Raw genomic sequence first — 57,671 nt, forward strand, 5'->3', positions numbered from 1 at the left:
ATCTTCGAGTCCTGCTCGCTGGACCCGCTCTCCCGCGAGGTCCTGATCATGACGGTGGCAACGCGCAACGACTGCCACGTCTGCGTCGCGATGCACACCGCCAAGCTGACCTCACTGGACGCCGACCCGGCGCTGATCGCCGCCCTGCGCTCCCCCGGCAGCCCCGCGCTCCCCGACGAACGCCTGGACGCCGTGCGGCGGTTCACGCTGGAGGTGATCGCCTCGGCGGGGGCGGTGGACGACGCGGCCCTGCGGGACTTCCTCGCATACGGCTACAGCGAGCGGAACGCCCTCGACGTGGTGCTCGGCATCGGGGCGTACACCCTGTCGACCCTGGCCAACCGGCTCACGGGAGCCCCGGTGGACGCCCAACTCGCCGCCCACGCCTGAGACCTGGAGAGTCAGGGGTGGGCCACCGCGAGGCTCACGACGTACGCCTCCTCCACCTCGCCGCCCGGGAACAGGGCGGTCAGCAGCGCCCGTTCACGGTCGAAGAAGTCCTGGACCGCCGCCGGATCGCCGATCAGGAAGTCGGAGTGCGTGGCCATGTTGGCGATGTGGGCGTCGACCGGCACGCGTCGGCTCCACGCCACCTGCCGGGTACGGAAGTCGAGCCCGTCGGGCATATCGGCCCGGAAGCGGGCCCCGCGGTTCGGGACGACCGGGATGTCCACCCCGAAGAAGACCCGCATCCGGTTCTCCTGGTCGACGAGCCAGTCCACGGCGGGGTCGCCGTCGTTCCACCACAGGGCCAGCGCCCCGCCCGGCCGCAGCACCCGGCGGGCCTCGGGGATCGAGCGAACGGAGTCGGTCCAGTGCCACGCCTGGGCGTACGTGATCAGGTCCATCGACCCGGTCCGCAGCGGCAGGCTGTTGCCGTCGCCCCGGACCAGGGGCACGTCCGGCAGGCTCCGGGCGAACTGCTCGGCCATCCCGTCACCCGGCTCCACCGCCGTGACCCGGGCCCCGCGCTCGTACAGCCGCGCCGTGCCGAGCCCCGTACCGGCCCCGACGTCCGCGACCCGGGCTCCGGCGAGCGGGACTCCGGACAGTTCCTCGACGGCGTCGAACAGAGCGGGCGGATAGGAGGGCCGGTGGGCGTCGTAGGCGGCGGCGATGGCGTCGAAGGAACGGGCCTGCACAGGTTTCGTCATACAAGCGATCATCGCGCAGCGCCCCCGCAGCCGCCGGGAAAATTCGCGCACGCCCCTGGTCCACCCGCATACCCGTCAGTACATTGACACCATGTCTAACACGCAGCCAGCGGCGGTCGCGTCGGAGCGTACGCACCTCAAGGCCCGCAAGGTGTCCTTCGCCTGGGAGAAGACCCCCCTGCACTGGGTGCCGGGCGATCCGTTCACCACGCACACCATCAACGTGCTCCACCTGCTGCTCCCGGCCGGGGAGCGCTGGTTCATCCACGTGTACCGGCAGATACTCCCGTACATCCACGACGACCGGCTCCGCGAGGACGTCATCGGGTTCATCGGGCAGGAGGCCGTGCACTCGCAGGCGCACGACGATGTGCTGCCGCGCCTGCGGGAGTTGGGGATCGACCCGACCCCGTACACCGCGCAGGTCGACTGGCTCTTCGAGAAGCTGCTCGGGGACCGGACCCTGCCGCCGGGGCGGGCCTCCACGTGGTGGCTGATGGAGCGGGTGGCGATGATCGCGGCGATCGAGCACTACACCGCGTTCCTCGGCGACTGGATCCTCAACGCCGACGCGCTGGACCGCCGGGGCGCGGACCCGACCATGCTGGACCTGCTGCGCTGGCACGGGGCCGAGGAGGTCGAGCACCGGTCGGTGGCCTTCGACGTCTTCATGCACGTGGACGGGGGCTACCGGCGGCGGGTGCGCACCTGGGGGACGGCGTTCTCGGCGCTGGTGTTCCTGTGGCAGCGGGGCGTCCGCTTCTTCATGGAGAACGACCCAACGCTGCTGGACGGCAAGGCGTCGTTCAAGGCGTTCCACACCAGCGGGAAGCAGGGCACGCTGCCGAGCACGGGCGCGATCCTGCGGTCCGTGCCCACCTATCTCAGCCGGTCCTACCACCCCTCGCAGGAAGGCAGCACGGCGCAGGCCGTGGAGTATCTGACCCGCTCCCCCGCCGCGCTCGCCGCCGAGGCGGAGACCGGGGCCGTGGCCCCGGCCGCGACCGCGACCACGAAGGGGGCCTGAACCGTGGCACTTCCCCGTCTCGGGACCGTCGTGCTGGTCTCCGGCGCCGCCCTGCTCACCCGGCGGGCGTTGAAGCGCCGGATCGCCCGGTCCCCGCTGTGGCCGCTGCCCGCCCTGCCCGAGCCGATCTCGGGCCACTCCGAGCGGCGCGCGACGGCGGTCCGCCGGCTGCTGGTCACCGGGCGGACCGTGATCGCCGACGGCGTCGTCCAGCTCCGGCTGGAGGGCTTCGGTCTGCCGGCCTGGTCGCCGGGGGCCCATCTGGACCTGGTGCTGCCGTCCGGCCTGGTGCGCCAGTACTCGCTGTGCGGCGACCCGGAGGACGCCGGGGCGTACACGGTGGCGACCCGGCTCGTGGCGGACGGCCGGGGCGGTTCGCGGGAGGTGCACGAGCAGCTCCAGGAGGGCCAGGAGGTCGAAGTGCGCGGGCCGCGCAACCGCTTCCCGCTGGCCGAGGCCCCCGCGCACCTCTTCGTCGTCGGCGGCATCGGCATCACCCCCGTCCTGCCGATGCTGCGGTCGCTGGCCGCTTCGGGGGCCGACTGGCGGCTGCTGTACGGGGGACGGTCGCGGGCCTCCATGCCGTTCCTGGAGGAGATCGAGAAGCTCGGCGCGGACGGGGACCGAGTCACGGTCGTCGCCCAGGACGAGGCCGGACACCCGGACATCGCGGGGGCGTTCACCGGTCTCGCCCCGGGGACCGCGGTCTACTGCTGCGGGCCCGAGCCCCTGATGGACGCCGTCGCCGCCGTGCTCCCCGAGGGCTGCGCGCTGCACCTGGAGCGGTTCTCGGCCGCGAGCGGGGACGCGGCGGGCGCCGGTTCCGGGCCGTTCGAGGTGGAGTTGCGGCGCACCGGGCGCACGGTGCCGGTGGCCGCCGGGCAGTCGGTGCTGGACGCGGTCCGCACCGCCGTGCCCCATGTCTCGTACTCCTGCGAACAGGGCTTCTGCGGAACCTGCCAACAGCGCGTCCTGGAGGGCGAGATCGACCACCGGGACGATCTGCTGACCGAGGGCGAGCGGGACGACTCGATGCTGATCTGCGTCTCGCGCTGCCGGGGCGAGCGCCTGGTGCTGGACCTGTAGGGCGTGGCGCGCCGACCGGGCCGGGGCTCGCGCGCCCCGGCCCGCCCTGCGGGGCGGCCCGCGGGCCCGGTGGGGCATATGCGGCCGCCCCGGATAGGCTGTCGGACATGACGACCGGGGTGCGGCGCAGGATGGGCGTCGGCGAGCGCAGGCAGCAACTGATCGGCGTCGCGCTGGACTTGTTCAGCCGCCGCTCACCCGAGGACGTGTCGATCGACGAGATCGCCGCCGCCGCGGGGATCTCCCGTCCGCTGGTGTACCACTACTTCCCCGGCAAACAGAGCCTGTACGAGGCGGCGTTGCGGCGGGCCGCCGACGAGTTGGCGGCCCGTTTCCAGGAGCCGCCCGAAGGGCCGCTGGGCGCACGGCTGTTGCGGGTGATGGGGCGGTTCTTCGACTTCGTCGAGGAGCACGGGCCCGGTTTCTCGGCGCTGATGCGCGGCGGCCCGGCGGTCGGCTCGTCGACGGCGACCGCCATGATCGACGGGGTGCGCCAGGCGGCGTACGAGCAGATCATCACGCACCTCGGAGTGAGCGAACCGCCGGCCCGGCTGGAGCTGGTGGTCCGTTCCTGGGTCTCCCTCGCCGAGTCGACGGCGCTGATCTGGCTGGACGGGCGGCGGATTCCGCGCGCCGAGCTGGAGGTGCAGCTGGTGCACGACTTCGCGGCGCTCGCCGCCGTCAGCGCCGCGTACGACCAGGAGATGGCGGGCATCGTGCTGCGGGTGCTGTCGCAGGAGCCGGCGGACGGGCCGTTCGGGGAGCTGCTGGCGCGGCTCTCGGCGTTCGCCCCGGACGTGCCCGCCGTACCGGCGCAGCGGCTGCCGAAGCCGTAAGGCCTGCCGCCCTCCGGGTCAGGCGGGCAAACCGTTGCGGTGGGAGACGCGGCGGGCGGCGGCCAGCAGGGCGTGGATCTGCGGGCCCGCCTGGTCGATCTCGGTGACGGGGCGGGGGAAAGGCAGCCGGACGTCCTCGTGGACGTGCGGGTATTCGAGCCGCAGGGTGACGCCGTAGCGGTCCATCGCCAGGGGCACGGCCCGCGTCATCCCGCGTTCGGGGCGGGGGTGGACGAGGCGCAGGAGCAGCGGGACGAGTTCGGCGTGGTCGTCGACGAGGTGGGTGAGCATGCCCGCCTCGGCCGCGGCGATCGGGTCGGTCTCGACCTCCTCCAGCTCCTCCAGGGTGACGAAGGTGCGCCCCTCCGCGTCCTCCAGGACGGCCTGCCCGAACTCCATGCAGGTGCTCTGCTCGGTACCGGTGCTGTACGGGGCGGCGAGGAGTCCGGTGACCGTGACGCGGGCGCGCAGCCGGTCGCGTACGGGGGTGGGGGCGATGTCCGTGAACTCCAGGCGGGCCGGGACGCGTTCGGCGCTCGGCGCGTGGCCGCCGTCGTCCGGGGCGTGCAGGTGGATGTGGCCCATCGCGGTCGCGCCGTCCAGGCGGCGCACTTCGGTGTGCAGGCCGTCGCTGATCACCGTCATGGAGTGGGCGACGGTCAGGATCGACCGGACGCGTTCGGCGCGGGTCGGCTGCGTGGCGCGGGGGCGGGTAAGACGCATCCGAGGTCTCCAGGGAGGGTCGGCGACACCTGAGCGGTTACTTAGGTATGCCTAACCTTACTCACAATGTGCGGAGGCGGGTAGTCCGGGGCGCGCGTGACGCCGGGGACCCGGTCGCGATCCGCCGCACACGCCTCAGAGGTCGGTGCGCAGCGCCTCCGCCAGGCCGACCTCCGCGTTGTCCGTCTGCCCGCGCTCGAAGGCTCGCTGGTACGCCTCGTCCCCGACGGCGGCCCGCGCCTGGATCTCGCAGGTCTCGCGGATCGGCCCCAGCTCGGGCGTACCGCGCTGGGGGTGGCCGACCATGCGCCAGTACGCGTGCCCGGTGCCGTACACCCGGGCGGCCCGCTCCCCGGCGCCCTGGGCGGCGATGGCGGCGGCCAGCAGGTCCAGGCCCAGCGCGATGCCGAAGCTGTCGCGGAGCCGGTGCTTGCCCGCGAGCATCGCCCGGGCGTGCGCGGCGGAGGCGGCCGGGCGGCCCCGGAGGAGGGCGATCAGGGCGAGCTGGTAGTCCGCGTAGGAGCGGGTCCAGTGCTCGCCGGTGCGCTCGCAGGCACGGCGCAGCGCGGTGGCCGCCGCCTCGGACTCGGGGAGCCGGCCGAGCGCGGTGAGCGCGAAGACGGTGATGAGGCGGCAGCGCAGCCGGTGGGCGGAGTCCTCCGGGACGCTGTCGGCCATGCGCAGGACGCGCTCGGCCGCCTCCAGCGCGGCGGCCGGCTCCCCCGTCATCAGCCGGGTGAGGCCGGAGAGGTACGTCGCGCCGAGCATGCCCTCGTGGTCACGGTCGTACAGGGCGACGGCCGTGCAGAGCGCGCCGTACTTCTCGGCGGTCGCGAAGTCGCCCTGGAGCAGGGCCGCGACGCCGAGGACCCACTGCAGCCTGGTCCGGTGGGGCCCGTCGACCGGGCCGGCGTCCAGGGCGCGCTGGGCGTAGTTCCGGGCCTCGGAGAGATGGCCGCAGCACGCCCAGAAGAAGCCGACCCGGCCCGCCATCTCCTGGGCCGCGGTGACGTCGTGGGCGAGCAGGTGCTCCAGGGCGGCGCAGAGGTCCAGGTGGGTGTCGGCCACCCTGTGGTACCAGGACACCTGGTCGGGCCCGGTCCAGCCGTCGTGGGCGCGGCGGGCGAGGCCGAGGAAGCCGGCGGCGTGCCGGTCGGCGGCGGCGCGGGCCTCCCCCAGCTCGGCGAGCCACATCCGGCCGTACTCGCGCAGGGTGTCGAGCATCCGGTAGCGGTCGCCGTCGCGCTGGACGACGGACTGGGCGACGAGCCCCTGGAGCGCCCGGTCGACGTCGTCCCCGGCGAGCGGGCCCCCGGCGCAGACCTCGCGGGCGACGGCCGCGTCGAAGTCGGTGCGCAGCGGGGTGAGGCGGGCCCACAGGAGGCGTTCCAGCGGGGTGCACAGCTCGTGCGACCAGCCGATGGCGGTGCGCAGGGTGCGGTGGCGGCGGGGCCGGGCCGTCGCGTCGGCGAGGAGGTCGAGCCGGGAGGCGGCGGGCGCGGCGGAATCCCCGGGGACCGGGGCCGGGGCGCCGGAGGGCCAGGGGGCTCCGGCGGGCCACGGCCGGCCTCGGCCCGGTCCCGCGCCCGGGTCGTCGAAGCGGCTGCCGATCCGGTCGGCGAGCTGGGCCACGCTGTGGCGCCCCATGCCCGCGACGGCCAGTTCGATGGCGAGCGGGATGCCTTCGAGGCGGCGGCAGATCTCGGCGGCGGCCGCCTCGTCGCCGGGGGCGTCCAGACCGGCGCGGGGGTCGGCGGCGCGCAGCCGGTCCGCGAAGAGCCGGAGCGCGTCGGACGCGCCGTCGACCGGGAGCGGCCCCACCGCGACGAGGTGTTCGCCCCGGGTGCCGAGCGGCCGGCGGCTGGTGACCAGCACGGACAGTCCGGGCGAGGTGGTCAGGAGGTCCGCCAGCAGGTGGGAGCAGGGGGTTCGGAGGTGTTCGGCGGAGTCGAGGACCAGCAGGAGCCGCTTGTCGCCGAGCCATTCGCAGAGCGCCTCGACGGGCATGCGCAGGCTGTGGTCGGCGAGTCCGACCGCGTCCGAGACGGTGGGGAGCAGCAGCCCGTGGTCGGGGAGCGGGGAGAGGTCGGCCCACCAGGCGCCGTCCTCGTACCGGTCGGCCGCCGCGCGCGCGGCCCGCAGCGCGAGCCGGGTCTTGCCGACGCCGCCGGGGCCGATCAGGGTGGTCATCCGGTGCGTGGTCAACGCGGTGTGCAGCCGGGCCAGTTCGGCCCGCCTCCCGACGAAGCTGCTCGTCTCGTCGGGGAGGTGTCCCACCGTGGTCATCGTCACCGTCCGCGCGCTGGTGCTGGGTGCGCCGGCGGTGCCGAGGGCCCCGGGCGGGGGCTCGCCACACGCACCGGGCCGGCCCCGGCTCCCCGGTGGGGAGTACGGGACCGGCCCGGTGGCCCGGGACGGCAGTCGCGGCTCCGTCGCCGACGTCTGCCGTCACCGTAGTGCGGTGGGAGGTCAGCGCAGGGCGAAGATCGCCGCCGTGCGTCCCGGTACGGTGAAAGTGGCCGATTTCCCGTCGTACCTGGCTCGTTTGACAGTAGAGTCCGCGCCCTCGGCCTGGACCGGGTGCAGCGCGTACGTCTTCCCCTCCGGTGCGGCGAGCCGCTGTTCGGCGGTGTCCGGCGCCGCGTTGATGACGACGACGAGCTTGCCGAGGCGCATGGTGATCACGCCGGGGGTCTCGTCCTTGCCGGAGAGCGGGAAGGACAGCGCCGACTGGACCTGGTCCGCCGTACGCAGGGAGAACTCCTTCTCGGTGGAGCGGATGGTGAGCAGGTCGCGGTAGGCGGCCGAGGCCCCGTCGATCTGGGCGCAGTTCGGGGCGACGGTCCCGGCGGCGGCCAGGAGCGGCTTCGCGTACGGCCACTTGTCCTGGTTGTCGGCGGCGGGCGGGAGGCCCCGGCCGAAGCCGTTCCCGTCGCGGCAGTCCCAGTGCAGGGCGTTGAACCAGTCGCCGCTGTCGTAGGAGTTGCGGTCCAGGGACTTGGAGCGCAGCAGGTCGGTGCCCGCCTGGGAGAGCGAGGGCCCCTGGGAGAGGACGGAGGCGGCCATGGCGACCACCTGGGCCCTGGCCCGCTCGTCGGCGGGGGCGCCGGCCGGGAGCTTGAAGGCGAGGGCGTCGAAGAGGGTCTCGTTGTCGTGGGCGTCGGAGTAGGCGAGGGCGTCGCCGGGTGCGGCCGCGTAACCGGCGGGCGCCCCGTTGTAGTCGACGTCCGAGCCCTTGACGGTGCGCCCGGAGGTGTCGGTGAAGGTGTAGTCGGCGAGGTTGCCGGTGAGGCCGACCTTGATCAGGTCCTGGTAGTGGAGCAGCCGGGCCTTCTGTTCGGCGCGGGTGCCGTTGGCGGGCGAGGAGTTGGGGTCGGTGTAGAGACCGGAGGCGAAGCCCTGGACGCCGGGGTCCTCGTCGAAGGGGCCGCCGCCGCGCACGGCGTCGCGGGCCCGGTCGGAGAAGGTGGCGATGCCGGTGCCGGCCATGTTCTTCTGGGTGGCCTGGACGAAGCGGGCGTCGTCGGCGATCTCCCCGAAGTTCCAGCCCTCGCCGTAGAGGATGATCTTCTTCCCGTCGACGCCGTCCTTCGCGAGCGTGAGCCCGTCCAGCGCCTTACGGACGGCGAGGATGTTGTCCTTGGGGTGGTGGCCCATCAGGTCGAAGCGGAAGCCGTCGACCTTGTACTCCTTGGCCCAGGTGACGATCGAGTCCACGACGAGCTTGCCCATCATGGTGTTCTCGGGCGCGGTGTTGGCGCAGCAGGTGGAGGTGGCGACGGTGCCGTCCTCCAGGAGCCGCTGGTAGTAGCCGGGCACGATGCGGTCGAGGACCGACTTGTCGTCCTGCCCGGAGGCGACGGTGTGGTTGTAGACGACGTCCATGACGGTGCGCAGCCCGGCCTGGTTGAGGCCCTGGACCATCTGGCGGAACTCGACCGTGCGCCGGGTCCCGTCCGGGTCGGAGGCGTAGGAGCCTTCGGGGACGGTGTAGTGCAGCGGGTCGTAGCCCCAGTTGAAGCCGTCCTTCGCGGCGGCCCTGCTCACGCACTCCTGCTGCTTCTCGGAGTCGGGGGCGTGGGCGGCGAGGTCGCAGTCGGGCGTGGCCTGGTCCTTCTTCTTCTCCGGGACGGTCCCGATGTCGAAGACGGGCAGCAGGTGGACGTAGCTGGTGCCGGAGTCCGCGAGCTTCTTGAGGTGCTTCATGCCCTTGGAGCGGGTGTCGGTGAAGGCCCGGTACTCACCGGGGTGCTTCGCGGTGCGGTCCGTGATGGAGAAGTCCCGGACGTGCAGCTCCTGGATCTGGGCGTCCCGCAGCGGGGTGGCGGCGGGCTTCTTCAGACCGGACCAGCCGCGCGGCGCGAGCTCCGGGTCGGTGAGGTCGACGACGAGGCTGCGCGCGGAGTCGGCGGTCAGGGCGGTGGAGTAGGGGTCGGTGACCTTGTTGGTGACGAGCTTCTGGACGGTGGGGGCCCAGACGGTGACGGCGTACCGGTAGGGCTTGCCCTGCCAGCTCTTCTTGCCCCTGACGGACCAGACGCCGGTGCGGTCGTCACGCTTCATCGGGACGGTACGGCCGTCGAGTTCGAGGGCGACGGTCTGCGCGGTGGGGGCCCAGACGGAGAGGGTGGGCACGGCCTTCGAGAAGACCGGGCCGAGTTCGACGGAGGCGGCCTTTCTCCCGTACAGGTCGTCCAGGATTCCGGCCGTCTGCACGCCGGTGGCGGCGAGCAGGGCGCCGTTGGCGGCGCGCTGGGTGGCGATCAGCTGGCCGCGCAGGGAGTCGCGGACGCGGTCCCGGTCGCGCGGGTCGACGGTGAACGCCGGGTAGTCCTTCAGGTGCGGGAACTTCGCCTTCTGCGCGTCGCTCAGCTCGCCCTGCCGCAGCCGCAGCCACCGCCCCTCGTCGGAGAGCGCCCCGTCGAGGACGGAGATGCCGCCCTTCTTCGCGTACACGAGCTGCTGGCTGGTGGCGTCGGTGGCCTTCACCTTCCAGACGACGGTGTTCGCGTCGATCCACTGAGCCTCGGCCCTGGACAGGTCGGGGGCCGCGCCGCCGCCGGTCTGCGGGAGGAGGTAGCCGGGCTTGCCGCCGATCATCCAGACCTCGTGGCCGTAGGTGGCGAGGTCGAGGGACTGGTCGCTGGGCAGGTCCTTCTCGTCGCCCTTGTGCAGGATGTAGCTGAGGCCGGCGGCCCCGTCGGCGAGCGGCACCTCGAAGGTGACCCCGTAGGCGTCCTTCTTCACGGGCGTCAGCGGCTTGGCCCAGTCGGTGGGCTCCTTGGCGCCGCCCCAGGTGTGCAGCCCCCAGCCGTCGTAGTTCCCGTCCGGGCGGTGGTAGTGGAGGACCGCCTTCGCCGTGTCCTGCGGCGGGGTCTCGGGGGCTTCGGCCGTCTGGCCGTCCTTGCCCTGCTCGATCCAGACCTGTCCGGTCGCGCCGAGGTCGACGGTCCGCTGCGGTCCGTCGGCCGTGCCGTTCTTCTCGACGGTGTACGGGAAGGAGTCGGCGCCCTTCTCCAGGTCGATCCAGGCGAACGCCCCGTAGGCGTCCCGCCCGATGAACTCGGCCGTCCTGTCACCGGACTTGAGCTGCCAGCCGGCGTAGTCGCCGTCGGGGCGCTGGTAGTGGACGACGGCCCGGTCCCGTTCGACGGCGACGGGCTTCGGGGTCGGCGGGGCCTGTCCGGCGGTGGTGGAGGCGAGCGCGCCGGCGGTGCGCCCGGTGCGGTCCACGGCGACGGCCTTGTAGCGCAGCGGGGTGCCCGCCTTCACCGTCCGGTCGAGGTACTGGGTGACCTTGTACGGGGCGTGGTCGGCGGTGCCGAGGGTCTGCCACTTCCCGTTGCCGACCTGGGCGGCGAAGACGACCCGGTTGAGCTGCCCGCCGTCCACGTCGGCGCTGATCTCGACGGTGCCGGTGGCGCCGGCGGCGGGGGCCTTCAGCGAGATGCCCGGCTTGGCGGCGGGAGCGCCCACGGCGCGGTCCGCCTTCAGCACGACGCTGGACAGGGCGGGCACGGTGACGGTGACCTTCTTGTCCTTGCCGCTGCGGACCGTGCCGGAACCGCCGTACAGCGTACGGAAGTCCATCTCGGCGGATTCGGTGGCGAGCTGGACCTTCCGCGGGTTCGCGCCGTTGTTGGAGGCGACGAGGTACTCGTACGGCCGCCCGGTGTCGATGCGCGAGGTGGCGTACACCGAGCCGTCCGCGAGCCGCTCGGTCTGGGTGCCGTCGCGCAGCGCCGGGTGCTCCTCGGTGAGCTTCGAGAGCGCGGCGATGGAGCGGTAGACCGGGTGCTTCGGGTCGTACGCGTCCGAGGCGTGGGTGCGGTCGGTGCCGAGCTGGTCGTCGTCCAGGTAGTCGGCGGTCTTCGAGGCGAAGAGGGTCTGGCGGGAGTCCTTGTCGCCGCCCGCGCCGGTGAAGCCCTGCTCGTCGCCGTAGTAGATCACCGGGTTGCCGCGGCCGAGGAACATCAGCTCGTTGGCGAGCCGGGCCCGCTTCAGCAGTTCGGCGTCGTCGGCCTTCGGGTTGTCCTGCTTGAGGAAGGTCCCGATGCGGCCCATGTCGTGGTTGCCGAGGAAGGTGACCTGCTCGTAGGCGTTGGCCTTGTCGGTGGTGTAGCGGAAGTCGTTGCCGTACACCGAGGCGAGCTTGTCGGCGGGGGCGCCCTGGGAGGCGAACTGCCGGGCGGCGTCCTGGAACGGGAAGTCCAGCGTGGAGTCCAAGCGGCCCCGGGTCACGTACGGGGAGGTGACCTCGGTGTCGGCGGAGTAGACCTCGCCGAACATGAAGAAGTCGTCCCGGCCGCGCTTGGCCGCGTAGGCGTCGAGCGCGGTGGCCCACTGGGTCCAGAAGTCCAGGTCGACGTGTTTGACGGTGTCGATGCGGAAGCCGTCGATGTCGAAGTCGCGGACCCACTTCTGGTAGATCTTCGCCATGCCGTCCACGACCTCGGGACGCTCGGTCCACAGGTCGTCGAGCCCGGAGAAGTCGCCGTACTCGTTGGACTCGCCGGCCCAGGTCGAGTCGCCCCGGTTGTGGTACATGGTCGGGTCGTTGAGCCAGGCCGGCACCTTCGCGCCGGTGCCGGGAGCCTGGACGGGGGTGTACGGGAACGAGTCCCGGTCCACCTTCTTCGCGCCCTCGCGGTCGTCGAAGGGGCGGCCGTCCGCGTCGAGGTAGGGGAAGGCGCCCTTCGGCTTGTAGCCGTAGGCCTTCTCCGCGTAGTCCACGGTGTCGGCGGTGTGGTTGGTGATGACGTCGAAGAAGACCTTCATGCCCTTGGCGTGGGCTTTGTCGATCAGCTTCTCCAGGTCGGCGTTGGTGCCGAAATGCGGATCGACCTGGGTGAAGTCGGTGATCCAGTAGCCGTGGTAGCCCGCCGAGGCGTCCTTGCCGGTGCCCTGGACCGGCCGGTTCTTGAAGATCGGGGCCATCCAGATGGCGGTGGTGCCGAGGCCCTTGATGTAGTCGAGCTTCTGGGTGAGGCCCTTGAGGTCGCCGCCCTGGTAGAACCCCTTGTCGGTGGGGTCGAAGCCGTGGTCGAGCCGCGAACCGGTCAGCCCGCCCCGGTCGTTGGAGGTGTCGCCGTTGGCGAAGCGGTCGGGCAGCACGAAGTAGAACTGCTCGCGCGTGAGGTCGTGCCGGGCCGCCTCACGGGCGAGCCCGGCGTCCGACGGCGGGGCCGGCGGCCGGGGCGACGCGGCGGCGGTCGCCGCCGGGACGACGGGCAGCAGCGCCGCGCACAGGACGGCCACCGCCCCTCGTCTCAGGGTGGTTCGGGTCACGGAGGGTGCTCCTCGGCTGGGGTCAGCGGGGTGGGCCGCGGGCCGGTGGCAGAGCCACCGGCCCGCGAGGGAAAGGGGGTTGGAGGTCAGCCGCGCCAGACGTCGGCGGTCAGCGTGACCTTGCCGGAGGCCGGGACGGTGGCGGTGCGGTTGGCGCCGCTCTCCCAGGTGACGTTGCCGGAAGCGTCCTTGCGGACGTACTTGTAGGCGAACGTGGTCCCGGCGGGCAGGTTCACGTCCAGCTTCCAGACCGGGTACGTCGCCGGGTCGAGCTTCGGCGCGTTCGCCGGGTTCCAGTTGCCGAGGGCGGCCTGGTCACCGGTGACGTGGATGTTCTGGCCGAGCTGCGTGGTGGCGTTGACGCCGAAGGAGGCGCCGGAGGAGCCGTTGCCCGGCCCCGGGCCGGGGTCGGTGCCGCCCCCGGAGCAGGTCCGGGCATTCGCGTGGAGGGCGACGGCGGTGCCGGCCGGGACGGTGGCGGTGAACCGGCCGGAGCCGTTGACGGTGACGCCCTTGCCGGACTGGACGTCGCAGTAGTCACCTGCGGGCAGGGAGGTCTGGAAGGTCCGGTTCAGCGCGGAGCCCTCGTGGTTGATCGCGACGTACGCCTTGGTGCCCCGGCCGAAGGCGATCTGGTCGCCGCCGTTGTCCCACCAGTCGGTGACTCCCCGGCCGCGGGCCGCGTTGCGGAAGCCGACCATGGAGGAGATCTCGCGCCAGGCGTGCTGGCACTTCCAGCCGTCGCTGTAGCAGGCGTTGACCTGGCCGCCGTTGGGAGGCCCGGCGTCGTGGTCGCTGAACTCGTAGCCGGAGTGGACGTCCGGGGAGCCGTAGGGATAGGCCAGCATGAAGACGTTGGCGAGGGTGTAGGCGGAGCCGTGTCTGTAGTTGAGGGTGTCGCCGCCCCGCTCGGTGTCGTGGTTGTCGACGAAGACGCCGGACTTGCCGGACTCCATGAAGCCCCAGCCCTCACCGAAGTTCTTCAGGTGGGCGAGGTTCTCGTTGAGGAAGACCTGCTTGAGGCTCCGCCCGTAACGGAACTCCTGGACGTCGCCGGTGCCGAGGTATTCGGAGGGCGAGACGGCCTCCCCCGCCCCGTGGATCGCCTCCTGCTTCCAGTAGACGTTCGGGTTGGTCAGCCGGGACTTGATGGCGGCCAGGTCGGCGGCGGGCATGTGCTTCGCGGCGTCGATGCGGAAGCCGTCCACACCGAGCGAGAGCAGGTCGTTGAGGTACCCGGCGATCCTGCCGCGTACGTGGTCCTCGCCGGTGTCCAGGTCGGCGAGGCCGACCAGTTCGCAGTTCTGGACGTTGCCGCGGTCGTTGTAGTTGCTGATCTGGGACCGGCAGTCGTCCATGTCGGCGCCGGAGTAGAGGCCCGGGTAGTCGTACTTGGTGTACGCGGAGCCTCCGGTGCCGGTGCCGTTGCCCGCCGCCATGTGGTTGATGACGGAGTCGGCGACGACCTTCACGCCCGCCGAGTGACACGTGTTGACCATGGCGGAGAAGGCGGCCCGGTCACCGAGCCGGCCGGCGATCCGGTAGCTGACGGGCTGGTACGAGGTCCACCACTGGCCGCCCTGGATGTGCTCCTGGGGCGGCGAGACCTGGACGTAGCCGTAGCCCGCCGGGCCGAGGGTGTCCGTACACGCCTTGGCTATGGAGGCGAACTTCCACTCGAACATCACGGCGGTGACGTCCTTGTCGCCCGGAGCGGCGGCCAGCGCGGGGGACGCGGTGCCGAGTCCGGTGGGGACGACGAGGGCGGCGGCGCCGGCCACGAGGGCGAGCGCGGCGGACAGGGGCCTGCGTGCCATGTCTTTCCTCCTGCGGGTGGGGGAAACGCGGGTGACGGTGCAGCCTCAGCCGGCAACGCGCCATGCCCTCAAGGCTCATGAAGGTTCTTGCTGCAAGAATGCAAACCTTGCTGCGAGCAGACCGTACGAGCCCGCCCCCCACCGGTCAACCCTTTAGACACACCGCGCTCACATCCACGAAACACGCCATTTTTCTTCGCGGTTTCTCACTGCAAGGTCTTTCGCAAGAGATTGCGGGCCTGTTACGTTGCAGGCGACTCCGGTCCGGTCGGCCGAGGGTTCCGGGCCCGTCCGCACGGAGGGTCCCGGACTCCACGCGCCCGGCCGGCCGGGCCGGTCACGGCAAGAGAGGCACCCGGAGTCGCCACAACTCCCCGCCGGCCCTTCCTGGGCCGACTCCTGGTGCCTCTCCTGTACGTGTGCGCCCCTCGCGGCCCCGCGGCCGGTACGTGTTCCCACGGCCGCCGTCACGATCCGCCGGGCTCGCCCTACGCGCGTACCGCCGCCGTCGATCCCCGTACCACCAGCTCCGGCTGGAAGACGTACTCCGTGCGCTGCACCGGGCTCCCGCCGATCTCCTCCAGCAGCGCGCCGACCGCGGCCGCCGCCATCGCCTGCACGGGCTGGCGCACCGTGGTCAGCGGCGGGTCGGTGAACGCGATGAGCTGCGAGTCGTCGAAGCCGACGACCGAGACGTCCCCGGGCACGTCGAGCCCTCTCCCCCGGGCGGTGCGGACCACGCCGAGGGCCATCAGGTCGCTGCCGCAGACGATGCCCGTGCACCCCGCGTCCAGCAGCGCGCCCGCCGCCACCTGGCCGCCCTCGACGCCGAACAACGTCGAGCAAACCAGGAGTTCGGCCTCGGAGCGGTCCATACCGAGCACCGAGGCCGCCGCGGCCAGGAACCCGTCGCGCTTGCGGCGGGAGGGGACGTAGCGCTGCGGCCCGATGGCCAGGCCGATCCGGCGGTGGCCGAGGTCGGCGAGGTGCTGGAGGGCCATCGTCACGGCGGCGTTGTCGTCGGGCGAGACGAACGGGGCGCTGATGCGCTCGTTGTACCCGTTGATCAGGACGAACGGTACGCCGCGCTCGGTGAGCGCGGCGTACCGCCCCGGGTCGGCGGAGGTGTCCGCGTGCAGCCCGGAGAGGAAGACGATGCCGCCGACCCCGCGCTCCACGAGCTGCTCGACGAGTTCGTCCTCGGTGGCCCCGCCGGGGAGCTGGGTGCAGAGGACGGGCGTGTATCCGTGGCCGGCCAGCACCTGTTCCACGGACTGGGCGAACGCCGGGAAGATCGGGTTGGTGAGTTCGGGCGTCACCAGGCCGATCAGCCCGGCGCTGCGCTGCCGCAGCCGTACGGGGCGTTCGTAGCCCAGGATGTCGAGCGCCGCGAGCACCCGCTGACGCGTGGAGTCCGCGACGCCCTGCTTCCCGTTGAGGACCCGGCTGACCGTCGCCTCGCTGACCGCCGCCTGTCCGGCGATGTCGGAGAGGCGGGGCGCCGCACCGGTCCTGGGCGGGGGCAGGGTCACACCGTCCACCACACCGTGGTGTCGGCGGGCAGCTCGGCCTCGGCGCCGTCCACGGTGACCGGGGAGCTGGCGAGCAGCACCCGGCCGCGGGCGGCGACGCGGACCGGGGCGCCGGTGGTGTTGACGGTGCAGACGAAGCCGGGGCGGGCGAAGACGAGGACGCCCTCGGGGCCCTCCAGCCACTCGACGTCCGTGCCCGCGCCGAGGCCCGGGTGGTCGCGGCGGGCGGCGATGGCGGCCCGGTACAGCTCCAGGGTGGAGCCCTCCACGCCGGTCTGCGCCTCGACGGACAACTCGCCCCAGCCGGCGGGCTGCGGGAGCCAGCTGCCGCCGTCGCCGAAGCCGTACGACGTGCCCTCGCGGGTCCACGGGATCGGGACGCGGCAGCCGTCGCGGAAGCCGTCCTGGCCCTCGGCGCGGAAGAACGAGGGGTCCTGGCGGGCCTCGTCGGGCAGGTCCGTGACGTCGGGCAGGCCGAGCTCCTCGCCCTGGTAGACGTAGGCGGAGCCGGGCAGGGCGAGCATCAGCAGGGAGGCGGCGCGGGCACGGCGCAGCCCCAGCTCGCGGTCGCCGGGGGTGCGGATCTGGGTGCCGAGGCCGGGCGGGTTGGCGAACCGGGTGGCGTGGCGGGTGACGTCGTGGTTGGAGAGCACCCAGGTGGTGGGGGCGCCGACCGGGCGCATGGCGTCGAGCGAGGAGTCGATGACCGCGCGCAGCTCGGCGGCGTCCCAGGCGGTGGAGAGGTACTGGAAGTTGAACGCCTGGTGCATCTCGTCGGGGCGCACGTAGTGGGCGGTGCGCTCGACGGTCGGGGTCCACGCCTCGGCGACGGCGATCCGCTCGCCGGGGTACTCGTCGAGGATGGTGCGCCAGCTTCGGTAGATCTCGTGGACGCCGTCCTGGTCGAAGAAGGGCATGACGTCGTTGCCGAGCAGCTTGAGCTGGTCGTGGGAGCCGAGGTCGGGCAGCCCCTCGGCCTTGACGAGCCCGTGGGCGACGTCCACGCGGAAGCCGTCGACGCCCATGTCGAGCCAGAAGCGCAGGATGGAGCGGAACTCGTCGGCGACGGCCGGGTGCTCCCAGTTGAAGTCGGGCTGCTCGGGGGCGAAGAGGTGGAGGTACCAGTCGCCCGGGGTGCCGTCCGGGTTCGCCGTACGGGTCCAGGCGGGGCCGCCGAAGATGGACTCCCAGTCGTTGGGCGGGAGTTCGCCGTCCGCGCCCTTGCCGGGGCGGAAGTGGTAGCGCTCGCGCAGGGCGGAGCCGGGGCCCTCGGCCAGGGCGCGCTTGAACCACTCGTGCTGGTCGGAGGAGTGGTTGGGCACCAGGTCGACGATGATGCGCAGCCCCAGGCCGTGGGCCTCGCGGATCAGCGCGTCGGCGTCCAGCAGGTTGCCGAACATCGGGTCGATGGCCCGGTAGTCGGAGACGTCGTACCCGGCGTCGGCCTGCGGGGAGGCGTAGAAGGGGCTGAGCCAGACCGCGTCGACGCCCAGGTCCTTCAGGTGGGGCAGACGGGCGGTGACGCCGGGAAGGTCGCCCATGCCGTCGCCGTTGCCGTCGGCGAAGCTCCGCGGATAGACCTGGTAGATCACCGCGTCCTGCCACCAGCCGGTGCGGTGGACCGGGGCGTCGTCGGACGTGCCGGTGGAGGGGGCAGCGAGGTGCTGGGTCATGTCGTCCCTGGGGTGTCTGGGTGGGGAGCGGCGCCGGTGACCGGGTCGGGGTGTCCGGCGCCGCCGTGCCGGGTGCGGTGGTGCGTACGGGTGCTGGTGCGGGTGGCCAGGGGTCTCTCAGCCCTTGACGGCTCCGGCGGACATGCCGGTGACCAGGTGCTTCTGGGCGAAGAGGAACACCAGGGCGGCCGGGATGGCGATGAGGACGGAGGCCGCGGTCATGGGTCCCCACTGGGCCCCGTACTGGTTGACGAACTTCTGGAGTCCGCCGGCCAGGGTGAGGTTCTCGTCGCCGACCAGGAAGGCGGAGGCGTAGGCCACTTCGCCCCAGGCGGTGATGAAGGAGTAGAACGCGGTGACCGCGAGGCCCGGCTTGGCCAGCGGCAGGATGAGCCGGAAGAACGTGCCGAACGGGGTGAGCCCGTCGACCTCGCCCGACTCGTCGATCTCGCGCGGGATGGTGTCGAAGAAGCCCTTCATCATCCAGGCGCAGAACGGGACCGAGATGGTGAGGTAGGTGATGACGAGTCCGGCGGGCTGGTTGAGCAGTCCGAGGCTCGACATGATGTTGTAGATCGGCACGATGAGGACGGCGACCGGGAACATCTGGGTGACCAGCAGCGTCCACATCAGCCCGCGCTTGCCGGGGAAGCGGAAGCGGCTGACGGCGTATCCGGTGGTGGCGGCGACGAAGACGCCGATCACGGTGGAGAGCGCGGAGATGATGACGGAGTTGGCGAACCAGTTGAGGAACTCGGTGTCGCGGATGAGGTTCGTGTAGTTGACGAACGTGGTCTCGCGGAAGAAGTCCGTGGTGGTCGCGTACTTGGCGGGCTTGAGCGAGGTCAGCAGCACCCACAGCACCGGGAAGACCGCGATCACCGACGCGATGATCAGGGTGAGGTGGAGTCCGACGGAGGCGAGCGGGGAGCGCTCGCCGCGCAGCCGGACCTTGCGCGCGGCGTGCCGGGCGGGGGTTTCGGTCGCGGTGGTCACCAGTTGTCTCCCTGGGAGCGCAGGACCCGCCGGTAGACGACGGCGAAGACCATCAGGAGGGCGAGGATCAGCACACCCCACGTGGAGGACTGCGCGTAGTCGCGCGGGCTGATCTCGAAGGAGAACTTGTACGCCTGGGTCACCAGGATCTGGGTCGCCTCACCGGGTCCGCCGCGGGTCAGCAGGAAGATCACCGGGAACATGTTGAAGGTCCAGATGGTGGAGAGCAGGATCACCGTGGTGGAGACCGGGCGCAGTCCGGGGAGCGTGATGTGGCGGAAGCGCTGCCAGGCGGTCGCGCCGTCCATCTCGGCCGCCTCGTACTGCTCGGAGGGGATGGACTGGAGGCCGCCGAGGAGGGCGACCATCATGAACGGGATGCCGAGCCAGACGTTGACGGCGATGACCGCGAACTTGGCCCAGCCCGGGTCGTTCAGCCACGGCACGGCGTCGATGCCGGCGCCGCCGAGGATCTTGTTGAGCAGGCCGCGCTCCTCGTTGTAGAGGAAGCGCCAGGCGAAGACGGAGACGAAGCCGGGGATGGCCCAGGGCAGGATGAGGGCCATGCGGTAGGCGGAGCGCCCCGCGATGCGGCGGTTGAGGATGTTCGCCAGGGCCATGCCGAGGACGAACGTGATGCTCACACAGGAGACCGTCCACACCAGTGTCCAGCCGAGCGTGCCGAGGAACTGCGAGCCGGTCAGCGCGTCGACGTAGTTGTCGGCGCCGACGAACTCGTAGGTGGCGGGGATCTCGTTGACCCCGATGGAGCGGGCGACGTTGCGCTCGTCGGCGTCGGTCATCGAGAGGTAGATGCCGCGGACCAGCGGGTAGCCGATGATCACGCCGATCACGACGACGACCGGGGCGACCATGGCCCAGGCGTACCAGTGGACCGACAGGGCGCGCCGCAGGCGGCCGGGGGTCGGCAGTGGGGTGCCAGTGCCGCGGCTCCGGCCGCGGGCGGTGTGCTCGCCCGCGGCCTTCACCACCGACTGGCTGGTGTGGACAGCCATCAGTCGGCCAACCTTCCTGTTACTTCCAGCCCTCGAGGAGCTTGCGGTAGGAGTCACCGGTGGCCTTGGCGGCCTTCTCCGGCGTGGTCTGGCCGGTGAGGACCTTGGTGTACTCGACGCGCAGCGGCTCGAAGAGGCTGCCGCCCTCGGGGATCCAGGGGCGCTCGACGGCGGTCTCGACGACCGGCTTGAAGAAGCCGACGATCTCGCTGTCGACCGCTTCCTTCTTGGCGTACGCGGAGGTGCGGGTGGGCAGCAGGTTCAGCTCGCCGGCGGCGGTGGCCTGGCTGTCCACGGACGTCATGTACTCGACGAAGGCGTAGGAGGCCTCCAGGTTCTTGGAGCCCGCGTAGACGGCGAGGTTGTGACCGCCCTGCGGGGCGCCCTGGGCGGAGGAGCCGGCCGGGACAGGGGCGACGCCCAGGTTGTCCTTGTCCGTGAACTCCTTGCCGGTCAGGGTGTCGGCGACGGCCCAGGGGCCGTTGACCATCATCGCGACGTCGCCGTTCTTGAACGCCTGCATCATGTTCTCCCAGCCGTCCGAGGCGTCCGTCTTCGCGGTGCCGTCGTCGACCAGTTCCTTGACCGCCTTGAACGCCTTGACGCCCTCGGGCTTGTCGATGGTGACGGTCTTGGAGGAGGCGTCGACCATGTCGCCGCCCTCGCCGTACAGGAAGGAGAGGAAGTAGTACGGGTCGTCGCCGCGCAGGTAGAGGCCGGTCTTGCCGGTCTTGTCCTTGATCTTCTTGGCGACGGTCTTGAGGTCGTCCAGGTCGGCGGGCGCGTCGACGCCGGCCTCCTTGAACATCTTCTTGTTGTAGAAGACGCCCATGGAGTCGATGACCTGCGGAACGGCGAAGGTCTTGCCGTCGTACTTGGTCGAGGCCACGGCCTGCTTGAGGAAGTCGTCCTGGTTCTTGAGGGCGGCGGTGCCGTCCAGTGGGGCCAGGTAGCCGAGGTTGGCGAAGTCCGGCGTCCAGGCGACCTCGGAGCGGATCACGTCGGGGGCGCCGTCGCCGGCCTGGGCGGCGTTCTTGAACTTGTTCTGCGCCTCGCCGAAGGGGACGTTGACGTACTTGACGTCGACCTTCGGGTGCTGCTTCTCGAAGCCCTCGGCCAGCTTCTTGAAGACCTTGTCCTCGCTGCCGACGCTGGAGGTGTCCCACCAGGTCACCGTGCCGGAGAGCTCGCCCGAGCTCTTGCCGCCGCCGGACTCGTCGTCGCTGCCGCAGGCGGTCGCCGCGAGCGCCAGGGCCGCGACCAGGGCGGTGGCCGTTATGCCACGTCGCATCTGAACTCCTTCAACTGCCGTACCGCTCCGTCGCGGCGCCGGGTCGACGTGAACGTAACAAGGATGAAAGACGACCGAAAGACTTTGCGGAAGATTTCTGCAAGCGCTGGTGATCGTTACATTCGCGTGTCCTCAAGGTTGCCGTCAACCCCCTTGACGCGGCCCGCTCGCCCCTGGCAGCGCAGGCGGGAAGGGGTGTGAGCACAGGGCGACGGCGTGAGCGCGGTGCGCGATCCGCTCTCGCAAGTCCTTGCAAGACGTTGCCGGAAAGCGGCTTCCGGCCTCCCTCCGCACCGCCCCGCGCACAGTGGGCAATCCGACACGGGCCCGGTACAGTCCGGTCCATGACCGCACGGCTTGCCGATATCGCAACTCAGGCGGGGGTCAGCGAAGCAACGGTCAGCCGGGTCCTGAACGGCAAGCCCGGAGTCGCGGCGGCCACCCGCGAATCCGTCCTCGCGGCGCTCGACGTCCTCGGCTACGAACGCCCGGTGCGGCTGCGCCGGCGCAGCGCGGGGCTGGTCGGACTGATCACCCCGGAGCTGGAGAACCCGATCTTCCCGGCGCTGGCCCAGGTCATCGGCCAGGCGCTGACCCGGCAGGGCTACACCCCGGTGCTGGCGACCCAGACACCCGGCGGCTCCACCGAGGACGAACTCACCGAGATGCTGGTGGACCGGGGCGTCTCCGGCATCATCTTCGTCTCCGGGCTGCACGCGGACACCTCGGCCGACATGCAGCGCTACGAGCAACTGCGCGGCCAGGGCGTCCCCTTCGTCCTGGTGAACGGCTTCTCCGCCAAGGTGCGCGCCCCGTTCATCTCCCCGGACGACCGGGCGGCGATGCGCCTGGCGGTGACGCACCTGGTGGCGCTCGGCCACACCCGGATCGGCCTGGCGGTCGGCCCGAAGCGCTTCGTCCCCGTCCTGCGCAAGATCGAGGGCTTCCACGCGACGATGCGGGAGCAGCTCGGTCTGACGCCGGACGAGGTGGAGGAGTTGGTCCAGCACTCCCTGTACACGCTGGAGGGCGGCCAGGCCGCCGCCTCCGCCCTGATGGAGCGCGGCTGCACGGCGGTCGTGTGCGCGAGCGACATGATGGCGCTCGGCGCGATCCGCGCGGCCCGCAGGCTCGCGCGGGAGGTCCCCCGGGACCTCTCCGTGGTCGGCTACGACGACTCCCCGCTCATAGCGTTCACGGACCCGCCGCTGACGACGATCCGGCAGCCGGTGACGGCGATGGGCCAGGCCGCCGTCCGCACGCTCCTGGAGGAGATCGGCGGAACCCCGGCTCCGCACAGCGAGTTCGTCTTCATGCCCGAGCTGGTGGTCCGCGGTTCGACCGCGGCGGGGCCCGCGGGCGGCTCAGGGGCGACGTCTCGTCCTTGAGTCGCAGGAGGTGCGACCCGAACCCGACCGGAGGATGATCGAGGGCAGGGGAATCTCTATGGAAGACTCTCTGCCTATGGGTGAAACACAGGTCACAGCGCAGGAAGGCCGGTCGGCGGCCGGTCCTTCACCCATCGCGGCCGAGGCGGTCACCGATACCGCCACCGCGTCCACCACCACTCCCCCGGCGCCCGGAACGTCCGGTTCGGAGTCGGCTCCCGGGCCCGGCGCGACACCGGCCCCCGGCTCCGGTACGACACCGGTCTCCGGCTCCGGCACGACCGGTTGGCGGGCCCGCTTCCGCTCGCTGCGGAGGGTCCGCCGCCCCCGGCTCTGGTTCGAGATCCTGCTCATCGCGGTCAGTTACTGGCTGTACTCGCTCGTGCGCAACGCCGTACCGGAGCAGAAGGCCCAGGCACTGCGCAACGCGGACTGGATCTGGTCGGCGGAGAAGTCGCTCGGCCTCGCCTTCGAGGAATCGGTCAACCACGCGGTGAACTCCGTGACCTGGCTGATCGTGTCGATGAACTACTACTACGCGACGCTGCACTTCGTCGTGACCATCGGCGTCCTCGTCTGGCTGTTCCGCCGCCATCCGGGCCGTTACGCGGCGACGCGTCTGGTCCTCTTCGCGACGACGGCCGTGGCGCTGCTGGGCTACTACCTCTACCCGCTGGCGCCGCCGCGTCTGATGAACGGCGCGAACTTCATCGACACCGTCCTCGTGCACGAGACGTGGGGTTCGATGGCCTCGGGCAACTTCAAGAACATGTCGAACCAGTACGCGGCGATGCCGTCGATGCACATCGGCTGGTCCCTCTGGTGCGGCCTGACGATCTTCGCCCTGGCCACCGCGCCCTGGGCCCGCATCCTGGGTCTGCTCTACCCGACGCTCACCCTGGTCGTCATCGTGGCCACCGCCAACCACTTCTGGCTGGACGCGGTGGGCGGCATGGCCTGCCTGGCCTTCGGCTACGCGGTCTCCCGCGCCTGGTACGGCTCACTGCCGCACCACCTGCCGCGGTGGGTGCCGAACAGCGAAAGCCGCCTGAGGGTGCTGGGCGGACGGAGAAGCTGAGGACGGCCTTCCGGCGCTTGAGGACGTCCTTCCCAGCCCCTCCGGCGTTTGAGGAGCGGGGTCCGGGGCGGAGCCCCGCGAGGGCCCCGGCAGGGCCGCCCGCCCCCACGGGCCACCCGGCGGAGCCGGGGGCGCAGCCCCCGCCCGGGGCCGGGGCGCCCTACGACACGGCCCCGTAGAACCGCTCCTCCACCACCGCCCGCGCCCTCCGCGTGATCCGCCGGTAGTCGTCCAGCATGTCCCCGACGTGCCCCGGCTCGTACCCCAGGTACCGCCCCACCGCCGCCAGCTCCCGGGAGTCCGCCGGGAACGTGTCGCCCGCCCGCCCCCGTACCAGCATCACCGCGTTGCGCACCCGGGACGCCAGCACCCACGCCTCGTCCAGCGTCTGCGCGTCCTCCGCCGGGATCAGGTCGGCCGCGCACGCTGCGGCCAGCGCCTCGCGCGTGCGCGTCGTGCGCAGGCCCGGCTCCGCCCACCCGTGCTGCATCTGGAGCAGCTGTACGGTCCACTCGACATCGCTCAGCCCGCCCCGCCCCAGCTTCGCGTGGAGCGTGGGGTCCGCGCCGCGCGGCAGCCGTTCGGACTCCATGCGGGCCTTGAGCCGGCGGATCTCCCGTACGGCGTCCTCGCCGAGCCCCTCCATCGGATACCGGAGCGGATCGACCAGCTCGGTGAACGCGCGGCCCACCTCCGCGTCGCCCGCCACCGGCTCGGCCCGCAGCAGGGCCTGGCTCTCCCAGACGAGGGACCAGCGCCGGTAGTAGGCGGCGTACGACTTCAGCGTGCGGACCATCGGCCCGGTCTTGCCCTCGGGGCGCAGATCGGCGTCGATCAGCAGCGGCGGGTCGGCGGTCGGCAGCTGGAGGAGCCGGCGCATCTCGGAGACGACGGCGTTGGCCGCCTTGGCCGCCTCCTCGTCGCTGACGCCCTCGCGCGGCTGGTGGACGAAGAGGACGTCCGCGTCGGAGCCGTAGCTCAGCTCGTGCCCGCCGAAGCGGCCCATGCCGATGACGGCGAACCGGGTCGGCAGGGTGTCGCCCCACCGCTCGCGCACGGCGGCCCGCAGCGCGCCCGCGATGGTGGCGGCGTTGAGGTCGCTGACGGCCGAGCCGACGCGGTCGACGAGGGCCCCGTGGTCCTGCTCGGCGGGGCTGTCCTCGGTGCCGTAGGAGCCGATGAGGTCGGCGGCGGTCGTACGGAACAGCTCCCGGCGGCGCACCCCGCGGACCACCGCGACCGCCGATTCCGCGTCCCCGGCCCGCCCCACCGCGGCCAGCACCTCCTGCTCCAGGTGGGCCCGGGTGCGGGGCGTGAGCCCCTCCGGGTCGCCGAGGATCGCCACCGCCTCCGGGGCCCGCATCAGCAGGTCCGGGGCGAGGCGGCCGGCGGAGAGGACCCGGGCGAGGTTCTCCGCGGCGGCCCCCTCGTCGCGCAGGAGCCGCAGGTACCACGGGGTCTTGCCGAGCGCGTCGGACACCTTGCGGAAGCCGAGGAGCCCGGCGTCCGGATCGGCGGAGTCCGCGAACCAGCCGAGCAGCACCGGCAGCAGGGTGCGCTGGATGGCGGCCTTGCGGGTCACGCCGGACGACAGGGCCTCCAGGTGGCGCAGGGCGGCGGACGGGTCGGCGTACCCGAGCGCTTCCAGGCGGATCGCGGCGGCCTTCGCGCTGAGCCGGGACTCCCCGGGGGCGAGCTGGGCGACGGCGTCCAGCAGCGGCCGGTAGAAGATCTTCTCGTGCAGCCGCCGTACGACGGAGGCGTGCCGCTTCCACGCCTTGTTCAGCTCGGCCACCGGGTCGGTGCGCATCCCGAGCGACCGGCCCAGCCGCCGCAGGTCCGCCTCGTCGTCGGGGACCAGGTGGGTGCGGCGGAGCCGGTGGAGCTGGATGCGGTGTTCCATGGCGCGCAGGAAGCGGTACGCCTCGTCGAGCTGGGCGGCGTCCGCGCGCCCCACGTACCCGCCCTCGGCGAGCTCCCGCAGCGCCTCCAGGGTGGAGCCGCTGCGCAGGGAGGCGTCGCTGCGCCCGTGTACGAGCTGGAGGAGCTGCACCGCGAACTCGACGTCCCGCAGGCCGCCGGGGCCGAGCTTCAGCTCCCGGTCGATCCGGTCGGCGGGGATGTTGTCGACGACGCGGCGGCGCATCTTCTGCACGTCGGGGACGAAGTTCTCCCGGTCGGCGGCCTGCCAGACCAGCGGGGAGACCGCGTCCACGTACTCTGCGCCCAGCTCCGGGTCGCCGGCCACCGCGCGCGCCTTGAGCAGGGCCTGGAACTCCCAGGTCTTGGCCCAGCGCTGGTAGTAGGCGAGGTGGGAGCTGAGGGTGCGCACGAGCGGTCCGTTGCGGCCCTCGGGGCGCAGGTTGGCGTCGACCTCCCAGATGGTGCCCTCGACGGTGGTCTCGGAGCAGATCCGCATCATGTGGGCGGCCAGCCGGGTGGCGGCCTGCATGGCCTTGGTCTCGTCCGCCCCGTCCCTCGCCTCCGCGACGAAGATCACATCGACGTCGGAGACGTAGTTCAGCTCGCGCCCGCCGCACTTGCCCATCGCGACGACGGCGAGCCGGCACCGCGCGGCGTCCTCGGGGGCGGCCGTACGGGCGATGGCGAGGGCGGCGCGCAGGGTGGCGGTGGCGAGGTCGGCCAGCTCCGCGGCGGTCTGTTCGATGCCGGTGGTCCCGCAGACGTCCCGGGCGGCAAGGGTGAGCAGGCACCGGCGGTAGGCGACGCGCAGCGCGTCCGGGTCGGTGGCCTCGGCGAGGCCGCGCTCGAACTCGGCGACGCCCGGGTGCAGGTCGACCGCCTCGTAGGTGACGAGCGCCTGCCAGTCGCGGGGGTGCCGGGCCAGGTGGTCGCCCAGCGCCTCGGACGCGCCGAGGACCCCGAGGAGCCGGTCGCGCAGGGGCTTGGCGGTGACGAGGGTGTCCAGCAGCACCTGCCGGTCGCCCTCCTCCTCCGCCTCCACGATCCGGACGAGGCCGCGCAGGGCCAGGTCCGGGTCGGCGGTGGCCCCGAGCGCCTCCAGCAGCACCGGATCGGACCGTACGGAGGCGAGCGCGTCCAGGTCGAGGAGCTGCTCGGCGGCGGACGGGTCGGTGAATCCGTGCCGCAGCAGTCTGGTGAACGTACTGCTTCTGCGCCCCGGCGCGGTCGTCATCCGTGCTCTCCTGCCAGCCGAACCGAACTGCGTTGTGTGGTCACGCCGTGGCGCGGCCTCGTCGCCGTGCAACAGCGTTTCGAGCCTAGGGTGTGTCCGGCGGATCAGGATCGGACAGGCCGCGGCGTCCGGTGCGGCGCACCGCAAGGCGCTGGAGTGCCTGCGTCGCGGAGCGACTCGGGCGTTTCGGCAACGCCGCGAGGTGCCGTGCCAGGCGCCGTGGACCCGGTCCAGGATCCGCCGGACACGCCCTAGTCCTGTACGGGCCCGTTCGGGGCGGCGGCGGGGCGTGTGACCTGTGGGGTCGCGTTCTTCGGCGTCCCCCTGGTCCCGGTGAGGACGGTGGCGTACAGCTCCTCGGAGACCAGGACGCGAGGGGTCAGCCCGGCGGCGCGCAGGATCCCGGCCGCCGTGTCCCGCTGCCGCTCGCTCGCCTCCACGAGCAGGCTGCCGCCGGGCGCGAGCCAGGCCGGTGCCTCGGCGGCGACCCGGCGCAGGACGTCGAGCCCGTCGCCGCCTCCGTCCAGGGCGACGCGCGGTTCGTGGACGCGGGCCTCGGCGGGCAGCAGCGCGACGTCGCCGGTGGGGACGTAGGGGACGTTGGCGAGGAGGACGTCGACCCGGCCGCGCAGGGCGCCGGGGAGGGGGTGGAAGAGGTCGCCTTCGTACACGTGGCCCAGCTCGCCGACGTTGCGCCGGGCGCACCGCACGGCGGCGGGTTCGACGTCGCAGGCGTGCAGTTCGGCGGTGTCGGACGCGGCGGCGAGGGCGGCGCCGAGCGCTCCGGAGCCGCAGCAGAGGTCGACGACGACGGCCCTGGGGGGCGCGAGGGCGGCGGCCTGCACCACGAGGAACTCCGTACGGCGGCGGGGCACGAAGACGCCGGTGTCCACGGCGTACCGGCGTCCGCCGAACTCGGCCCAGCCCAGCGCGTGTTCGAGCGGCAGCCCGGCGGCGCGGCGCGCGACGAGCGAGGCCAGGACGGCGGGGGACGCGGCGGCCTCGTGCAGCAGCCGGGCCTCGTCCTCGGCGAAGACGCAGCCGGCGCGGCGGAGGGCGAGGACGGTGGTGGAGAAGGAGCTTTCCGGGTGAACGGACATACGAGCGAAGCCTTTCGGGAAAACCGATGGGCGCTCGGCGATGGTCCTAGTCCGTTCGGCCGACTGCTGTCTTTGCTGCCGTGGCCACCGGTTCTCCGACGTGATCGCGGGGGATGAGCACCCGTACCGATCCAGCGTTGATGGGTCTCACCTCCTCGTTCGATCGCCTCGGCCCCCGTGACGTACGGGGATCGGGCGCGGGGCCTCCCGGCGGGGGCCCGCGCGGGGTCGTAACAGTACAACAGCCCGCTTCCGCGACCAGTACGGGCGCGGAAGCGGGCTGCCGGGGCTTCCCGGACGCCGCTCCTAGAGGTCGACGCTGTCCCGCAGCTCGGTTGGCGTCAGGAAGAGGGAGGCGAGGACGCCGACGACGGCGATGCCGGCCGAGATGAGGAAGATGTGGCCGGTGGCGTCCCCGTACGCGGCCCGGACGATCTCCTGGACCTGGGGCGGCATGGCGGCGATGTTGAGGGTGGAGCCGCCGGAGCCGGAGGCGGCCGGGTCGATGCCGAGCTTCACCAGCCCGTCGGTGATCTTGGACGAGACCTGGTGGGCGAGGACCGCGCCGAGCACCGAGACGCCCATGGTGCCGCCGAGGGAGCGGAAGAAGGTGATCGCCCCGCTGGCCGCGCCGATCTCGCTGAGCGGGACGGTGTTCTGGAGGACGAGCACGAGGTTCTGCATCGACATGCCGACCCCGACGCCGACGCCGAGCATGCCCAGCGAGACCATCACGAGCGAGGTCTCGTGGTCGATGAAGGACAGTCCGAGGAAGCCGGCGGCGAGGACGACCACGCCCGTGACGATGAACGGCTTGACCTTGCCCGTCCTGGACACGAGGCGGCCGGCGACGGTCGAGGAGACGAGCACGCCCGCCATCAGCGGGATGGTGAGGAGACCGGCCTCGGTGGGCGAGTAGCCGCGGCCGATCTGGAAGTACTGGCCGAGGAAGACCGCGCCGCCGAACATGGCCATGCCGACCGCGAGGCTGGCGACGATGGCGAGGGCGGGGTCGCGGCGGCGGACGACGTGGAGCGGGACGACGGGCTCCTTGACGCGGGACTCGACGAGGACGGCCGCCCCGAGGATCAGCGCGCTGCCGCCGACCATGGCGGCGGTCTGCCAGGAGAGCCAGTCGAAGTCGTCGCCGACGAAGGTGACCCAGAGGAGGAGCAGGCTGACCCCGGCGGCGATCAGCGTGGCGCCGAGGTAGTCGACCTTGGTGTCGGGGCGGCGGACCTCGGCGAGGTGCAGGGTGCGGCCGAGGATGACGGAGGCGAGCAGGGTGAAGGGCACGGCGACGAAGAAGCACCAGCGCCAGCCCAGCCAGGAGGCGTCGGTGATGAACCCGCCGAGCAGCGGGCCGCCGACGGTGGCGACGGCCATGACGCCGCCGAGGTAGCCGTTGTAGCGGCCGCGCTCCTTCGGGCTGATCATCGCGGCGATGATCACCTGGACCAGCACCTGGAGCGCGCCCATGCCGAGCCCCTGGACGGCGCGGAAGGCGATGAGCTGCTCGGTGGACTGGGCGAAGCCGCAGGCCACCGAGGAGACGACGAAGAGGCCGATGGCTATCTGGAGCAGCAGCTTCTTGCTGAACAGGTCGGCGAGCTTGCCCCAGATGGGGGTGGAGGCCGTGGAGGCGAGCAGGGTCGCGGTGACGACCCAGGTGTACTGCGACTGCGTGCCGTCGAGGGACCCGATGATCTGTGGGAGCGCGACCGAGACCACGGTGCTGCTGATCATCGCCACGAACAGCACGATGAGCAGCCCGCTGAGGGCGCGCAGGACGTGCCGGTGGTCCATGGGTGCGGCGGCGGGGGCCCCGGCAGGGGCGGCGGTGTCTGCTGCGCTCACGCGCAACCTCCGGAAGGGTTCGTACGAGGGGTCCGTACGGGGTGTCCGCGCCTGGTTGCTGCACGGGTACGGGCACGCCGGTACGGGAGGGAGAAGGCTTCACCATACATGCACACTGGGCAATTTTGCCCACTGCGCAACAATCTCACACCCGAGGGATAATGCCCCCATGGACAGCAGCACCGCGGGACCGGGCCTCCGGGAACGCAAGAAGGAAGCCACTCGGCAGGCCGTGCACGAGGCGACCCTGCGCCTGACGGTGGAGCACGGCTTCGACCAGGTGACGGTCGAGGCGGTGGCGGACGCGGCCGGGATCTCCCGCCGGACGTTCTCGAACTACTTCACCAACAAGGAGGACGCCCTCCTCTACGGCGAGGAGCAGCAGATCAGGGCCCTGGTCCGCACGGTGCGCGACCGCCCGGCGGACGAACCGGCCTGGCCCGCCCTGCGCGCCGCGGTGGCCCAGTTCGCGGACCGGGTGGCACCACCGGAGCGCGAGTGGGCGGTACGCACCCGCCTGGCGATGCGTCACCCCTCGCTGCTGGCACGCCAGTTGGCCAACCACGCCGCCCTGGAACGCGATCTGGCCGAAGCGGTGGCCGCCCGCCCCGGCCCGAGCACGGCCCCGGTCCGCCCGATCGTGCTGGCGGCGGGCTTCCTGTCCTCGCTCCGGATCGCGATGCGCATGTGGATCGAGGAGGACCTGGCCCGCGACCCGGCTGCGGTGATCGACGAGGTCCTGGACGAGATGGGGCGGGGGTTCGTGTAGGCACCTCCGCGCGGGGGCCGCGCCGCTTCGGCGACCGGCCGGCACCCCGACGGCCGGCCCGCACCTCGACGGCAGGCCAGCACCCCCGAAGACCGGCCGACCAGCGCCCCGGCGGCCGCCCGACGCCTCGCGCCGAGTGCCGCCTCTCGCCGAGTGTCGCTTGAGCCGCCGCGCCCCTCGACGGACCCGGCGGCGCACCGCATTATCGGCACCCACCCCCGGGCCCAGGGGCTTCACGGACTCCCCTGCGCAGGGTCGGGCCCAGCCCTCAGGACCCCGGTCGCTTCACCCGGATCTCGTAGGCGATCTCCCACCGGATGTCCGGCACGATGATGTCGGCGGTCTCCACGGGGCGTCCCGCTTCGTCGAAGTACGTGCGCTCGATCGCGATGACCAGGTCGCCGACGGAGATCCCGAGCAGGTTGGCCTGCTCCCGCGTCGCGCGGGCCGGGCGGACCAGCTCGACTCCGGTGACGATGTCCACACCGATGGCCCGCATGCGCTCCACGACGCCGATCTTGCCGAGCGGCCCCATCTCCGGGAGCAGGACGGGTGTCCCGTCCGTGATGGCCATCGGCTCCCAGCTCTTGGCGAGTTGCACGGGCATGCCGTCGGCGAGGAACTCGTAGTCCGTCACGACGCAGGGGTCGCCGGGCTCGATCGCCAGCCGTTCGGCGATGGCGTCGGTGGCGGGAATGCGCGCGGAGCTGGTGCACTCCCAGTCCGCCTCGTGATCGAGCTCCTTCATGTTCGCGGCGAAGGGGCTGGGGCCGCGCCGATCGCTGTGGCGCGAGCGGACCATGCGCCGGCGCTCACGGGGCTTGCGGACGTACGTCCCCGAACCGGAGCGGCCTTCGAGGAGACCCTCGACGATCAGGTGCTCCACGGCCCGCTGCGCCACGGACGGGCCGACACCGAACTCCTTCGCGAAGCGGGCCCGGGACGGCAGCTTGTCCCCGATGGCCCATTCGCCGGCCTTCACGCGAGCCCGCAGCTCGTCCGCCACCTTCAAGTACGACTTATCACGTGGCATTTGCGCAGCTCCGTGTGTTCGGCGTCGATATGGGCGTCGCTGTTGACAAAGCTAACCCATCAGGTTGAAGCTGAATACTCAGCATTACATGGAGTGACAAGAGGCCCCGGGGGAGAAGTGTGCGTTCTGCACAAGCGCGGGTTGCGGCGCTGACCGGCATGCTCGCCGCCGCCACCGGCACCGAACCGCGTGCGATCACCGAGTTGGACGCTTTCCGCGTCGAGGCCGATCTCCCCGGCGAGCTGAGCGAGGCCGCCCACGCGGCCGTGCTCGCCGCCCTGGCCACGGCGGACCGCTACGGGCACAGGCTGACCCGCACTTCCGAATACGTCTGGGCCGAGATCAGCAGAGAGGCGAACGTGACCACGACAGAATCCACCGACACGGCCTACCGAGCCCTGCTGGGCCATACGACGACCTGCACCGCCTGCCGGACCGGCGTGAACTGCCCCGATGCCAACCGGCTCGTCCGCGCCTGGCGCGACACCCGCAGATGAGCCGCGCCGGCCACGTCGGCCGCACGGGTCCGCTGCGCCTCACCGGCCCCATCAGTCCCACCCACGACGGAGGTACCTGATGCGCACCACTCGTTCAGCCTTACCGGCGGCGCCCGGGAGGCCCGGATGATCGCCCTCTCCCCGACGGACGTCCGCACCTGCGAGGCGTGCTGGAACGCCCCGGTCACCGCGGCCCGGCCCACCCCCGCCGGCCGCGACCTGCTCTGCGAGGGCTGCGCGGCGGGCGACTACCCGCGCCGCGTCGACCTGTTCCCGCCCCTCGGCGTCTACGGCCTGACCGCGCGCAAGCTCGCGAACGACGGCAGACACGGCAGCGGCCCCCCGAAGCTCCCACCGGACCCGGGTCCGCCCCTGCCCAACCCGCCCCCCGCCCCGTCCCCGCCGGGCACACCGCCGGTGTAGTACGCGGGGCGCCCTCGGCCCACATCGATCGGGGATCGAGAGTGGGCCGAACGGGCCGCGCGGAGCGCCACGGCTCCCGCCACGGTCACCAGGTCGCGACGGTGGCCGCATGATGATCCGCGACCACCGCACGGTCTTGGTGACACCCTCCAGCGGGCCGGGTAGGGTCGCGTTCTTCGGCGGGCGGGTGCCCGCTGGAGTCCTCCGAGGCTGTGCGATCACGATGCTTCCCGGTACCTCCCCTCCCCCGCTCCGGCTCGACCGCGCCCTGGACGCGCTGACCGACGCCTTTCGCGGGATGACCGCCCGCGCCGACGAGGTCCAGTGCGACTGCCACTGGGGCGGCGCGGAGGAGCTGGCGCTGCTCAAGACCCCGGGCGTACCTCTCGGTCCGGATCTCCTCCGCCGCGCCTGGGACGCGCCCGACTGGGGCGACCACGGAGCGGTGCTGCGGCGGATCCTGCCCCAGTTCGCCCGCGCGCTGGTGCGCGGCGAGGTGAAGCCCGCGTCCGGCATGTACGAGGTCGGCCGCTCGTTCGCCCGGGGGCACTGGCGGCGGTGGCCCGCGCAACAGAGCGCTGCCGTACGGGAGTTCCTGCACGCCTGGTGGGCACACAGCCTCCTGGACCCGGTGCCCGCCGTGCCCGTGCACGACCTTCTGGCCCTGTGCGCCGAGGCAGCGGGCACGGCCGCTCCCTGGCTCGCCGTCTGGGAGTCGGTGCGGGGCGAGGTGTCCGACCGGCACCTGGCGGAGGCCGCCGCCGCATGGGAGTACGGGCTGCTGGGCGACCAACTGCCCTGGGATTCCTGGGACGATGAGGACGAGAGCGGGCTGCGCGGGGAGCTTTCCGCCTGGCTCGTCCGCCATGTGCCGGAGCGGCTGCGGGCCCGGGAGGGCTGCGAGACCCTGCTCCACCGTGTCCGGCTGATCGGCCTCGCCGGACCGGACCGCTGGGAGGACCCGCACTGGCCGGGGCATCGGTACTGAACCGGCAGCGGTCCGACGTGCGGCCTCGCCGAAGCGGCGAAACCCGTGTGTCGCGCGCCGCATGATCGCTAGGCTGAACAGGAGTGCGAAGTCTGTTCATCGGAGGGGGACATGGGTACACCAGCGGGTCCGGGCGCGACACCTCCACCACCCCCGCCGCCCTACCCCCCGTCGCCGCCACCGCGCACCGAGCCTCCGCGCTGGGCCTGGTGGGTCGGGGGCATCGCCATCCCGCTGGTCGGCATCCTGGTGACCGTGGCCTTCGGCGGCAACAACCCGCCTCCGACCGCCGCGCCCGCCCCGGGCGCCGCCGACCAGGTCACCCGGCCGGCCTCCCCCACCCCGGCCGACACGCCGTCCTCGACGGACCCCGACACGGATCCGGACGCGGCCGAGCCGGACGCTCTCGTACCCTCGGGCGCGACGCCGTCCACCTCCCCGTCCGGATCCGCGGCGTCGGAGGTCGACCTCACCGCGCCCGACGGGTACGCGGAGGCGCTGAGCACGATGTGGGGCCTCTCGCCCGCCCCGTGCGCGCAGCACGAACAGCAGCTCATCGACCTCGACGACGGGACCAGCCGGACCGAGACCGAGGACATCGGCGCGGTCAAGGACCCCGGCGGGGCGGAGCTGCTGCACTGGCCCGAGACCTGCAACGACCTGGGTGACTACAAGCTGCGCGCCCTGCCCAACACCCGGGTCGGGCTTCTCCGTACCGACGCCCCGAAGACCTTCGACTCCTGCCGGGCGGCGGCCGGCAGCGGTTTCGGCGCTCTGGACCTGCCGAGCAAGACCGACCGTGTGGACCGGGGCTTCGTCGAGGGCGCCGCACTGTGCTCCGTCACGGACAAGGGCGCGGTGGCGATGGCGGTGATCGAGCACATCTCCGGCGGCTCCCTGGACGACGTGTCGGTCAGCGGCCCCCTCTACGTCTGGCCCGCGGCACGCTGACCGCGGAGGGCCCTGGGCCGCCCACGGGCCATGGGCGGCCCAGGGTCTACCTCTTGCGCACCCGGCTCACCAGAAACGCCGCCCCGACGATGACGACGAGGGCGACGGCGACGATCCAGAAGGCCGGAGCACCCTGCCCCGCCCCTTTGGCCAAGAACTGCGCGTGCTCCACACCGCTCTCCATTCGTCCGGGGCGCCTGCGTACGACGGCGTACGCGTACCCAACGCCCACGTACCCCGTTCCGCCGGCCACTCGCGCCCGCCGACGGCAGAAGACGCCCCGGGACCGGAAACGGCTGCGGGCGGGCCCTCCCGGTTCGTCCGAGGGGGCCCGCCCGCAGGCACGTGCGCCGGGCCTACAGCACCGGCAGCAGGTTCTTCAGCTCGAAGGCCGTGACCTCGCTGCGGTACTCCTCCCACTCCTCCTTCTTGTTGCGGAAGAATTGATGAGCCGGGTTTCTGACCTGCGGCCACGCAACCGATTAACGCTGTGACCTGCTGCTGAGCGGTTAGCGGTTGTCAGCATCGGTCATCGTTGAGCGCCCTTCCACGGCCCCGAGACGGCCCCGGGAAGGTGCTCTGTCGTTGGGCTCGGCTTGAGCATGTCGTCCAGCATCGCCTTGGCGTCGACACGAGCGCTCCGAGATTCTGATGATGTGGCGGCACCGCTTCATCACCAACGCCTGGGCGTGGGAACTCCCCATGGGCTTGGCCGAGGAGGGCGAGACGCCTGCGGAAGCGGCGGCCCGTGAGGTGCTGGAAGAGACCGGCCGGCGGCCCTGCTCGGTCAAGCCGCTGATCTGCGCTGAGCCGGCGAATGGCATCACCGACTCCCAGCACCACGTCTGCCGGGCCGACGGGGCGACGTACGAGGGGCCGCCGACCGAGAAGAACGAGTCGGACCGCATCGAGTGGATCCCGCTGTCCGACGTGCGAGGCATGATCGACCGGCGCGAGATCGTCAGCAGCGGCTCCCTCATCGGGCTGCTCTACGTCCTCATGGACAAGTCCATCCGATGACATGGCGGCACTGTGCTCCACGTAGCCGAGCCCACATGCGTTGCGAGGAGACGCAGCAGGCACCCCATGCGCCCGGCAGAGCCACGGCGTTGTCATTCAATGATCCATTGTGGCCGCTCAAGGCAGTCCAGGTGGAACTGCCTTTGCGTAGGGGAGGCACAGACCAGGAGCACCGTCCTCGCAGTCCAACATGTCAGCCGAGATACGGCCGAGCACGGTGTTCCAGAAAGTGACGGATTCGGAGCCGCTGCGTGTGGTGCATCGGCAGGCGATCGATCTCCTCGGGCTGGACGAATCTCAACTCCGTTGACTCGTCCGAGATCACGAGACGGCCCCCGACCGCACGGGCGGTGAAGCAGACGTTGAACTGCCTGCGCACCTCACCGTCCGAGTAAGCGATGATGTGAAGAGGGTCGGTGTACGTGCCCACGAGCCCAGTGATCTCTACATCGAGCCCCGTTTCCTCCCTCACCTCGCGAACGGCCGTTCCCGGCAGGGAGTCGGTCATCTCCATGCCGCCACCAGGCAGCGCCCAAAGGTCGTTGTCCCGTCGGCGTTGAAGGAGCAGGCGCCCTTCTTCGTCGGTGACCACGGCGGACGCCGCGACCACCAAGCTGTTCGGCTCAGGTGCCGCCGGATCGTCGTAGTACTCGGTCCGTGCCATGATCACCCTTCGCTTACCGGCGTCGCGGTCTCCCAGACCGCAGCGAAGCTGCTGGCGTAGGTGTCGAACATGCCGCCCGCTCCGCTGCGTCGCAGATGCCATACGGGAGCGCCGTAGGCGTTCACGCCCCAGATATGGGCATTGATCATCGCCTGGTCATCCGCACGATAGATCGAGTTGTAGAGCGTGGTGGCATGGGTCCGCACCTCGATGCCAGGTACCCGCGCAAGGGGGCGGTAGTGCATGAGGGCGAGTCGGCAGCGGGACTCGATCCCGTGGCCGAACCGCTCGTCCTTGCCGCGCTGTTGGACATGCGCGCTGTCCGGGTCGCCGATCGCGATACGGACAGCGCACCCATCGGCAGCTCACTCTCGCAGCAAGTCGTTGAGCCGCGGGTACGCCTCGTGAAGGAAGACGGCCGCGTACACCAGCACGTCGATGCGCTCGCGAGCTTGGGTCAGCATGTCCACGAAGGTTGATACGGGGATGTCCGCCCGCTGGTCGTAGAGGGCCACCAGTTCCGGACTGACAGCGCGTGCAGGTCGTGCCTGCCGGAGCGCGGGCCAGAGAGCGTGCACGTCTTCTCCCAGTGTTTCCGCTGCCACCAGGGCCGTGGCACGGCGCGGCGTGCGCCCCGAATTGACCCATCTCTCAATGGACTTGGGATCGACCTCGACCTTGTTCGCAAGGGCGGTATACGTCCAGCCGCCGGCCGCCAAGGCGGCACGTAACCCCTCGTTCGGCATCTCCATCTCTCCTGACGCTCGGGGACGGCACTAGGGACGTTCTACCCGATGCGGGACGTCCCGAAGTGGGGTTCGTCGGAGGTTCCGACGTCCTGATGACCGGCAGGATCCTTGTCCGCATGGCTAGCAATCAGTCGCCCCGAAGCGTCCCCATAGAGGCGAGGGTCGGCTGACACGGTTGCTGTACGCCCCTGAAACGCCAGGCCCCCGGACGGCCCAGAGCTGATCATGACTGTGGGCGGGGCGCTTCGGTCCCATCGGGCGCCCCGCCCATAGTCACGTACGTACGTATGCCCTACAGCACCGGCAGCAGGTTCTTCAGCTCGAAGGCCGTGACCTCGCTGCGGTACTCCTCCCACTCCTGCTTCTTGTTGCGGAGGAAGAAGTCGAAGACGTGCTCGCCCAGCGTCTCGGCGACCAGTTCGCTCTTCTCCATCAGGGAGATCGCCTCGCCCAGGTTCTGCGGGAGCGGTTCGATGCCCATCGCGCGGCGTTCGGCGTCGGAGAGGGCCCAGACGTCGTCGTCGGCGCCGGCGGGGAGTTCGTAGCCCTCCTCGATGCCCTTGAGGCCGGCCGCGAGCAGGACTGCGTACGTGAGGTACGGGTTGGCGCCCGAGTCGATCGAGCGGACCTCGACGCGGGCCGAACCGGTCTTGCCCGGCTTGTACATCGGGACGCGGATGAGGGCGGAGCGGTTGTTGTGGCCCCAGCAGATGTACGAGGGCGCCTCGCCGCCCGCGCCGGCCGCGCGGGAGGAGCCGCCCCAGATGCGCTTGTAGGAGTTGACCCACTGGTTGGTGACGGCGGAGATCTCCGCCGCGTGCCGCAGCAGGCCCGCGATGAACGAGCGGCCGACCTTGGAGAGTTGGTACTCAGCGCCCGACTCGTAGAAGGCGTTGCGGTCGCCCTCGAAGAGGGAGAGGTGGGTGTGCATGCCCGAACCCGGGTACTCCGAGAACGGCTTCGGCATGAACGTGGCCTGCACGCCCTGCTCCAGCGCCACCTGCTTCATCACCAGGCGGAACGTCATGATGTTGTCCGCCGTGGAGAGCGCGTCCGCGTACCGCAGGTCGATCTCCTGCTGGCCCGGCGCCCCCTCGTGGTGGCTGAACTCGACCGAGATGCCCATCGATTCGAGCATCGTGATCGCCTGGCGGCGGAAGTCCATCCCCACGTTCTGCGGCGTGTGGTCGAAGTAGCCCGAACTGTCCGCCGGGGTCGGGCGGGTGCCGTCCACCGGCTTGTTCTTGAGCAGGAAGAACTCGATCTCGGGATGCGTGTAGAAGGTGAAGCCGAGGTCCGAGGTCTTGGCGAGGATGCGCTTGAGCACGTAGCGCGGGTCCGCGAAGGAGGGCGAGCCGTCCGGCATCAGGATGTCGCAGAACATTCGCGCGGTGCCCGGGGCTTCCGCGCGCCACGGCAGGATCTGGAACGTGCCCGGGTCCGGCTTGGCGATCATGTCCGACTCGTAGACCCGCGCGAAGCCCTCGATCGCCGAGCCGTCGAAGCCGATGCCCTCGTCGAATGCCTGCTCCAGCTCGGCCGGAGCGACGGCGACGGACTTGAGGAACCCGAGGACGTCGGTGAACCACAGCCTCACGAAGCGGATGTCGCGCTCCTCAAGGGTCCTGAGGACGAATTCCTGCTGCTTGTCCATTGCCACATCCTTGCAGTTCAGACGGTCCGTGCACCACCGCCCGGGGTAGGGGGACACTGCCAGTATCACGACCCGGGATTTCACCCACATTACGCACTCCGTGTGAGAGGGAGCACGTGGCCACCCCCGCCGGTCGGCGACCGGCGGGCGGGGGCCCCGCGGCCGGGTCGGGGCCCGGTTTCCGGCCCGTTCGCGTACGTCGGCCGCCGCGCCGTTCGCCGGTCCTGCCCCGGGCCGTCCCCGGCGCACCCGAACGGGCGCTTGCGGTCGCGCCGCCCCGGCGGGCCGGTGACGATGGGTGGCGCTCGGGGCCGTACGCAGTGCCATCGGCACGCAGGAGGAAATCCCCCATGACGACCGCCAAAGACATCATGCACAGCGGGGCCCGCTGGATCCCGGCCCACGAGACGCTCGACCGCGCGGCGCAGTTGATGCGCGAGCACAACGTGGGTGCGCTGCCCGTGTCGGCCGACGGCGACTCGGACCGGATGGTCGGCATCATCACCGACCGCGACATCGTGGTCGGCTGTGTGGCGAAGGGGCACGACCCGGCCAAGATCACGGCGGGCGACCTCGCCCAGGGCACGCCCCGCTGGATCGAGGCGGACGCCGATGTGGACGCGGTCCTGGAGGAGATGCAGACCCACCGCATCCGCCGGCTGCCGGTCGTCGAGAACAAGAAGCTGGTCGGCATGATCAGTGAGGCCGATCTGGCGCAGCACCTCACCGAGGAGCAGATCGCCGGCTGGGCGGAGAAGGTCTACTCGCGCGGCTGAGACCGCGGTACGCGTGCGGCCCGGCAACCGTTCTCCCGTTCCGGCGGTGAGATGGGGCGAGCCGGGCCGCCGCTCGTCCGTATACCCGGCGGGGGTAGGGTGGCCCGTATGGCGGGTGCGGTGCGGAGCAGGGGCGTGAGCTGCGGGCAGTTGGTGCTGTTCGCCGCCCTGCTGTTCGGCATCGTCACCATGCACACGGTCGGGCATCCCGCCGAGCACGGCGGCCGGGCAGCCTCCCTCTCCTCGGCGGGCCCGGCGGCGGACCCCTCGGCGGGCCCGGCGGCGGTCATCGCGGAAGACCTCTCGGCGATCTTCGTGGCGCACTCGTCACCGGCCACCATGGAGGGCTTCCCCTCAGTCACCGCCGAGAGCTTCTCGGCGGTCATCGTGGAGGGCTTCTCGTCGGCCGCCGTCATGACTGACGCCTCGGCCGCCGACGCCGCCCACCCATCGGCCGCCGACACAGCCTCCCCCTCGTCGTCCGGCACCGCCCACACCCCCGGTCACGATTCCGGCGGCGACGCCCCCACGAGCGGCATGGATCCGCTCTCCGTCTGCCTCGCCGTCCTCGGCGCGTGGGGGCTCGCCCTCCTCGCCACCTGGCTGCTGCTCGGGCTGCGCGCCGACGGGCGGCGCCTCGGCGCGCCGGTCGGCGCGGGGCTCCTGCGGGCGTCGCGGCCGAATCCGCCGCCCTCGATATCGGTGCTCGCCGCCGTTTCGGTGCTGCGTATGTAGGAGTGGGCGTCTCACCTCCGCCCTTGCTCCCTTTCCCGCACCACCAGCACATCAGAGGTGTCTTCAGCATGTCCGCACGACCCACCCGACGCGCCGTCCTCGGCGCGGCCCTCGCCGTCGCCGGAACCGGAGCGCTCGCCGCCTGTTCCGACGGCGGCGGCGACCACGGCGATGCGCACTCCCCCGGCGGAGCGCAGGACTCCGGTACGTACGTCTCCCCCGGCGGTGAGGAGGTCCGGACGGCCGAGGCGGCGCGCGGCTCCGGGCCCGTACGCAAGGTCTCCCTGACCGCCACCCGCACCCGGCTCGACCTCGGCGGCGGGCGCACCGTCGCCTCGTGGGCGTACGGGGACCGGCTGCCGGGGCGCGAGGTGCGCGTGACGGCGGGCGACACGCTCGCGCTCACCCTCGCCAACCACCTGCCCGAGCCGACCTCCCTGCACTGGCACGGGCTCGCCCTGCGCAACGACATGGACGGGGTCCCCGGGTTGACCCAGCGGAACATCGAGCGGGGGGCCGAGTTCGCCTACCGGTTCGCCGTGCCGCACCCGGGAACGTACTGGTTCCACCCGCACTCCGGTGTGCAGCAGGACCGGGGGCTGTACGCCCCGCTGATCGTGGAGGACCCGAAGGAGCCGTTGGCGTACGACAAGGAGTGGGTGGTCGTCCTCGACGACTGGGTCGACGGGGTGGAGGGGTCCACCCCGGACGCCGTTCTCAAGGAGCTGTCCGGCGGCATGGGCGGCGGGATGGACCACGGCGCGCACACCATGTCCGGCCACGGCGACACGGCGGAGAGCGGGCCGGCGGAAGCCGGCGGCGGCGGTCCGTCCCGGATGATGATGGGCGCCACCAGCGAACTGCTCGGCGGCGACGCGGGCGACGTGGCCTACCCGCACTACCTGGCCAACGGTCGGCTGCCGGAGGACCCGGAGGTCTTCTCCGCCCGGCCCGGCGACCGCGTACGGCTGCGGATCATCAACGCCGGCGGCGACACCGCCTTCCGCGTCGCGATGGGCGGCCACCGGATGACCGTGACGCACACCGACGGCTTCCCGGTCCGGCACACCACGGGGGACGCGCTGCTACTGGGGATGGGCGAGCGGTACGACGTGCTCGTCACCGCCGGCGACGGGGTCTTCCCGCTGACGGCGCTGGCGGAGGGGAAGAAGGCGTCCGCCCTCGCCGTCCTGCGGACCGGGAGCGGGGCCGCGCCCGCCGCCTCCGTACGCCCGAAGGAGCTGGACGGGAAGCTGGTGGAGGCGGGGCGGCTGGCCCCGGACCCGTCGGTCGCGCTGGGCGGCCGGGCGCCGGACCGGACGATCCGGATGCGACTCACCGGCGGGATGGCGGCGTACGACTGGGCCTTCGACGGGCGGCCGTACGACGCGAAGGAGCGGCGGCCGGTGGAGGCGGGCGAGCGGGTGCGGCTCGTCTTCGACAACGCGACGGCCATGTGGCATCCGCTCCATGTGCACGGGCACACCTTCGCGCTCGGCGGGAACGCCGCCGGGGCCCGCAAGGACACCGCGATCGTGCTGCCGCACCGGTCGCTGACCGTCGAGTTCGACGCCGACAACCCGGGGCTGTGGATGGTCCACTGCCACAACGTGTACCACGCGGAGGCGGGGATGATGACGGTGCTCGGGTACCGGGCCTGACTCTGGTGGCCTACCGCAGGTCGGGGCCGGGGCTGCCGACATACCGGCCCTGACCTGCGGTTTCGGTGGGCTCGGGCAGATTTTGCCCGGCCCGCCGGGACATTGCGTCAGAAAGACGATTACACTGGCGGACGTGCCTCAACTACGCCTCGCACTGAATCAGATCGACTCGACCGTCGGCGACCTCGCCGGCAACTCGGAGGCGATCGTCCACTGGACCCGGCACGCCGCCGAACAGGGCGCCCACCTCGTGGCGTTCCCCGAGATGGCGCTGACCGGATACCCCGTCGAGGACCTGGCCCTGCGGTCGTCCTTCGTCGAAGCCTCACGGCAGGCGCTCCGTGCGCTGGCCGCCCGGCTCGACGCGGAGGGCTTCGGCGAACTGCCGGTCGTCGTCGGCTACCTGGACCGCTCCGAGCACGCCGCGGCGCGCTACGGGCAGCCCGCCGGTTCCCCGCGCAACGCCGCCGCCGTGCTGCACCGCGGCGGGATCGCGCTCAACTTCGCCAAGCACCACCTGCCGAACTACGGGGTGTTCGACGAGTTCCGGTACTTCGTGCCGGGCGACTCGATGCCGGTCGTGCGGGTCCACGGGATCGACGTGGCCCTCGCGATCTGCGAGGACCTGTGGCAGGACGGCGGGCGCGTCCCGGCCGCCCGGGCCGCCGGCGCCGGGCTGCTGCTCTCCGTCAACGCCTCGCCGTACGAGCGGGACAAGGACGACACGCGGCTGGAGCTGGTCCGCAAGCGGGCCCAGGAGGCCGGCTGCACGACCGCCTACCTGGCGATGATCGGCGGCCAGGACGAGCTGGTCTTCGACGGCGACTCGATCGTCGTCGACAAGGAGGGCGAGGTCATCGCCCGCGCCCCGCAGTTCTCCGAGGGCAGCGTGATCCTCGACCTGGAGCTGCCCGCCGCCGCGACCGACGCTCCTTCGGGCGTGGTGGACGACGGGCTGCGGATCGACCGCGTGGTGCTGTCGGACGAACCGGTCGCGGCGTACGAGCCGGAGCTGGCGGGCGGGTACGCGGAGCGGCTGGAGGACGAGGAGGAGATCTACTCCGCGCTCGTGGTCGGACTGCGGGCGTACGCCGCGAAGAACGGTTTCAGCAATGTGCTGATCGGGCTCTCCGGCGGGATCGACTCCGCGATCTGCGCGGCCATCGCGTGCGACGCCCTAGGAGCGCAGAACGTGTACGGCGTCTCCATGCCGTCGAAGTACTCCTCGGACCACTCCAAGGACGACGCGGCCGAGCTGGCGCGGCGTACGGGACTCAACTTCCGCACGGTGCCGATCGCGCCGATGTTCGACGCGTACATGGCGTCGTTGCAGCTCACCGGGTTGGCGGAGGAGAACCTCCAGGCCCGGCTGCGCGGCACGACGCTGATGGCCATCTCCAACCAGGAGGGGCAGATCGTGCTGGCGCCGGGCAACAAGTCCGAGCTGGCGGTCGGCTACTCGACGCTGTACGGGGACGCGGTCGGCGCGTACGGGCCGATCAAGGACGTGTACAAGTCGTCGGTCTTCCGGCTGGCGAAGTGGCGCAACCGGGCGGCCGAGGAGCGGGGGCAGACCCCGCCGATCCCGGAGTCCTCGATCACCAAGCCGCCGAGCGCGGAGCTGCGGCCGGGGCAGGTCGACACGGACTCGCTGCCGGACTACGAGGTGCTCGACGCGATCCTGGAGCTGTACGTGGACCGGGACCAGGGTCTCGACGCCATCGTGGCGGCCGGGTACGACGCGGAGCTGGTGGCGAAGACGTTGCGGATGGTCGATACAGCGGAGTACAAGCGGCGGCAGTACCCGCCGGGGACGAAGATCTCGCCGAAGGGGTTCGGGAAGGACCGGCGGCTGCCGATCACGAATCGGTGGCGCGAGTCGTCGTAGCGGGGTGGCGGTTGCCGGAGGCGTCCGGCGGCCGCCCTTGTCCTCAAGCGCCGGACGGGCTGGGGCCGGGGCGGTGATGCCTCGGGCCGGTCCGGCGTACCGGGTCCGTCCTCAAGCGCCGGACGGGCTGGATCAGGGCCACCCGGCGAGGATGCCGATGACCCGGGGCCCGACCGGCGTACCCGTTCCGTCCTCAAGCGCCGGACGGGCTGGAGGGGTGCGGGGGCAGGCTGCAGCCGGCGGCCCCAGGCACGTGGCACGCGGCCTCGGGCCCAACCCACGCAACGGTTCCGTCCTCAAACGCCGGACCGGCTGGATCAGGGCCACCCGGCCAAGGAAGCCGATGCCCCCGGGCCCGACCGGCGTGACGCTTCCGTCCTCAAGCGCCGGACGGGCTGGAATCGCCGCCGGACCGGCTGGAGCAGTGCGGGGGCAGGTTGCAGCCGGCGGCCCCAGGCAAGTGGCACGCGGCCCCGGGCCCAACCCGCGCAACGGGTTCGTCCTCAAACGCCGGACCGGCTGGATCAGGGCCACCCGGCCGAGAATGCCGATGACCCGGGGCCCGACCCGCGTACCCGTTCCGTCCTCAAACGCCGGACCGGCTGGATGTGGTCTTCCGGTCGGGGTCCCGTGTGGTCGTGGGTCCCCCCGCCACCACGCGGGAGTTCGGGTTCGGGGTGCGGTCCAGGTAGCCGGCCGTCATCGCGATCGCCAGGCCCGCCACCGCCAGCGCCGCGCCCACGAACGCCGGGGACGTCCAGCCCCAGCCGGCCGCGATGGCCACGCCGCCCAGCCAGGCGCCGCCCGCGTTGGCCAGGTTGAAGGCCGAGTGGTTGGAGGCGGAGGCCAGGGTCGGGGCGTCCTTCGCCTTGTTCATGACCAGCATCTGGAGCGGGGTCGTCGTCATGAACCCCACCGCTCCCAGCAGCACCACGATCACCAGCGCCGCCCACGTCACGTGCACGACGAACGGGAAGACCGCCAGGACCACCGCGAGCGCGCCGAGCGATCCGTACAGGGTCGGCCGCAGCGCCCGGTCGGTGAGCGGGCCCGCCGCCAGGGCGCCCAGGGTCATGCCGATGCCGAAGAGGGCCAGGACCGGGGTGACGGAGGACTCGCCGAAGCCCATCGCCTTCGTGGTCATGGTCGAGAGGTACGAGTACACCGCGAAGACCCCGGCGAAGCCGAAGACGGCGGTGAGCAGGCCGAGGACCACCTGGCGGTTGCCGAGGGCGCGCAGTTCGCGGCGGACGTCCTGGTGCGCCTCGACCGGGATGTGGGGCACCAGGCGGGCGAGGGCCGCCATCGCGGCGAGGCCGATCGCCGCGACCACGAGGAAGGTGGCCCGCCAGCCGAGGTGCTGGCCGAGCAGGGTGGCGGCGGGGACGCCGACGATGTTGGCGACGGTCAGGCCGAGGAACATCGTCGCGACGGCCCGCGCCTGGCGGCCCTCGGTGACCAGCCGGGCGGCGACGACCGCGCCGACGCCGAAGAACGCGCCGTGCGGCAGACCGGCGAGCAGCCGCCCCGCGATCAGCCAGCCGAAGTCCGGGGCGAGCGCGGAGGCCAGGTTGCCCACGGTGAAGACGGCCATCAGGAGCAGCAGCATCTTCTTGCGCGGGACGCGCGAGCCGAGGCCGGTGAGCAGGGGCGCCCCGAGGACGACGCCGATCGCGTACGCCGACACGAGGTATCCGGCGGTGGGCACGGACGTGTGCAGGTCGTCCGCCACGTTGGGGAGCAGCCCCATCATGACGAACTCCGTCGTGCCTATGCCGAAGGCGCTCACGGCCAGGGCGAGGAGGGCCAGAGGCATGAGGAGGGGACCTTTCGCGATCACTCGGAACCAGGGGCAGAACGAAGAGCCGCCGCCTCGGAGGGGACGCCGGGCGACGGCTGGGTCTTCGTTATGTATTCGACTGGAACAAATTGTCGCAGACGGTTTATGCCGGGTGGTGAACACCCGGTTGCGCGGGCGCGTACGCGCCCGCCGTCACAGCTCCACGCGCGCCGCGATCGGGAGGTGGTCGCTGTCGGTCGCCGCCAGGGTCCAGGACGCCTTCGGCTCGACGCCCTTGACCATGATCTGGTCGATGCGGGCCATCGGGAACGAGGCGGGCCAGCTGAAGCCGAACCCGTCGCCCGCCGCGCCCTGGGTGGAGCGCATCTGCGCGGTGACCGCGTTGAGCGAGCGGTCGTTCATGGTGCCGTTCAGGTCGCCGAGCAGGACGACGCGCTCCACCCGCTCGTGGGCGATGGCCTCGCCGAGCGCGTCGGCGCTGTCGTCGCGCTGGTTGGCGGTGAAGCCGGCGTGCATCTTCACGCGGACGGACGGCAGGTGGGCGACGTAGACCGCGACCTCCCCCTCGGGGGTCGCGACGGTCGAGCGCATCGCCCGGGTCCAGCCCATCTTGATGTCGACGGGCTTGGTGTCGGCCAGCGGGTACTTGCTCCACAGGCCCACGGTGCCCTGGACCGCGTGGTACGGGTAGCGGTCGGCCAGCGACTTCTCGTACCGGGAGACCTGCCGGCCCGGGAGTTCCTGGAGGGCCACGACGTCCGCGCCGGAGCCGGCGACCTGCTGGGCGGTGCCGTCCGGGTCGGGGTTGTCGGCGTTGACGTTGTGGGTGGCGACGGTGAGGTCGCCGCCCGAGCCGGACTTGTCGGTGATCAGGCCGCCGAACATGTTGAGCCAGACCACGACGGGCAGCAGCAGCGCCACCAGGGCGGTCGCGGAGCGGCGTACCAGGGCCAGGACCAGCAGGACGGGGATGAAGAGCGCGAACCACGGCAGGAACGTCTCGACGAGGCTGCCCAGGTTGCCGACGCGGTTGGGGATCTGCGCGTGGACGCCCATCACCAGGGTCAGGAGCACCGAGCAGAGCGCCAGCAGGATGCCGCGCCGCCAGATGCCCCGGTCGTTCCGCAGCCGTCGCCCCAGGCTCCGGAGGCGGGAATCGCGGGCCCCGGGCTGCTCCTCGCTGCCGTTGTCCGTGTCCGCTCCGTACGCCTGAACCATCGCGCTGTCCTCACTGCCTTGCCCTGTACATCGCCCTTGCCCTGCACATCGCCGCGCTTCCGACCCTAGGCGATGAGGGGTGCCTTTCCCGCCGCCGACCCCGCCCGGGAACCCGGTGTTCCGGTCGGCCCGGCGGGCCTTCGGGAATCCGGCGACGCGTACGGAGAGCCCGTACGGAAGGCACGACGACCGGGACGGGAGCAGGGGTTCCGGCACGGGGCGGGACCGGCGGCGTTGTTACAGAACGATCACAAACGGAGGCTCGCGCGTCGGACGGGGCGGTCAGCGGGCCGGGGCGAGGCCGTTCAGCAGGGCGTCGATGACGCGGTCCACGAGGTCCTCCGGGAGCGGGGCGTCGGGGCGGTGGACGGTGCGGACCAGCATCGGGCCGACGAAGAGGTCGTCCAGCAGGTCCACGTCGAGATCGTCCCGCAGCTCCCCGGCGGCGACCGCGCGCCGCACCGCCTCCAGCATGGCGAGGCGCCGGGGGGCGATCACCCTGCCGTGGTACTCCTCCCACAGCTTCGGGTGGCTCTTCATCTGGGCGAACATGTTGACCAGGAGCACCGAGGAGCGCTGCGCGATGCCCCGGGTGCGCATCGATTCGAGCATCACCCGCAGATCGGCCAGGCCGGCGGTGCCGGAGACGGGCGGCTCGGGGGGCTCCATGTCGCGTACGACGTCGACGAGCAGCTCCTCCTTCCCGCTCCACCGCCGGTAGATGGTGGCCTTGCCGACGCCCGCCGTGCGCGCGATGCGCTCGATGGACAGGCCCGCCAGCGGTTCGCCGGCCTCCAGGTGGGCGATGACGGCGTCGAGGATCGCCCGCTCCGCCGCGGCGGAGCGGGGCCGCCCGCGGCGGGGTTCCGCTTCCGTCCCCCCGGCGGGCGGCTCGCCGCCGCCCCGCGCCCCGCACCGGTCCCGCTCGCCGTCCTGGCCCTGCACCTGAAGCCGCCTCTCGCCGCGTCCGCCGTCGCCCGCGTGGTGTCGTCCGTACGTCGTGACCCGGGTGCCGTCCGTACGCCGGGGCCCGTGCACCGTCCGTACGCTCGTCACCGTCGTCGGTCCGATTCTCGCCGACCCGGGGGGGGCGTGGAGCACCGGACCTCGGCCGCCGGACCGGCGGGCGGTCCCTCAGGGGCTGACCCGGTCCCTCGCCGGCGGGGTCGCGGCGGGGGCCTCGGGCGCCGGGGCCGGGGTGCGGCCGGGCAGGAACAGGGCCACCACCGCGGCGCCGATCAGGGCGACGGCCGCCGAGCCGAGCGCCGTGACGTGCATGGCGCTGATGAAGGCGTCGTTGGCGGCGGCGACCAGCGGCTTTCCGGCCACCGGGCCGAGCTTCTCGGCGACCCCGAGCGTGGCCTCGATGGATTCGCCCGCCACGTCCCGCGCCCCGGCCGGGACCGCGTCGAGGTGGCCCTCGATGTCGCCCCGGTAGACGGTGGAGAGCACCGAGCCGAGGACCGCGATCCCGAGCGCCCCGCCGACCTGGCGGAAGGTGTTGTTGACGGCGGAACCGGAACCGGCCTTCTCCCGGGGCAGCGCCTGCATCACGGCGACGGTGACGGGCGGCATGATGTGCGCCATCCCGGTGCCCTGGACGAAGAAGACGAGGCAGAGCACCCACACCGGCGTACCGGCGTCGAACAGGGCGAAGGACGCCAGGCCGGCGGCGACGAGCAGCATGCCCACCGTGCAGACCGCGCGGGCGCCGAAGCGGTCGACGACCAGCCGGGCCCGGGGCGCGAAGATCATCTGCGCGGCGGCGAGCGGAAGGATCAGCAGGCCGGACTCCAGGGCGGTGTAGCCGCGCACGCTCTGGAGGTAGAAGGCGGAGAAGAACGTCACGCCCATCAGCGCGAAGAAGACCAGCGCGATGGCGGCGACGGCGGCCGAGAACGCGGGCTTGCGGAAGTACGAGATGTCGATGGCCGGGTGGCTGCTGCGCTTCTCGTGCCAGACGAATCCGGCCAGGACCAACAGTCCGCCGACGATGGGGAGGAGGACGGTGGTGTCGGTGAAGTCGGCCAGTTCGCCGCCCCGGATGATCCCGTAGACGAGCAGGACCAGGCCGACGATGGAGAGCGCGACGCCGAGCGGGTCGACCTTGCCGGGCTTCGGGTCGCGGGAGTCGGGGACCAGGACCGCCATGGCGACGAGGGCGATGACCACGACCGGGACGTTCACGAGGAAGATCGAGCCCCACCAGAAGTGCTCCAGCAGCAGTCCGCCGGTGATCGGGCCGATGGCGATGCCGAGCCCGACGCTGCCCGCCCAGATGCCGATGGCCTTGGGCTGCTCGTCACGCTCGAAGACGTTCATCAGGACGGCGAGGGTGGCGGGCATCACGAAGGCGGCGCCGAAGCCCATCAGGGCCCGCCAGGTGATGAGTTCGCCGGGCGAGGCGGAGAAGGCGGCCAGCGCGGAGCCGGCGCCGAAGACGAGCGTGCCGGCGAGGAGGACCTTCTTGCGGCCGATCCGGTCGCCGAGCAGACCCGCCGTGAAGAGCAGTCCGGCGAAGACGAGCGTGTAGGAGTTGATCGCCCACTCCAGCTCGCTCTGGGTGGCGCCGATGCCGGTGGGGGCGGGGCTCGCGATCGTCTTGACGGCGACGTTCAGGATCGAGTTGTCGAGCACCACGATGAGCAGGCTGAACATGAGGACGGTGAGGATCCACCAGCGGCGGCGGTGGATCGCCTCGGGAACACGGGGCGCGGCGGCGGGAGCGCCGGACGGTATGGACATGGGGACGAGCCTAGCCTCATTTCGATACGAGACCGTCTCGTATTGTTAAAGCTTTGCCCAATGGAACCTGTCCGGCCGGCCACGTTCGCTCCGCCCCCGGTGGGGCGCCCGGGGATCGTCCGGGCGGCGTGCGCGGCGCGGCCCCTGCGAGCGGCGTGCGCGGGCCCACTTCCCGAGGGGCGGGGCGGGATGCCACCATGGAAGGGATCCGGGGACGCCGTCAGGGCGCCTCGAGATGACGAAGGAGCCACCGGCCATGTCGCTTCAGGCTGCGCAGAAACAGCACCAGTCCTCCCCCGCGGGCACGACCGCCGACAGCAGCAAGGCGCTGTACGGAGGGAAGTCCACCCGCCGCATCACCGTCCACGACATCGCCGCCGCCACCGAGCGCGGCGAGAAGTGGCCCATGCTCACCGCCTACGACGCGATGACCGCGTCCGTCTTCGACGAGGCCGGCATCCCGGTCATGCTCGTCGGGGACTCGATGGGCAACTGCCACCTGGGCTACGAGACCACCGTGCCGGTCACCATGGACGAGATCGCCATGCTGTCGGCCGCCGTCGTACGGGGCACCAAGCGCGCCCTCATCGTCGGCGACCTGCCCTTCGGCTCGTACCAGGAGGGCTCCGTCCAGGCGCTCCGCAACGCCACCCGGCTGGTCAAGGAGTCGGGCGTCGGCGCGGTGAAGCTGGAGGGCGGCGAGCGGTCCCACGAGCAGATCCGGCTGCTGGTCGAGTCCGGCATCCCGGTCATGGGCCACATCGGCCTGACCCCGCAGTCCGTCAACGCGATGGGCTACCGGGTCCAGGGGCGCGGCGAGGAGGCCGCCCAGCAGTTGCTGCGCGACGCCAAGGCCGTGCAGGACGCGGGCGCGTTCGCCGTCGTCCTGGAGCTGGTCCCCGCCGAGCTGGCCGCCGAGGTCACCCGTACGCTGCACATCCCGACCGTCGGCATCGGCGCCGGGTCCGCGACCGACGCGCAGGTGCTCGTCTACACGGACATGGTGGGGCTGACCGGCGGCAAGGTGCCGCGCTTCACCAAGCAGTACGCGAACATGCGCCAGGTGCTCGGCGACGCGGCGAAGGAGTTCGCCGACGAGGTCGTCGGGGGCACCTTCCCGGCGGCGGAGCACACGTTCCACTGACGCCCGCGCGCTGACCGCAGGGGGTTCCCGACGCGCGGCCACCGCGCGTCCGCCGTCCATTTCCCGCACCACCGACAGCCCGCCGACATCCCCCATCGGCGGGCTGTCGCATGTCCGGGGGCCGTGTCGGCGGAGGGCGGCCGGCTTGTCGGTGACGTGTCGGGCGGCCCGGGCCCGTGTCGGCGGGCTGTCGGTGAGCTGTCGGCGGGCGCTGGTCTGCTGGTGGGCATGGAACGAAACGACAGGAACCCCAGCAACGGCCGGAACGCCGTCGAGGTGCGGGGGCTGGTCAAGCACTACGGCTCGACCAAGGCTCTGGACGGTGTGGACCTCGATGTGCGCGAGGGCACCGTCCTCGGTGTGCTCGGTCCCAACGGCGCCGGCAAGACCACCCTCGTACGCTGCCTCTCCACGCTGATCACCCCCGACGCCGGCCACGCGGTGGTCGCGGGGTACGACGTGGTGAAGCAGCCCCGGCAGCTCCGCCGGACCATCGGCCTCACCGGCCAGTACGCCTCGGTCGACGAGAAGCTCTCCGGCCGGGAGAACCTCTACATGATCGGGCGGCTGCTCGATCTTCCCAGCAAGCAGGCGAAGGCCCGCGCCGACGAGCTGCTGGAGCGGTTCTCGCTCACCGAGGCCGCCAAGCGGGCGTGCATGGAGTACTCCGGCGGGATGCGCCGCCGCCTCGACCTGGCCGCCTCGATGATCGGCAGCCCCGCGGTGCTCTATCTGGACGAGCCGACGACCGGCCTCGACCCCCGGACCCGCAACGAGGTGTGGGACGAGGTGCAGCGGATGGTCGCCGAGGGCGCGACGGTCCTGCTGACCACCCAGTACATGGAGGAGGCCGAGCAGCTCGCCAAGGAGCTGACGGTGATCGACCGGGGCAGGATCATCGCCCGGGGCGGGGTCGACGAGCTGAAGGCGAAGGTCGGCGGGCGCACGCTCCAGATCCGGCCCTCCGACCCGGCGGAGCTGGCCGCGATGGCGCAGGCGATCCGTGAGGCCGGGCTCGACGGCGTCGCCGGCGCGCAGGCCGTCCCCGACGAGGGGCTGCTGTACGTGCCGATCCTCAGCGACGAGCAACTGACCGCCGTCATCGGCCTGCTGGGCGTCCGCGGCTTCTCCCTCGCCCATGTCTCCACCGCCCTGCCCAGCCTCGACGAGGTGTTCCTCGCGATCACCGGCGACAAGGCCGCCCACCACTCCGACCAGGCTCCCCAGGAGGTCGCCGCATGAGCACCACGACCCTGACCCCCGCGCCCGCCGGGTCCGCGGACACCACCCCGGCCCGGCCGGCGGCCGAGGAGGGCCGGATCGGGCTGCGGGCCAACCTCCGGCACATCGGCGCCCTGGCGCGCCGCAATCTGCTCCAGATCAAGAAGGACCCGGAGTCGATGTTCGACGTCCTTCTGATGCCGATCATCTTCACGCTGCTGTTCGTGTACGTCTTCGGCGGCTCGGTCGGCGGCAGCCTCGGCGGGAACCGGCAGGACTACCTGAACTACCTGGTCCCCGGGCTGATGGCGATGATGGGCATGAACATCGCCATGGCCGTGGGCACCGGCGTCAACGACGACTTCCGCAAGGGCGTCATGGACCGGTTCCGGACGATGCCGATCGCCCGGTCCTCGGTGCTCATCGCCAAGATCGTGGTCGAGCTGGGCCGGATGATGGTCGCCATCGTCATCCTGCTCGCGATGGGCTTCGCCCTCGGCATGACCCTGGGCACCTCGCTGCTCGGCCTCCTGGGGGCCGTGGCCCTCTCGGCGGTGTTCGGCGCCGCCATCATGTGGATCTTCATCGTGCTGGGACTGGCCATGAAGACCGCCCAGGCGGTCCAGGGGATGGGGATGCTGGTGCTGATGCCGCTGCAGTTCGGCTCCTCCATCTTCGCCCCGCCGACGACCATGCCGGGCTGGCTCCAGACCTTCACCGACTACAACCCGCTGTCGAATCTCGCGGACGCGGTGCGCGGTCTGATGATGGGCGGTCCGGTGGCGGACTCGGTCTGGGTGACGCTCGCCTGGGCCGCCGCGATCACGCTGGTGATGGCTCCGCTGGCCGTGTCCAAGTTCCGCAAGAAGGCCTGAACGGGCCCCGGGGGGGGCCGCGCGGAGTCCCGGACGGAGGAACCGGGGGTGTCAGGCCGGCGGGTGCGCCCGCCGGTACGCCTCCGCCAGGGCGGTGGCCTCGTCGAGCGTGAGGCCGCCGCCCTCTTCGTACGCCGCCGCGTAGGCCGCTTCGTCGCCGAGCCGGTCCCGGGCGGCCCGCTCGGTGAGCCCCAGGTTGCGGCGCTCCATCACCGTCGGCACGTGCCCCTTCGGCAGGAGCGTCTCCTGGAACCCCAGCAGCCGGACGGCGTCCCGCGCCGCGTCGGCGTCGTCGAACCCGGCGAGCGCCTGGGCGGCGGCCGTCAGATGGGCCGACGGCATCTGCGGGGCGACCATCATCGACAGCGGCTCCCGCGCACTCTCCAGCGCGGTCAGCGCGTTGGCCAGCGCGGAGGCGTGGTCGCCGTCGAGGTTGTCCAGCCAGGCCAGCACGCCGTGCACGAAGCCGCCGAAGATGGCGACGTCGCGGTCCCGGAAGTCCTCCCGGACCCGGTACGCCTGCTGACGGGCCTCGTCGACCCGTCCCTGGAGACCGAGCACGAACCCCAGGAACATCCGCGCGATCGGTGCCGCCTCGTGGCCCGTGTCCCGCCCGTTCTCGGTGACTTCGCGCAGGATCGCCTCGGCCTCCGGGAACCGGTCGAGCTCGATGAGGGATCCGGCGTACCGGGCCCGCAGGAGCGCCGCCTGGCTCTGCGCGCCGATCTTCCGGGCGTACTCCCCGGCCTCCCGGTAGTCCTCCAGGGCGGCCTCGAAGTCACCGGCCCGCTCGTTGGCCTCACCCCGCGCGGAGAGCGCCTCGGCGGCGCCCCAGTCGTCACCGAGCCGGACGAAGATCTCCAGGCTCTCGTCGGCGTCGGCGCGCGCGTCCGCCACCCGCTCGGGGTGGTTGGACCGGATGTTGGCACGCGTGTGGAGCGTGGAGCCCAGCTCCCATTCACTGCCGTGGACCCGCGAGGCCCGGACCGTCTCGTCGAGCACCGTGTGCAGCCGGCCCTCGTCCCCGGTGAGCATGATCGCGAACAGCCACAGCGTCCCGGGGAGACGGCAGGTCTGCGGCATGCCGGGCCGGTAGGTGTCCGCGATGATCCGCATGCGCTCCCTGCCCTCCGGGTTCGCCCAGGCGCTGATCGCGTGGTCCGCGCCGGCCAACTGGAGGAGGGCCACTCCGCGCCGCGCCTCCGCGAGCTGTTCGTCGTCCATGGGCGGCGGCCGGTCGGTGGGCCGCGCCGTGAGCGAGGGGGCCCGGACGCCGGGCGGGGCGAAGGGGTCGGGGCCGAGGGCGGACACGGACGCGCTCCACTGGCCGGCCTCCGAGCGCAGGTCGCGCAGCATCCAGTACCAGGCCGTCGACAACACGATGACCAGCCCCTCGTGCTCGTCCCGGACGGCGACGGCGTGGCGGAGGGCGGCGCGGAGGTTCTCGTACTCGCGCTGGAAGACGGCGATCGACCTCCGCTGTTCGCTCCCCCGCATCTTCGGGCCGGTGGTCCGGGCCAGCTCCCGGTAGTGGACCAGGTGGCGGCGCGCGACGGCCGCCCCTTCGTCCGCTTCCGCCAACCGCTCCGCCGCGTACTCCCCGACCGTCTCCAGCAGCCGGTAGCGCATCTCCCCGTCGTCGCCGGGTGCGGCGACCACGAGGGACTTGTCGACCAGGGAGCCGAGCAGCCCCGCCACGTCGAGGGCGTCCACGACGGCGCCGTCGGCCGGATCGGGCAGGGCGCAGACCTCCTCGGCGGCGGCCAGCGAGCAGCCTCCGGCGAAGACGGAGAGGCGGCGCAGGACGGCGCGTTCGGCGGCGTCCAGCAGGTCCCAGGACCAGTCGACCACGGCGCGCAGGGTCTGCTGGCGGGGCAGCACGGTCCGGCTGCCGCTGCTGAGCAGGCGGAAGCGGTCGTCGAGCCGGTCGGCGATCTGGCGCGGGGTGAGCATCCGCAGCCGGGCGGCGGCGAGTTCGATGGCGAGCGGCAGCCCGTCGAGCCGCCGGCAGATCTCGGCGCAGGCGGCCGCGGTCGCCTCGTCCGCGTCGGTGCGGAAGCCGGGCCGGGCGGCGGCCCCGCGCTCGGCGAGCAGGCGCAAGGCCATCGGGTCGGGCAGCGGGTCGAGGGGGCGGACCGCCTCCCCCGGTACGCCCAGCGGCTCGCGGCTGGTCGCGAGGATCGTCAACCGCGGGCAGCGGGCGAGGAGATGGTCGGCCAAGGCGGCGGCGGCGCCGATGACGTGCTCGCAGTTGTCGAGCAGGAGCAGCATCCGGCGCGGGGCGCAGTGCTCGGTGAGCCGTACGAGGGGGACGGTGGCGGTGCGGTCGGCGGCGCGCAACTCCTCGGCCCCGGCGCCGCGCAGTACGGTCTCGCGGGCGCCGAGCGCGGTCAGGACGGCCTCGGGCACGGTGTCCGGGTCGTCGACGGGGGCCAGTTCGGCCAGCCAGACGCCGTCGGGCCAGGTATCGGCGGCGGCCCCCGCGGCCTCCTGCGACAGCCGGGTCTTGCCCGCGCCGCCGGGGCCGAGCAGGGTGACCAGGCGGGAGCGGCCGAGGTCCTCGCGGAGGGCGGCGATGTCGGTGTCGCGGCCGACGAAGCTGGTGAGCCGGGCGCGGAGGTTCCCGGGCGCGGGCGGGGCGGAAGCGGGCCGCGGGTGCGGAGGCTCCGGGTGGCGCGACGGCGGCCGGTGCGAGGGCGCGGCGTCGTGGGCGGACGGCGGGCCGTCGGAGGTCGGCCGCTGGTGGAGCAGTTCGGTGTGCAGGGCGCGCAGGGCCGGGCCGGGCGCGGTGCCGAGCCGGTCGTCCAGCAGGGTGCGCACCTCCTCGTACGCGGCCAGCGCCTCGGCCGGGCGTCCGGCGGCACGCAGGGCGCGGACGCGCAGCGCCTGGAACGGTTCGTCGAGTGGATGGGCGTCGCAGAGGGCGGCCAGTTCCGGCAGCGCCTCCTCCGGTCTGCCGAGCGCGAGGAGGGCCCCGAGCGCGGCCCGCCGCGCGTCGAGCCTGCGGGCCTCCCAGCGGGACGCGGTCGCCGCGCGGTCGGGCAGATCGGCGAGGGCGGGCCCCTGCCACAGGGCGAGCGCCTCCTCCAGGGCCGCGAGCGCCCGGTCCGCCGCGCCGTCCTCCAGGGCCCGGCTCCCCTCCCCGGCCAGCCGCTCGAACCGGTACAGGTCCACGGCGTCCGGCGCGGCGGCGAGCCGGTAGCCGCCCTCGGCCGACTCGACGGCGCCGTGGCCCAGGGCGCGCCTCAGCCGTCCGACGAGCGCCTGGAGCGCGCCGACGGCGTCGGCGGGCGGTTCGCCGTCCCACACCTCGTCGACCAGCACCCCTGCCGGAACGGTTCGTCCGGGGCGCAGGGCGAGGACGGTGAGCAGGGCGCGCAGCCGCGCCCCGCCGAGGGCGACGGCCGTGCCGTCGTCGCGGAGGGCCCGGGTGGTGCCGAGGACGCAGTAGTGCACGGGCCCATTGTCCGTGACGGCGGGCGGGTCGTCGTCGGCCGAGGGGAACTCCACAAGCGGTCGTCCGCGTTCCGGCCGGGTCGCGCACCGCTGTGTCCCGTCGCGGGCCGGGCCGTACGATCACCCGGGCCCGCGCCCGCCCCCGTAGCATTCCCCGTGCCCGCGCCGACCCGTCCCCGTCCGCCGTACCCGTACCTCAGGAGTCGAACGCCGATGACCCCCGCAGCCACCCGGAGCGACCGCAGGATCAGCCCGGTCTTCCTCGGCATCGCCGCCGTCACCGCGGTCGCGGGCTGGGCGGTGTGGACCGGCTTCGCGGACTCCACCGGCTTCGCGGTCTTCCTGTTCGTCACCGGGGCGTGGATCGTCTCGCTCTGCCTGCACGAGTACGCGCACGCCCGGACCGCGCTGCACGGCGGGGACCTCTCGGTGGGGGCGAAGGGCTATCTGACGCTCAACCCGCTGAAGTACACCCACGCACTGCTCAGCATCGTGCTGCCGGTGCTCTTCGTGATCATGGGCGGGATCGGGCTGCCCGGCGGCGCGGTGTACATCGAGCGGGGCCGTATCCACGGCCGGTGGAAGCACAGCCTGATCTCGGCGGCGGGTCCGCTGACCAACGTGGCGTTCGCGGTGGTGTGCACGGCCCCGTTCTGGCTGGGCGCGCTCGACGGGGTGCCGCGCGCGTTCCAGTACGCGCTGGCGTTCCTGGCGATGCTCCAGGTGACGGCGGCGATCCTGAACTTCCTGCCGATCCCGGGGCTCGACGGGTACGGGGTGATCGAGCCCTGGCTCTCGTACCGGATCCGCCGGCAGGTCGAGCCGATCGCCCCGTTCGGGCTGATCGCGGTGTTCGCGCTGCTGTGGGTCCCCGAGGTGAACGTCGTGTTCTTCGACGCGGTCCACGCGCTGCTGCGGGGGCTGGGTGTGGAGGAGTTCCAGCGGTACTGCGGCTACGACCTGTACCGCTTCTGGCGGAGCTGGTTCGGCGAGGAGGACCCGGGCTGCGCGGTGGACTGACCGCCGCCCGCACGGCCCGGGGCCCGGCCCCGCCGTGCTCAGAGGGCCGGGGCTGCGGGGCGCTGACGGGGTGTCTCCCGGGCGGCCCGGGAGGCGCGCAGGGCGGCGGCGAGGATCGCCACGACGACGCCCCCGAAGGCCCACGCGCCGAGGATCCACAGCGCGCCGGTGGTGGCGTTGCCGTCGAAGTAGACGGTGTTGCGCACCACGGTCGTCCCGGCGCCCGGTGGGAGGGCCTGGCCGATGGCGCTCCAGAACGGGGGCAGCAGCGAGGCCGGGTACACCCCGCCGGAGCTGGGGTTGCCCAGGATCGTGAAGATCAGGATGGTGAGCCCGAGGCCGACCGTGCCCGCGACGGACTGCAGCGCGACGCCCACCGCTCCGGAGGCGAACACCACCAGGGTGCCGATGCCGACCAGCTCCCAGAACGCGCCCGGCAGGCAGTCCAGCACCGGCCCCACGATGATCGCGCCGCCGATGCCCGAGACGAAGCCGTACGGCAGCATCGCCGCGAGGCGCACCAGGGTGCGGCGCAGGGTGGGCTTCTTGGAGCCGGCCGCCATGTTCAGCGCCGAGGCGGCGAGGTAGCCGCCGATGGTCCAGCTGAGCACGATGTAGAAGGACGACAGCCCCCGCGAGTCGCCGGCCGCGGGCGGGCGGATGTCCCGGACGACGATGGTGCGGTCCTGGGCGCGGGCGACCTCCTGGAGGATCTCGACGGCCGCGGTGGTGGCCGACGGCCCTCCGGCGGAGGCGACGATCAGGGTGTCGGCGCGGCTCGCCGGGTCCACGACGAGCGCGGCGTCGGTACGCCGGTCCAGCAGGCGGGCGCGGGCCTCGGCGCGGCTCTCGACGGGGGTGACC

42 protein-coding genes and 3 pseudogenes (2 of these 45 cut by a window edge) are annotated in these 57,671 nt (G+C 72.2%); 20 read left to right on the top strand and 25 right to left on the bottom strand.

The window, feature by feature from the left end:
- Nucleotides 1–390 carry the 3' portion of a carboxymuconolactone decarboxylase family protein gene (locus tag IF19_RS0110115; RefSeq protein WP_030118000.1) on the top strand. It extends 153 nt beyond the left edge of the window, so only the last 390 of its 543 coding nucleotides appear in the window; its start codon lies beyond the left edge, outside the window; the stop codon is at nucleotides 388–390.
- Nucleotides 391–401: 11 nt separating this feature from the next.
- Here IF19_RS0110115 and IF19_RS0110120 read toward each other — a convergent pair whose 3' ends face one another.
- The gene (locus IF19_RS0110120; protein ID WP_030117999.1) at nucleotides 402–1,154 is read right to left on the bottom strand and encodes a class I SAM-dependent methyltransferase; all 753 of its coding nucleotides are present in this window, start codon (nucleotides 1,152–1,154) and stop codon (nucleotides 402–404) included.
- A gap of 91 nt (nucleotides 1,155–1,245) precedes the next feature.
- On the opposite strand from IF19_RS0110120, the gene IF19_RS0110125 reads away from it, so the two are divergent.
- The 3 genes from IF19_RS0110125 (at nucleotide 1,246) to IF19_RS0110135 (ending at nucleotide 4,103) form a co-directional block, all read left to right on the top strand.
- A complete protein-coding gene (locus IF19_RS0110125; protein WP_050493832.1) occupies nucleotides 1,246–2,181 on the top strand; it encodes a metal-dependent hydrolase in 936 nt (311 codons plus the stop codon).
- A 3-nt stretch (nucleotides 2,182–2,184) separates the two neighbouring features.
- Nucleotides 2,185–3,267, top strand: coding sequence for a PDR/VanB family oxidoreductase (locus IF19_RS0110130; RefSeq protein WP_030117997.1), 1,083 nt, complete (start codon nucleotides 2,185–2,187; stop codon nucleotides 3,265–3,267).
- A gap of 107 nt (nucleotides 3,268–3,374) precedes the next feature.
- Entirely contained in the window at nucleotides 3,375–4,103 is a 729-nt protein-coding gene (locus IF19_RS0110135; RefSeq protein ID WP_030191501.1) for a TetR/AcrR family transcriptional regulator, read from the top strand.
- 18 nt (nucleotides 4,104–4,121) lie between these two features.
- Here the strand turns inward: IF19_RS0110135 and IF19_RS0110140 are convergent, their stop codons facing one another.
- From IF19_RS0110140 to IF19_RS0110180, 9 genes are all read right to left on the bottom strand, one after another.
- Nucleotides 4,122–4,826, bottom strand: coding sequence for a DUF2470 domain-containing protein (locus IF19_RS0110140; RefSeq protein WP_030117994.1), 705 nt, complete (start codon nucleotides 4,824–4,826; stop codon nucleotides 4,122–4,124).
- 135 nt (nucleotides 4,827–4,961) lie between these two features.
- Nucleotides 4,962–7,112: an ATP-binding protein gene (locus IF19_RS0110145; protein WP_030276419.1), complete on the bottom strand. Its 2,151-nt coding sequence runs from the start codon at nucleotides 7,110–7,112 to the stop codon at nucleotides 4,962–4,964.
- A 183-nt stretch (nucleotides 7,113–7,295) separates the two neighbouring features.
- Nucleotides 7,296–12,614, bottom strand: coding sequence for a pullulanase-type alpha-1,6-glucosidase (gene pulA / locus IF19_RS0110150; protein WP_030276421.1), 5,319 nt, complete (start codon nucleotides 12,612–12,614; stop codon nucleotides 7,296–7,298).
- A gap of 86 nt (nucleotides 12,615–12,700) precedes the next feature.
- Nucleotides 12,701–14,431 (bottom strand): carbohydrate-binding module family 20 domain-containing protein, encoded by a 1,731-nt coding sequence (locus tag IF19_RS0110155; RefSeq protein ID WP_030117989.1) that lies wholly within the window; start codon nucleotides 14,429–14,431, stop codon nucleotides 12,701–12,703.
- A gap of 488 nt (nucleotides 14,432–14,919) precedes the next feature.
- Nucleotides 14,920–15,975 carry a LacI family DNA-binding transcriptional regulator gene (locus IF19_RS0110160; RefSeq protein WP_030117988.1) on the bottom strand — a complete coding sequence of 352 codons (1,056 nt, stop codon included), beginning with the start codon at nucleotides 15,973–15,975 and terminating at the stop codon, nucleotides 14,920–14,922.
- Nucleotides 15,960–17,636 carry a glycoside hydrolase family 13 protein gene (locus tag IF19_RS0110165; RefSeq protein ID WP_030117987.1) on the bottom strand — a complete coding sequence of 559 codons (1,677 nt, stop codon included), beginning with the start codon at nucleotides 17,634–17,636 and terminating at the stop codon, nucleotides 15,960–15,962. The genes IF19_RS0110160 and IF19_RS0110165 overlap by 16 nt, the downstream gene beginning before the upstream one ends.
- Before the next feature lie 117 nt (nucleotides 17,637–17,753).
- Entirely contained in the window at nucleotides 17,754–18,632 is an 879-nt protein-coding gene (locus tag IF19_RS0110170; protein WP_030117986.1) for a sugar ABC transporter permease, read from the bottom strand.
- The gene (locus IF19_RS0110175; RefSeq protein ID WP_030117985.1) at nucleotides 18,629–19,648 is read right to left on the bottom strand and encodes a carbohydrate ABC transporter permease; all 1,020 of its coding nucleotides are present in this window, start codon (nucleotides 19,646–19,648) and stop codon (nucleotides 18,629–18,631) included. The genes IF19_RS0110170 and IF19_RS0110175 overlap by 4 nt, the downstream gene beginning before the upstream one ends.
- 19 nt (nucleotides 19,649–19,667) lie before the next feature.
- Nucleotides 19,668–20,939 carry an extracellular solute-binding protein gene (locus tag IF19_RS0110180; protein ID WP_030117984.1) on the bottom strand — a complete coding sequence of 424 codons (1,272 nt, stop codon included), beginning with the start codon at nucleotides 20,937–20,939 and terminating at the stop codon, nucleotides 19,668–19,670.
- Nucleotides 20,940–21,283: 344 nt separating this feature from the next.
- Here IF19_RS0110180 and IF19_RS0110185 point away from each other — a divergent pair, with 344 nt between their 5' ends.
- Nucleotides 21,284–22,327, top strand: a complete 1,044-nt coding sequence (locus IF19_RS0110185; RefSeq protein WP_030117983.1) for a LacI family DNA-binding transcriptional regulator — start codon at nucleotides 21,284–21,286, stop codon at nucleotides 22,325–22,327.
- A gap of 76 nt (nucleotides 22,328–22,403) precedes the next feature.
- Nucleotides 22,404–23,405, top strand: coding sequence for a phosphatase PAP2 family protein (locus tag IF19_RS0110190; RefSeq protein ID WP_051846552.1), 1,002 nt, complete (start codon nucleotides 22,404–22,406; stop codon nucleotides 23,403–23,405).
- A gap of 160 nt (nucleotides 23,406–23,565) precedes the next feature.
- Here the strand turns inward: IF19_RS0110190 and IF19_RS0110195 are convergent, their stop codons facing one another.
- From IF19_RS0110195 to IF19_RS0110205, 3 genes are all read right to left on the bottom strand, one after another.
- A complete protein-coding gene (locus IF19_RS0110195; protein WP_030117981.1) occupies nucleotides 23,566–26,562 on the bottom strand; it encodes a bifunctional [glutamine synthetase] adenylyltransferase/[glutamine synthetase]-adenylyl-L-tyrosine phosphorylase in 2,997 nt (998 codons plus the stop codon).
- Nucleotides 26,563–26,813: 251 nt separating this feature from the next.
- On the bottom strand, nucleotides 26,814–27,662 hold the full coding sequence (locus IF19_RS0110200; protein ID WP_078580667.1) for a putative protein N(5)-glutamine methyltransferase: 849 nt from the start codon (nucleotides 27,660–27,662) through the stop codon (nucleotides 26,814–26,816).
- A 306-nt stretch (nucleotides 27,663–27,968) separates the two neighbouring features.
- Nucleotides 27,969–29,519, bottom strand: a complete 1,551-nt coding sequence (locus IF19_RS0110205) for an MFS transporter (protein ID WP_030121625.1) — start codon at nucleotides 29,517–29,519, stop codon at nucleotides 27,969–27,971.
- Nucleotides 29,520–29,688: 169 nt separating this feature from the next.
- Here IF19_RS0110205 and IF19_RS0110210 point away from each other — a divergent pair, with 169 nt between their 5' ends.
- Entirely contained in the window at nucleotides 29,689–30,288 is a 600-nt protein-coding gene (locus tag IF19_RS0110210) for an acyl-CoA-like ligand-binding transcription factor (protein WP_030117976.1), read from the top strand.
- Nucleotides 30,289–30,556: 268 nt separating this feature from the next.
- Here IF19_RS0110210 and IF19_RS0110215 read toward each other — a convergent pair whose 3' ends face one another.
- A complete protein-coding gene (locus IF19_RS0110215; RefSeq protein WP_030117975.1) occupies nucleotides 30,557–31,321 on the bottom strand; it encodes a GntR family transcriptional regulator in 765 nt (254 codons plus the stop codon).
- A gap of 158 nt (nucleotides 31,322–31,479) precedes the next feature.
- Here IF19_RS0110215 and IF19_RS0110220 point away from each other — a divergent pair, with 158 nt between their 5' ends.
- The 4 genes from IF19_RS0110220 (at nucleotide 31,480) to IF19_RS0110235 (ending at nucleotide 34,180) form a co-directional block, all read left to right on the top strand.
- Nucleotides 31,480–31,818, top strand: coding sequence for a hypothetical protein (locus IF19_RS0110220; RefSeq protein WP_030117974.1), 339 nt, complete (start codon nucleotides 31,480–31,482; stop codon nucleotides 31,816–31,818).
- A 126-nt stretch (nucleotides 31,819–31,944) separates the two neighbouring features.
- Nucleotides 31,945–32,241 (top strand): hypothetical protein, encoded by a 297-nt coding sequence (locus IF19_RS0110225; protein ID WP_030121626.1) that lies wholly within the window; start codon nucleotides 31,945–31,947, stop codon nucleotides 32,239–32,241.
- Nucleotides 32,242–32,464: 223 nt separating this feature from the next.
- Nucleotides 32,465–33,229 (top strand): hypothetical protein, encoded by a 765-nt coding sequence (locus IF19_RS0110230; RefSeq protein WP_030117973.1) that lies wholly within the window; start codon nucleotides 32,465–32,467, stop codon nucleotides 33,227–33,229.
- A gap of 111 nt (nucleotides 33,230–33,340) precedes the next feature.
- Entirely contained in the window at nucleotides 33,341–34,180 is an 840-nt protein-coding gene (locus IF19_RS0110235; protein ID WP_030117972.1) for a hypothetical protein, read from the top strand.
- Nucleotides 34,181–34,226: 46 nt separating this feature from the next.
- Here the strand turns inward: IF19_RS0110235 and IF19_RS1000000137610 are convergent, their stop codons facing one another.
- Nucleotides 34,227–34,364, bottom strand: coding sequence for a hypothetical protein (locus tag IF19_RS1000000137610; RefSeq protein ID WP_156095454.1), 138 nt, complete (start codon nucleotides 34,362–34,364; stop codon nucleotides 34,227–34,229).
- 172 nt (nucleotides 34,365–34,536) lie between these two features.
- Nucleotides 34,537–34,623: pseudogene (locus tag IF19_RS1000000138895) on the bottom strand (glutamine synthetase); the annotation flags it as partial.
- A 187-nt stretch (nucleotides 34,624–34,810) separates the two neighbouring features.
- Here IF19_RS1000000138895 and IF19_RS0110245 point away from each other — a divergent pair.
- A pseudogene (locus IF19_RS0110245) lies at nucleotides 34,811–35,200 on the top strand (NUDIX domain-containing protein); the annotation flags it as partial.
- A gap of 193 nt (nucleotides 35,201–35,393) precedes the next feature.
- On the opposite strand, the gene IF19_RS0110250 reads toward IF19_RS0110245, so the two are convergent.
- The 3 genes and pseudogenes from IF19_RS0110250 to glnA all read right to left on the bottom strand — a co-directional run bounded on the left by IF19_RS0110250 (nucleotide 35,394) and on the right by glnA (nucleotide 38,267).
- A complete protein-coding gene (locus IF19_RS0110250) occupies nucleotides 35,394–35,864 on the bottom strand; it encodes an NUDIX domain-containing protein (protein WP_030117970.1) in 471 nt (156 codons plus the stop codon).
- 2 nt (nucleotides 35,865–35,866) lie between these two features.
- Nucleotides 35,867–36,610, bottom strand: a pseudogene (locus tag IF19_RS01000000134625) (XRE family transcriptional regulator).
- Between the two features lie 295 nt (nucleotides 36,611–36,905).
- Entirely contained in the window at nucleotides 36,906–38,267 is a 1,362-nt protein-coding gene (gene glnA, locus IF19_RS0110260; RefSeq protein WP_030191465.1) for a type I glutamate--ammonia ligase, read from the bottom strand.
- Between the two features lie 350 nt (nucleotides 38,268–38,617).
- Between glnA and IF19_RS0110265 the strand changes: the two genes are divergently transcribed.
- The 4 genes from IF19_RS0110265 to IF19_RS0110280 all read left to right on the top strand — a co-directional run bounded on the left by IF19_RS0110265 (nucleotide 38,618) and on the right by IF19_RS0110280 (nucleotide 43,327).
- Nucleotides 38,618–39,043: a CBS domain-containing protein gene (locus IF19_RS0110265; protein WP_030117968.1), complete on the top strand. Its 426-nt coding sequence runs from the start codon at nucleotides 38,618–38,620 to the stop codon at nucleotides 39,041–39,043.
- Nucleotides 39,044–39,151: 108 nt separating this feature from the next.
- Nucleotides 39,152–39,778 (top strand): hypothetical protein, encoded by a 627-nt coding sequence (locus IF19_RS0110270; RefSeq protein WP_030276423.1) that lies wholly within the window; start codon nucleotides 39,152–39,154, stop codon nucleotides 39,776–39,778.
- A gap of 68 nt (nucleotides 39,779–39,846) precedes the next feature.
- Entirely contained in the window at nucleotides 39,847–41,439 is a 1,593-nt protein-coding gene (locus IF19_RS0110275) for a multicopper oxidase family protein (protein WP_030117965.1), read from the top strand.
- Nucleotides 41,440–41,572: 133 nt separating this feature from the next.
- A complete protein-coding gene (locus IF19_RS0110280; protein ID WP_030276424.1) occupies nucleotides 41,573–43,327 on the top strand; it encodes an NAD+ synthase in 1,755 nt (584 codons plus the stop codon).
- Nucleotides 43,328–43,913: 586 nt separating this feature from the next.
- Here IF19_RS0110280 and IF19_RS0110285 read toward each other — a convergent pair.
- The 4 genes from IF19_RS0110285 to IF19_RS0110300 form a co-directional block, all read right to left on the bottom strand.
- Complete coding sequence (locus IF19_RS0110285) at nucleotides 43,914–45,143, bottom strand: MFS transporter (RefSeq protein WP_030117963.1); 1,230 nt, start codon at nucleotides 45,141–45,143, stop codon at nucleotides 43,914–43,916.
- 177 nt (nucleotides 45,144–45,320) lie between these two features.
- On the bottom strand, nucleotides 45,321–46,346 hold the full coding sequence (locus IF19_RS0110290; protein ID WP_030117962.1) for an endonuclease/exonuclease/phosphatase family protein: 1,026 nt from the start codon (nucleotides 46,344–46,346) through the stop codon (nucleotides 45,321–45,323).
- A 282-nt stretch (nucleotides 46,347–46,628) separates the two neighbouring features.
- Nucleotides 46,629–47,291, bottom strand: a complete 663-nt coding sequence (locus tag IF19_RS0110295; RefSeq protein WP_030117961.1) for a TetR/AcrR family transcriptional regulator — start codon at nucleotides 47,289–47,291, stop codon at nucleotides 46,629–46,631.
- 189 nt (nucleotides 47,292–47,480) lie between these two features.
- A complete protein-coding gene (locus IF19_RS0110300) occupies nucleotides 47,481–49,091 on the bottom strand; it encodes a DHA2 family efflux MFS transporter permease subunit (RefSeq protein ID WP_030117960.1) in 1,611 nt (536 codons plus the stop codon).
- A gap of 256 nt (nucleotides 49,092–49,347) precedes the next feature.
- Here IF19_RS0110300 and panB point away from each other — a divergent pair, with 256 nt between their 5' ends.
- The 3 genes from panB to IF19_RS0110315 all read left to right on the top strand — a co-directional run bounded on the left by panB (nucleotide 49,348) and on the right by IF19_RS0110315 (nucleotide 52,331).
- Complete coding sequence (panB, locus tag IF19_RS0110305) at nucleotides 49,348–50,235, top strand: 3-methyl-2-oxobutanoate hydroxymethyltransferase (protein WP_030117959.1); 888 nt, start codon at nucleotides 49,348–49,350, stop codon at nucleotides 50,233–50,235.
- A gap of 228 nt (nucleotides 50,236–50,463) precedes the next feature.
- Nucleotides 50,464–51,477 (top strand): ATP-binding cassette domain-containing protein, encoded by a 1,014-nt coding sequence (locus tag IF19_RS0110310; protein ID WP_030117958.1) that lies wholly within the window; start codon nucleotides 50,464–50,466, stop codon nucleotides 51,475–51,477.
- Entirely contained in the window at nucleotides 51,474–52,331 is an 858-nt protein-coding gene (locus IF19_RS0110315) for an ABC transporter permease (protein ID WP_030117957.1), read from the top strand. The genes IF19_RS0110310 and IF19_RS0110315 overlap by 4 nt, the downstream gene beginning before the upstream one ends.
- Before the next feature lie 51 nt (nucleotides 52,332–52,382).
- Here the strand turns inward: IF19_RS0110315 and IF19_RS0110320 are convergent, their stop codons facing one another.
- Nucleotides 52,383–55,787 (bottom strand): AfsR/SARP family transcriptional regulator, encoded by a 3,405-nt coding sequence (locus IF19_RS0110320; protein ID WP_030276426.1) that lies wholly within the window; start codon nucleotides 55,785–55,787, stop codon nucleotides 52,383–52,385.
- 213 nt (nucleotides 55,788–56,000) lie between these two features.
- On the opposite strand from IF19_RS0110320, the gene IF19_RS0110325 reads away from it, so the two are divergent.
- Nucleotides 56,001–56,807, top strand: a complete 807-nt coding sequence (locus IF19_RS0110325; RefSeq protein WP_030117953.1) for a site-2 protease family protein — start codon at nucleotides 56,001–56,003, stop codon at nucleotides 56,805–56,807.
- Nucleotides 56,808–56,845: 38 nt separating this feature from the next.
- Here the strand turns inward: IF19_RS0110325 and IF19_RS0110330 are convergent, their stop codons facing one another.
- Nucleotides 56,846–57,671: the 3' portion of an ABC transporter permease gene (locus tag IF19_RS0110330; protein ID WP_394297158.1), read on the bottom strand. It continues 311 nt past the right edge of the window; only the last 826 of its 1,137 coding nucleotides appear in the window; the start codon falls outside the window, past its right edge — the gene reads right to left on this strand; its stop codon occupies nucleotides 56,846–56,848.

This window comes from Streptomyces californicus (assembly GCF_000717645.1).
In the GTDB taxonomy this organism is placed as follows: Bacteria; Actinomycetota; Actinomycetes; order Streptomycetales; family Streptomycetaceae; genus Streptomyces; species Streptomyces californicus.

Bases quoted from the DNA above. Each gene is read 5' to 3' on its own strand.
- IF19_RS0110120 (WP_030117999.1), bottom strand. From the start codon at position 1,154: ATGACGAAACCTGTGCAGGCCCGTTCCTTCGACGCCATCGCCGCCGCC.
- IF19_RS0110125 (WP_050493832.1), top strand. From the start codon at position 1,246: ATGTCTAACACGCAGCCAGCGGCGGTCGCGTCGGAGCGTACGCACCTC.
- IF19_RS0110135 (WP_030191501.1), top strand. From the start codon at position 3,375: ATGACGACCGGGGTGCGGCGCAGGATGGGCGTCGGCGAGCGCAGGCAG.
- IF19_RS0110140 (WP_030117994.1), bottom strand. From the start codon at position 4,826: ATGCGTCTTACCCGCCCCCGCGCCACGCAGCCGACCCGCGCCGAACGC.
- IF19_RS0110145 (WP_030276419.1), bottom strand. From the start codon at position 7,112: ATGACCACGGTGGGACACCTCCCCGACGAGACGAGCAGCTTCGTCGGG.
- IF19_RS0110155 (WP_030117989.1), bottom strand. From the start codon at position 14,431: ATGGCACGCAGGCCCCTGTCCGCCGCGCTCGCCCTCGTGGCCGGCGCC.
- IF19_RS0110165 (WP_030117987.1), bottom strand. From the start codon at position 17,636: ATGACCCAGCACCTCGCTGCCCCCTCCACCGGCACGTCCGACGACGCC.
- IF19_RS0110175 (WP_030117985.1), bottom strand. From the start codon at position 19,648: ATGGCTGTCCACACCAGCCAGTCGGTGGTGAAGGCCGCGGGCGAGCAC.
- IF19_RS0110180 (WP_030117984.1), bottom strand. From the start codon at position 20,939: ATGCGACGTGGCATAACGGCCACCGCCCTGGTCGCGGCCCTGGCGCTC.
- IF19_RS0110185 (WP_030117983.1), top strand. From the start codon at position 21,284: ATGACCGCACGGCTTGCCGATATCGCAACTCAGGCGGGGGTCAGCGAA.
- IF19_RS0110190 (WP_051846552.1), top strand. From the start codon at position 22,404: ATGGGTGAAACACAGGTCACAGCGCAGGAAGGCCGGTCGGCGGCCGGT.
- IF19_RS0110195 (WP_030117981.1), bottom strand. From the start codon at position 26,562: ATGACGACCGCGCCGGGGCGCAGAAGCAGTACGTTCACCAGACTGCTG.
- IF19_RS0110200 (WP_078580667.1), bottom strand. From the start codon at position 27,662: ATGTCCGTTCACCCGGAAAGCTCCTTCTCCACCACCGTCCTCGCCCTC.
- IF19_RS0110210 (WP_030117976.1), top strand. From the start codon at position 29,689: ATGGACAGCAGCACCGCGGGACCGGGCCTCCGGGAACGCAAGAAGGAA.
- IF19_RS0110215 (WP_030117975.1), bottom strand. From the start codon at position 31,321: ATGCCACGTGATAAGTCGTACTTGAAGGTGGCGGACGAGCTGCGGGCT.
- IF19_RS0110220 (WP_030117974.1), top strand. From the start codon at position 31,480: ATGCTCGCCGCCGCCACCGGCACCGAACCGCGTGCGATCACCGAGTTG.
- IF19_RS0110225 (WP_030121626.1), top strand. From the start codon at position 31,945: ATGATCGCCCTCTCCCCGACGGACGTCCGCACCTGCGAGGCGTGCTGG.
- IF19_RS0110230 (WP_030117973.1), top strand. From the start codon at position 32,465: ATGCTTCCCGGTACCTCCCCTCCCCCGCTCCGGCTCGACCGCGCCCTG.
- IF19_RS0110235 (WP_030117972.1), top strand. From the start codon at position 33,341: ATGGGTACACCAGCGGGTCCGGGCGCGACACCTCCACCACCCCCGCCG.
- IF19_RS1000000137610 (WP_156095454.1), bottom strand. From the start codon at position 34,364: ATGGAGAGCGGTGTGGAGCACGCGCAGTTCTTGGCCAAAGGGGCGGGG.
- IF19_RS0110250 (WP_030117970.1), bottom strand. From the start codon at position 35,864: ATGGCACGGACCGAGTACTACGACGATCCGGCGGCACCTGAGCCGAAC.
- glnA (WP_030191465.1), bottom strand. From the start codon at position 38,267: ATGGACAAGCAGCAGGAATTCGTCCTCAGGACCCTTGAGGAGCGCGAC.
- IF19_RS0110265 (WP_030117968.1), top strand. From the start codon at position 38,618: ATGACGACCGCCAAAGACATCATGCACAGCGGGGCCCGCTGGATCCCG.
- IF19_RS0110270 (WP_030276423.1), top strand. From the start codon at position 39,152: ATGGCGGGTGCGGTGCGGAGCAGGGGCGTGAGCTGCGGGCAGTTGGTG.
- IF19_RS0110275 (WP_030117965.1), top strand. From the start codon at position 39,847: ATGTCCGCACGACCCACCCGACGCGCCGTCCTCGGCGCGGCCCTCGCC.
- IF19_RS0110285 (WP_030117963.1), bottom strand. From the start codon at position 45,143: ATGCCTCTGGCCCTCCTCGCCCTGGCCGTGAGCGCCTTCGGCATAGGC.
- IF19_RS0110290 (WP_030117962.1), bottom strand. From the start codon at position 46,346: ATGGTTCAGGCGTACGGAGCGGACACGGACAACGGCAGCGAGGAGCAG.
- IF19_RS0110300 (WP_030117960.1), bottom strand. From the start codon at position 49,091: ATGTCCATACCGTCCGGCGCTCCCGCCGCCGCGCCCCGTGTTCCCGAG.
- panB (WP_030117959.1), top strand. From the start codon at position 49,348: ATGTCGCTTCAGGCTGCGCAGAAACAGCACCAGTCCTCCCCCGCGGGC.
- IF19_RS0110310 (WP_030117958.1), top strand. From the start codon at position 50,464: ATGGAACGAAACGACAGGAACCCCAGCAACGGCCGGAACGCCGTCGAG.
- IF19_RS0110315 (WP_030117957.1), top strand. From the start codon at position 51,474: ATGAGCACCACGACCCTGACCCCCGCGCCCGCCGGGTCCGCGGACACC.
- IF19_RS0110325 (WP_030117953.1), top strand. From the start codon at position 56,001: ATGACCCCCGCAGCCACCCGGAGCGACCGCAGGATCAGCCCGGTCTTC.